49 protein-coding genes and 1 riboswitch (1 of these 50 only partly in view) are annotated in these 57,309 nt (G+C 65.9%); of the genes, 29 read left to right on the forward strand and 20 right to left on the reverse strand.

Annotated features, from left to right (window positions below; genetic code table 11):
• Positions 1-124: 124 nt before the first annotated feature.
• Positions 125-1,558, reverse strand: coding sequence for a TolC family outer membrane protein (locus V0R59_RS24120; protein ID WP_330077143.1), 1,434 nt, complete (start codon positions 1,556-1,558; stop codon positions 125-127).
• Positions 1,559-1,700: 142 nt separating this feature from the next.
• Positions 1,701-1,805: riboswitch (TPP riboswitch) on the forward strand.
• A gap of 146 nt (positions 1,806-1,951) precedes the next feature.
• Between V0R59_RS24120 and thiC the strand changes: the two genes are divergently transcribed.
• Positions 1,952-3,841, forward strand: a complete 1,890-nt coding sequence (gene thiC / locus V0R59_RS24125; RefSeq protein ID WP_330077144.1) for a phosphomethylpyrimidine synthase ThiC — start codon at positions 1,952-1,954, stop codon at positions 3,839-3,841.
• A 141-nt stretch (positions 3,842-3,982) separates the two neighbouring features.
• Positions 3,983-5,266, forward strand: a complete 1,284-nt coding sequence (gene cytX, locus V0R59_RS24130; protein WP_330077145.1) for a putative hydroxymethylpyrimidine transporter CytX — start codon at positions 3,983-3,985, stop codon at positions 5,264-5,266.
• On the opposite strand, the gene V0R59_RS24135 is transcribed toward cytX, so the two are convergent.
• A complete protein-coding gene (locus V0R59_RS24135) occupies positions 5,235-5,981 on the reverse strand; it encodes an RsiV family protein (protein WP_330077146.1) in 747 nt (248 codons plus the stop codon). The genes cytX and V0R59_RS24135 overlap by 32 nt on opposite strands.
• 186 nt (positions 5,982-6,167) lie before the next feature.
• Between V0R59_RS24135 and V0R59_RS24140 the strand changes: the two genes are divergently transcribed.
• From V0R59_RS24140 to V0R59_RS24180, 9 genes are all read left to right on the forward strand, one after another.
• Positions 6,168-6,785, forward strand: a complete 618-nt coding sequence (locus tag V0R59_RS24140; protein WP_330077147.1) for an NUDIX domain-containing protein — start codon at positions 6,168-6,170, stop codon at positions 6,783-6,785.
• Positions 6,776-7,228 carry a DUF1249 domain-containing protein gene (locus V0R59_RS24145; RefSeq protein ID WP_330077148.1) on the forward strand — a complete coding sequence of 151 codons (453 nt, stop codon included), beginning with the start codon at positions 6,776-6,778 and terminating at the stop codon, positions 7,226-7,228. The genes V0R59_RS24140 and V0R59_RS24145 overlap by 10 nt, the downstream gene beginning before the upstream one ends.
• 85 nt (positions 7,229-7,313) lie before the next feature.
• Positions 7,314-8,126 (forward strand): 3',5'-cyclic-AMP phosphodiesterase, encoded by an 813-nt coding sequence (gene cpdA / locus V0R59_RS24150; RefSeq protein ID WP_330077149.1) that lies wholly within the window; start codon positions 7,314-7,316, stop codon positions 8,124-8,126.
• A gap of 105 nt (positions 8,127-8,231) precedes the next feature.
• Positions 8,232-8,840: a YqiA/YcfP family alpha/beta fold hydrolase gene (locus V0R59_RS24155; protein WP_330077150.1), complete on the forward strand. Its 609-nt coding sequence runs from the start codon at positions 8,232-8,234 to the stop codon at positions 8,838-8,840.
• Positions 8,841-8,876: 36 nt separating this feature from the next.
• On the forward strand, positions 8,877-10,781 hold the full coding sequence (gene parE / locus V0R59_RS24160) for a DNA topoisomerase IV subunit B (protein WP_330077151.1): 1,905 nt from the start codon (positions 8,877-8,879) through the stop codon (positions 10,779-10,781).
• Entirely contained in the window at positions 10,778-11,764 is a 987-nt protein-coding gene (locus tag V0R59_RS24165; RefSeq protein ID WP_330077152.1) for an esterase-like activity of phytase family protein, read from the forward strand. Before parE ends, V0R59_RS24165 begins: the two co-directional genes overlap by 4 nt.
• On the forward strand, positions 11,761-12,279 hold the full coding sequence (locus V0R59_RS24170; RefSeq protein WP_330077153.1) for a retropepsin-like aspartic protease family protein: 519 nt from the start codon (positions 11,761-11,763) through the stop codon (positions 12,277-12,279). The genes V0R59_RS24165 and V0R59_RS24170 overlap by 4 nt, the downstream gene beginning before the upstream one ends.
• A 10-nt stretch (positions 12,280-12,289) precedes the next feature.
• Positions 12,290-14,548: a DNA topoisomerase IV subunit A gene (gene parC, locus V0R59_RS24175; protein ID WP_330077154.1), complete on the forward strand. Its 2,259-nt coding sequence runs from the start codon at positions 12,290-12,292 to the stop codon at positions 14,546-14,548.
• A gap of 171 nt (positions 14,549-14,719) precedes the next feature.
• The gene (locus V0R59_RS24180; RefSeq protein WP_330077155.1) at positions 14,720-15,433 is read left to right on the forward strand and encodes a PqiC family protein; all 714 of its coding nucleotides are present in this window, start codon (positions 14,720-14,722) and stop codon (positions 15,431-15,433) included.
• A gap of 89 nt (positions 15,434-15,522) precedes the next feature.
• Here V0R59_RS24180 and V0R59_RS24185 read toward each other — a convergent pair whose 3' ends face one another.
• Complete coding sequence (locus tag V0R59_RS24185; protein ID WP_330077156.1) at positions 15,523-17,031, reverse strand: histidine kinase; 1,509 nt, start codon at positions 17,029-17,031, stop codon at positions 15,523-15,525.
• Positions 17,032-17,166: 135 nt separating this feature from the next.
• On the opposite strand from V0R59_RS24185, the gene serB reads away from it, so the two are divergent.
• Complete coding sequence (gene serB / locus V0R59_RS24190; RefSeq protein WP_330077157.1) at positions 17,167-18,381, forward strand: phosphoserine phosphatase SerB; 1,215 nt, start codon at positions 17,167-17,169, stop codon at positions 18,379-18,381.
• 150 nt (positions 18,382-18,531) lie between these two features.
• Positions 18,532-18,942 (forward strand): lectin OAA family protein, encoded by a 411-nt coding sequence (locus V0R59_RS24195; RefSeq protein WP_330077158.1) that lies wholly within the window; start codon positions 18,532-18,534, stop codon positions 18,940-18,942.
• 75 nt (positions 18,943-19,017) lie between these two features.
• On the opposite strand, the gene asd is transcribed toward V0R59_RS24195, so the two are convergent.
• Genes asd through V0R59_RS24210 form a run of 3 tightly spaced genes read right to left on the reverse strand, consistent with a single transcriptional unit; the run spans position 19,018 to position 22,282 of the window.
• A complete protein-coding gene (gene asd, locus V0R59_RS24200; RefSeq protein WP_330077159.1) occupies positions 19,018-19,878 on the reverse strand; it encodes an archaetidylserine decarboxylase in 861 nt (286 codons plus the stop codon).
• A 9-nt stretch (positions 19,879-19,887) separates the two neighbouring features.
• Complete coding sequence (locus tag V0R59_RS24205; RefSeq protein ID WP_330077160.1) at positions 19,888-20,697, reverse strand: rhodanese-like domain-containing protein; 810 nt, start codon at positions 20,695-20,697, stop codon at positions 19,888-19,890.
• 46 nt (positions 20,698-20,743) lie between these two features.
• Positions 20,744-22,282 carry an HDOD domain-containing protein gene (locus V0R59_RS24210; protein WP_330077161.1) on the reverse strand — a complete coding sequence of 513 codons (1,539 nt, stop codon included), beginning with the start codon at positions 22,280-22,282 and terminating at the stop codon, positions 20,744-20,746.
• Positions 22,283-22,413: 131 nt separating this feature from the next.
• Here V0R59_RS24210 and motA point away from each other — a divergent pair, with 131 nt between their 5' ends.
• Complete coding sequence (motA, locus tag V0R59_RS24215; RefSeq protein ID WP_330077162.1) at positions 22,414-23,265, forward strand: flagellar motor stator protein MotA; 852 nt, start codon at positions 22,414-22,416, stop codon at positions 23,263-23,265.
• 3 nt (positions 23,266-23,268) lie between these two features.
• On the forward strand, positions 23,269-24,279 hold the full coding sequence (motB, locus tag V0R59_RS24220; protein ID WP_330077163.1) for a flagellar motor protein MotB: 1,011 nt from the start codon (positions 23,269-23,271) through the stop codon (positions 24,277-24,279).
• Between the two features lie 62 nt (positions 24,280-24,341).
• Here motB and V0R59_RS24225 read toward each other — a convergent pair whose 3' ends face one another.
• Positions 24,342-24,812, reverse strand: a complete 471-nt coding sequence (locus V0R59_RS24225) for a toll/interleukin-1 receptor domain-containing protein (protein WP_330077164.1) — start codon at positions 24,810-24,812, stop codon at positions 24,342-24,344.
• Positions 24,813-24,975: 163 nt separating this feature from the next.
• A complete protein-coding gene (gene rsgA / locus V0R59_RS24230) occupies positions 24,976-26,007 on the reverse strand; it encodes a small ribosomal subunit biogenesis GTPase RsgA (RefSeq protein WP_330077165.1) in 1,032 nt (343 codons plus the stop codon).
• Positions 26,008-26,100: 93 nt separating this feature from the next.
• Here rsgA and orn point away from each other — a divergent pair, with 93 nt between their 5' ends.
• Positions 26,101-26,643, forward strand: a complete 543-nt coding sequence (gene orn, locus V0R59_RS24235) for an oligoribonuclease (protein ID WP_330077166.1) — start codon at positions 26,101-26,103, stop codon at positions 26,641-26,643.
• 87 nt (positions 26,644-26,730) lie between these two features.
• The gene (locus V0R59_RS24240) at positions 26,731-27,342 is read left to right on the forward strand and encodes a trimeric intracellular cation channel family protein (RefSeq protein WP_330077167.1); all 612 of its coding nucleotides are present in this window, start codon (positions 26,731-26,733) and stop codon (positions 27,340-27,342) included.
• Here the strand turns inward: V0R59_RS24240 and queG are convergent.
• The gene (gene queG / locus V0R59_RS24245; protein ID WP_330077168.1) at positions 27,324-28,403 is read right to left on the reverse strand and encodes a tRNA epoxyqueuosine(34) reductase QueG; all 1,080 of its coding nucleotides are present in this window, start codon (positions 28,401-28,403) and stop codon (positions 27,324-27,326) included. The two genes, V0R59_RS24240 and queG, sit on opposite strands and share 19 nt — an antisense overlap.
• A gap of 64 nt (positions 28,404-28,467) precedes the next feature.
• Between queG and V0R59_RS24250 the strand changes: the two genes are divergently transcribed.
• The 12 genes from V0R59_RS24250 (at position 28,468) to V0R59_RS24305 (ending at position 42,775) form a co-directional block, all read left to right on the forward strand.
• On the forward strand, positions 28,468-29,328 hold the full coding sequence (locus V0R59_RS24250; RefSeq protein ID WP_330077169.1) for an NAD(P)H-hydrate dehydratase: 861 nt from the start codon (positions 28,468-28,470) through the stop codon (positions 29,326-29,328).
• Positions 29,316-29,786: a tRNA (adenosine(37)-N6)-threonylcarbamoyltransferase complex ATPase subunit type 1 TsaE gene (gene tsaE, locus V0R59_RS24255; RefSeq protein WP_330077170.1), complete on the forward strand. Its 471-nt coding sequence runs from the start codon at positions 29,316-29,318 to the stop codon at positions 29,784-29,786. The genes V0R59_RS24250 and tsaE overlap by 13 nt, the downstream gene beginning before the upstream one ends.
• Before the next feature lie 2 nt (positions 29,787-29,788).
• Entirely contained in the window at positions 29,789-31,225 is a 1,437-nt protein-coding gene (locus V0R59_RS24260) for an N-acetylmuramoyl-L-alanine amidase (protein WP_330077171.1), read from the forward strand.
• The gene (gene mutL / locus V0R59_RS24265) at positions 31,222-33,117 is read left to right on the forward strand and encodes a DNA mismatch repair endonuclease MutL (RefSeq protein ID WP_330077172.1); all 1,896 of its coding nucleotides are present in this window, start codon (positions 31,222-31,224) and stop codon (positions 33,115-33,117) included. Before V0R59_RS24260 ends, mutL begins: the two co-directional genes overlap by 4 nt.
• A 2-nt stretch (positions 33,118-33,119) precedes the next feature.
• A complete protein-coding gene (gene miaA / locus V0R59_RS24270) occupies positions 33,120-34,094 on the forward strand; it encodes a tRNA (adenosine(37)-N6)-dimethylallyltransferase MiaA (RefSeq protein WP_330077173.1) in 975 nt (324 codons plus the stop codon).
• A 93-nt stretch (positions 34,095-34,187) separates the two neighbouring features.
• Positions 34,188-34,448: an RNA chaperone Hfq gene (gene hfq, locus V0R59_RS24275; RefSeq protein ID WP_009399549.1), complete on the forward strand. Its 261-nt coding sequence runs from the start codon at positions 34,188-34,190 to the stop codon at positions 34,446-34,448.
• 12 nt (positions 34,449-34,460) lie between these two features.
• Positions 34,461-35,762 carry a ribosome rescue GTPase HflX gene (gene hflX / locus V0R59_RS24280; RefSeq protein ID WP_330077174.1) on the forward strand — a complete coding sequence of 434 codons (1,302 nt, stop codon included), beginning with the start codon at positions 34,461-34,463 and terminating at the stop codon, positions 35,760-35,762.
• A gap of 96 nt (positions 35,763-35,858) precedes the next feature.
• On the forward strand, positions 35,859-37,028 hold the full coding sequence (hflK, locus tag V0R59_RS24285; protein WP_330077175.1) for an FtsH protease activity modulator HflK: 1,170 nt from the start codon (positions 35,859-35,861) through the stop codon (positions 37,026-37,028).
• Positions 37,028-37,897 carry a protease modulator HflC gene (gene hflC / locus V0R59_RS24290; RefSeq protein ID WP_330077176.1) on the forward strand — a complete coding sequence of 290 codons (870 nt, stop codon included), beginning with the start codon at positions 37,028-37,030 and terminating at the stop codon, positions 37,895-37,897. Before hflK ends, hflC begins: the two co-directional genes overlap by 1 nt.
• Positions 37,898-38,161: 264 nt before the next feature.
• A complete protein-coding gene (locus tag V0R59_RS24295) occupies positions 38,162-39,349 on the forward strand; it encodes an ATP phosphoribosyltransferase regulatory subunit (protein WP_330077177.1) in 1,188 nt (395 codons plus the stop codon).
• Between the two features lie 56 nt (positions 39,350-39,405).
• Positions 39,406-40,698, forward strand: coding sequence for an adenylosuccinate synthase (locus V0R59_RS24300; RefSeq protein WP_330077178.1), 1,293 nt, complete (start codon positions 39,406-39,408; stop codon positions 40,696-40,698).
• Between the two features lie 142 nt (positions 40,699-40,840).
• Positions 40,841-42,775, forward strand: a complete 1,935-nt coding sequence (locus V0R59_RS24305) for a methyl-accepting chemotaxis protein (protein WP_330077179.1) — start codon at positions 40,841-40,843, stop codon at positions 42,773-42,775.
• Here the strand turns inward: V0R59_RS24305 and V0R59_RS24310 are convergent, their stop codons facing one another.
• From V0R59_RS24310 to V0R59_RS24360, 11 genes are all read right to left on the reverse strand, one after another.
• On the reverse strand, positions 42,776-44,341 hold the full coding sequence (locus tag V0R59_RS24310) for an ABC transporter permease (protein WP_330077180.1): 1,566 nt from the start codon (positions 44,339-44,341) through the stop codon (positions 42,776-42,778).
• Positions 44,341-45,354: an extracellular solute-binding protein gene (locus tag V0R59_RS24315; RefSeq protein ID WP_330077181.1), complete on the reverse strand. Its 1,014-nt coding sequence runs from the start codon at positions 45,352-45,354 to the stop codon at positions 44,341-44,343. The genes V0R59_RS24310 and V0R59_RS24315 overlap by 1 nt, the downstream gene beginning before the upstream one ends.
• Before the next feature lie 233 nt (positions 45,355-45,587).
• A complete protein-coding gene (locus V0R59_RS24320) occupies positions 45,588-46,625 on the reverse strand; it encodes a glucuronyl hydrolase (RefSeq protein WP_330077182.1) in 1,038 nt (345 codons plus the stop codon).
• On the reverse strand, positions 46,609-47,787 hold the full coding sequence (locus tag V0R59_RS24325) for an MFS transporter (RefSeq protein ID WP_330077183.1): 1,179 nt from the start codon (positions 47,785-47,787) through the stop codon (positions 46,609-46,611). Before V0R59_RS24325 ends, V0R59_RS24320 begins: the two co-directional genes overlap by 17 nt.
• A complete protein-coding gene (locus tag V0R59_RS24330; RefSeq protein ID WP_330077184.1) occupies positions 47,784-48,977 on the reverse strand; it encodes an acyl-CoA dehydrogenase family protein in 1,194 nt (397 codons plus the stop codon). The genes V0R59_RS24325 and V0R59_RS24330 overlap by 4 nt, the downstream gene beginning before the upstream one ends.
• 3 nt (positions 48,978-48,980) lie before the next feature.
• The gene (locus V0R59_RS24335) at positions 48,981-50,630 is read right to left on the reverse strand and encodes a class I adenylate-forming enzyme family protein (RefSeq protein ID WP_330077185.1); all 1,650 of its coding nucleotides are present in this window, start codon (positions 50,628-50,630) and stop codon (positions 48,981-48,983) included.
• A complete protein-coding gene (locus tag V0R59_RS24340; protein WP_330077186.1) occupies positions 50,627-52,426 on the reverse strand; it encodes a CoA transferase in 1,800 nt (599 codons plus the stop codon). The genes V0R59_RS24335 and V0R59_RS24340 overlap by 4 nt, the downstream gene beginning before the upstream one ends.
• An 89-nt stretch (positions 52,427-52,515) precedes the next feature.
• The gene (locus V0R59_RS24345) at positions 52,516-52,788 is read right to left on the reverse strand and encodes a MoaD/ThiS family protein (RefSeq protein WP_330077187.1); all 273 of its coding nucleotides are present in this window, start codon (positions 52,786-52,788) and stop codon (positions 52,516-52,518) included.
• Between the two features lie 48 nt (positions 52,789-52,836).
• Positions 52,837-53,247 (reverse strand): M67 family metallopeptidase, encoded by a 411-nt coding sequence (locus V0R59_RS24350; RefSeq protein ID WP_330077188.1) that lies wholly within the window; start codon positions 53,245-53,247, stop codon positions 52,837-52,839.
• 10 nt (positions 53,248-53,257) lie between these two features.
• Positions 53,258-54,430 (reverse strand): molybdopterin-synthase adenylyltransferase MoeB, encoded by a 1,173-nt coding sequence (moeB, locus tag V0R59_RS24355; protein WP_330077189.1) that lies wholly within the window; start codon positions 54,428-54,430, stop codon positions 53,258-53,260.
• A 468-nt stretch (positions 54,431-54,898) separates the two neighbouring features.
• Positions 54,899-57,309: the 3' portion of an aminotransferase class III-fold pyridoxal phosphate-dependent enzyme gene (locus V0R59_RS24360; RefSeq protein ID WP_330077190.1), read on the reverse strand. Its footprint extends 109 nt past the window's final position; the window shows 2,411 of its 2,520 coding nt (coding positions 110-2,520); the start codon falls outside the window, past its right edge; it ends in the stop codon at positions 54,899-54,901.

Raw genomic sequence — 57,309 nt, forward strand, 5'->3', positions numbered from 1 at the left:
GGCGGGGTGGCCGGAGCCGCTTGGGCTGGGCCGGCCCTGTGTTGGCGCGGGGTCCCCGCCTGGTGGGACGCGGATTACCCGGCCTAATGGGGGGGCCACCCCGCTCCTACAAGTGGCTAGATATTCACGGCCGGGCCTCGAAATTGGCCTTGGCCGCTGCCGCCAGGTCCGGTGGCAGGAAGTCCTTGTCCGGGTTGTAGTCCGGCTTCAGCCAGCGTCCCAGATCCTGGAGGTCCTGCGGACTCAGCGTCCCGGCCGCCTGCTTCAGGCGCAGGTTGTCGAGGATGTAGTCATAGCGGGTGTTGTTGTAGTCGCGCACCGAGGTGTACAGCTGGCGCTGGGCATCGAGCACGTCGACGATGTTCCGCGTCCCCACCTGATAGCCGATTTCCGTGGCTTCCAGCGCGCTCTGGTTGGAAATGATTGACTGCTTGCGCGCCTGCACCTGCTCTACGTCGGTGTTCACCGCGCGGTGCAGGTTGCGCGTGTTTTCCACCACCTGGCGGCGCAGGCTTTCACGCTGCTGCTCGCTCTGGCTCAGGCGCTGGTAGGCCTCGCGCACCTGCGAACTGGTCAGGCCGCCGCTGTAGATCGGGATGTTCAACTGCAAGCCGATGCTGGTCTGCTCGACCGGGCCGCCGTAGGCCTGCGGCAACTGGTTGGGGTTGGTCAGGCCGAAGCTGTCGTTGTCGCCGCGCTGGTAACGCGCAACCGCATCCACGGTTGGCGCATGTCCGGCCTTGCGCTGGCGCAGGGTTTCCTCGGCGGCCTGCACGGCATGGTTGGTGGCCTGCAGGTTGAGGTTCTGCTGGGTCGCGGTGTCCACCCAGGCCTTGGCGTCGTTCGGCACCGGCACCTGCACCGGCAGGGTGTGGACCACGCCCTGCAGCGAGTTGTAGTCGCGGTTGGTCAGCGTCACCAGGGCCTGGAAGGCGTCCTGCACGCGGCGCTCGGCGATGATCCGGTTGGCCCGGGCGGTGTCGTAGCTGGCCTGGGACTGCAGCACGTCGGTCTTGTCGGAAAGGCCGACGTCGAAACGTTCGTTGGACTGGTCGAGCTGGCGTCTGAACGCCGCTTCCTCGGCCTTGGTCGAGGCCAGGTTGTCCTGGGCGCGAAGCACGGCGAAATAGTTTTCCGCGCTCTGCAGGATGAGGTTCTGCTCGGTGGCCGACAGCTCCAGCGCGGCCTGTTCGTTGACCGCCTCGGCGGCTTGCAACTGGAACCAGCGGTCGGCACGGAAGATCGGCTGGGCCAGGGTCGCCTGCCAGGAGTTGCCGCTGCGGTTGGAAGTCACCGAAGGCTGGTCGATGCTGGTGCGGGTGCTCATCATCTCGGCCCCGGCAGACAGGTTCGGCAGCAGACCGGCGCGGGCCTGGGGCACCACTTCGCGGCGGGCACCATAGTCGGCGCGGGCGGCGGCGAGGTCGGCGTTGTTGTTCACCGCCTCCTGGTAGACGCTGACCAGATCGGTCCTGTTCGACAGCGTTGGGTCCGCGGCCCAGGCCATTCCGTTGGAAGCACAAGACACGGCGAGCGCCAGTGAGAGTTTGCGCAGCATAGGGCGATCCTTGAACGAAAGGGTAATTCTGAACTTGCGAGTGTAGTTGTGTGAGCATCTTGCAACAATCTGACATTTGCGCCATTTGTCCAGCTTGTGGCAGGAGGGTTGGCGTTTGACGCCACTCCAGTCTAGACTGCGTGCGTTCTTGTCGGGGTGCCTTGCGTTGAGGCTGAGATCGGAAATTCCGGATCCCGTTGAACCTGATCAGGTTAGCGCCTGCGTAGGGAACAAGATTGCTCGCTTCCCGCGAGCCCTCTTGTGCCGGGTCCGGGAATGTCGAGTCAGCCATGATGGCAACCGATACCCCCGCATTCAGCACAGCACCGCCCCCGGTGCGTCCGTGCCTTCATCAGGTTCACTCCGACATCCAACCCGTCTGGAGAGCCTGTGATGAGCAAACAAGAAAAATACCCGAGCAACCTGAGCGAATCCGCCCAGGTCGACCAGCAATCCGTGCAACCCTTCACCCGTTCGCGCAAGGTCTTCGTCGAAGGCTCGCGCCCGGACATCCGCGTGCCCATGCGGGAAATCAGCCTCGACGATACCCCCACCGACTTCGGCGGCGAGGCCAACGCCCCGGTGCTGGTCTATGACACCTCCGGTCCGTATACCGACCCCAACGTCGTGATCGACGTGCGCAAGGGCTTGGGCGACGTGCGTTCGGCCTGGATCGACGACCGCGGCGACACCGAGCGCCTTGCCGGGCTGTCCTCCGACTTCGGCCAGCAGCGCCTGGCCGACGCCGAGCTGACCAAGCTGCGCTTCGCCCACGTGCGCAACCCGCGCCGGGCCAAGGCTGGCGCCAACGTCAGCCAGATGCACTATGCGCGCAAGGGCATCATCACCGCCGAGATGGAATACGTCGCCATCCGCGAGAACATGAAGCTCCAGGAAGCCCGCGCCGCCGGCCTGCTCGACCAGCAGCACGCCGGCCACAGCTTCGGCGCCAGCATCCCGAAAGAGATCACCCCCGAATTCGTCCGCGAGGAAATCGCCCGCGGCCGCGCCATCATCCCGGCCAACATCAACCACGTGGAGCTTGAGCCGATGATCATCGGCCGCAACTTCCTGGTGAAGATCAACGGCAACATCGGCAACAGCGCCCTGGGTTCCTCGATCGAGGAAGAAGTGGCCAAGCTGACCTGGGGCATTCGCTGGGGCTCGGACACCGTGATGGACCTGTCCACCGGCAAGCACATCCATGAAACCCGCGAGTGGATCATCCGCAACTCGCCGGTGCCGATCGGTACCGTGCCGATCTACCAGGCGCTGGAAAAGGTCAACGGCGTGGCCGAGGACCTGACCTGGGAGCTGTTCCGCGACACCCTGATCGAACAGGCCGAGCAGGGCGTGGACTACTTCACCATCCACGCCGGCGTGCTGCTGCGCTACGTGCCGCTGACCGCCAAGCGGGTCACCGGCATCGTCAGCCGCGGCGGCTCGATCATGGCCAAGTGGTGCCTGGCGCATCACAAGGAGAACTTCCTCTACACCCACTTCGACGAAATCTGCGAAATCATGAAGGCCTACGACGTCAGCTTCTCGCTGGGCGACGGCCTGCGTCCGGGCTCCATCGCCGACGCCAACGACGAAGCGCAGTTCGGCGAGCTGGAGACCCTCGGCGAGCTGACCAAGATCGCCTGGAAGCATGACGTGCAGTGCATGATCGAAGGCCCGGGCCACGTGCCGATGCAGTTGATCAAAGAGAACATGGACAAGCAGTTGGAATGCTGCGACGAGGCGCCGTTCTACACCCTCGGCCCGCTGACGACCGACATTGCCCCGGGCTACGACCACATCACTTCGGGCATCGGTGCGGCGATGATCGGCTGGTTCGGCTGCGCCATGCTCTGCTACGTGACGCCGAAGGAGCACCTGGGCCTGCCGAACAAGGATGACGTGAAGACCGGGATCATCACCTACAAGATCGCCGCGCATGCCGCGGACCTTGCGAAAGGACACCCGGGCGCGCAGATTCGCGACAACGCCTTGAGCAAGGCGCGCTTCGAGTTCCGCTGGGAAGACCAGTTCAACCTGGGTCTGGATCCGGACACCGCGCGCTCGTTCCACGACGAGACCTTGCCGAAGGACTCGGCCAAGGTTGCGCACTTCTGCTCCATGTGCGGGCCGAAGTTCTGCTCGATGAAGATCACCCAGGAAGTGCGTGAATACGCCGCCAACCAGCGCATCGACGTGGTGGACGTGGCGGTCGAGGATGGCATGCGCGAGCAGGCCGAGCGGTTCCGCCAGGAAGGCAGCCAGTTGTACAAGAAAGTCTGAGGTGAACCGGGGCCGCCGCGGTGGCCCCGATCGCTGGCAAGCCAGCTCCCACAGGGATTGCATGCACCGCGGTCCCTGTGGGAGCTGGCTTGCCAGCGATGAGGCCCTCGAAATCAAAAAACATCTGCCGAGACCACTGTCGTGTCCCTACCCAGCAACTACTCCCCGGATTCCCCCGTCCCCGGTCATCAGCGCATCTTCGGTGCCCGTGACCTGTTCTCCCTGTGGTTCTCCCTCGGCATTGGCCTCATGGTCCTGCAGACCGGCGCGTTGCTGGCGCCGGGCCTGGGCCTGGCCGGGTCGATCCTGGCGATCGCCACGGGCACCCTGGTCGGGGTGCTGTTGCTGGCGGCGGTAGGGGTGATCGGCAGCGATACCGGCCTCTCGGCCATGGCCGCCCTGCGCCTGAGCCTGGGCAAGCACGGCGCGGCGTTGCCGGCGATCCTGAACCTGCTGCAACTGATCGGCTGGGGCTCGTTCGAGATCATCGTGATGCGTGACGCCGCCAGCCTGCTCGGTGCGCAGTCGTTCGGCGAAAACAGTGCGTGGAACAGCCCGCTGCTGTGGACCCTGTTCTTCGGCGGCCTGGCCACCCTGCTGGCGGTCAGCGGTCCGCTCACCTTCGTCCGCCGGGTCCTGCGCAAATGGGGCATCTGGCTGCTGCTCGGCGCCTGCCTGTGGCTGACCTGGAACCTCTTCGCCAAGGCCGACCTGGCCGCGCTGTGGGCCCGTGCCGGCGACGGTTCGATGTCGCTGGCGGTGGGCTTCGACATCGCTATCGCCATGCCGCTGTCGTGGCTGCCGCTGATCGCCGACTACTCACGCTTCGGCAAGCGCGCCAGCCGCGTATTCGGCGGCACCGCGCTGGGCTTCTTCATCGGCAACTTCTGGCTGATGAGCCTGGGCGTGGCCTACACCCTGGCCTTTGCCCCGAGCGGTGAAGTCAACGCGCTGTTGCTCGCACTGGCGGGTGCCGGCCTGGGCATCCCGCTGCTGCTGATCCTGCTCGACGAGTCGGAAAACGCCTTCGCCGATATCCACTCGGCGGCGGTATCCAGCGGCCTGCTGCTGCGCCTGAAGGTGGAGCACCTGGCCCTGGCGATCGGCATCGTCTGCACCCTGATCGCCTGCTTCGCGCCGCTGGCGCAGTACCAGAACTTCCTGCTGCTGATCGGCTCGGTGTTCGCGCCGCTGTTCGGCGTGGTGCTGGTGGACCACTTCGTGCTGCGCGGTCGCCGCCTGCCGGCGCGGGTCACCTCGTTGCACCTTGGTGCCGTGCTGGCCTGGGCGGGGGGTGTGGCCACCTACCACCTGCTGGCCAACTATGCACCGGATGTCGGCGCGACCCTGCCGGCCTTGCTGCTGGCAGGGCTGTTGCACGGGGTGCTGGGCTTCAGCCGCGGCCGGGAAACAGTTCCGGCTTGATCACGCCGTTCAGGCGCGGGTAGGGGATCTTCAGTTCGACGTGGCCCATGGCGTAGGGCGCAATGGCGTACACGTCGTACTTGAGCAGCACCGCGCCGTAGGTCAGGGCGATGTTCGCGGTCTTCTGGAACGGCCAGTTCTTCACGAACTCCTTGTCCTGGTCCAGGTTATTGGCGATCTGCCAGCCGCGGTGGGCTTCCTCCACGGTCTTCCAGAAGGTGTCTTCCTGGCCTGGTACCAGCATGTCCTGCAGGGTCAGGACCTTCTCCTGCTGGCGCGACCAGTTGATGAACGCACGCCCCGGCATGCCGTGGGCGCCGCCGGTGTCGCGATAGCTGGACAGTTCGATGATCACCAGTCCGTCATGCTGCTCGCGTACCTTGGCCTGCAGGTAGGTGCTGTTGCGGCTCTGCGCCGAGCGCAGGAAGCTGTCTTCATAGGCCTTGAGCGACGTCGGCAGCGGCGCACCCGGCTCGTCGCGGGTCAGTTGCAGCAGTCCCCGCTCGATGATGCCGTCCAGGCGCGGCTCGGCCGGGAACTGCAGGGTATCGATGTTCACCAGCGGACAATCGCTGGCGCTGCAACCGGGCTTGACGTGCTCCCAGGCCTCGCGCTTGACCTCCAGCGGCTTGCGCAGGTTGGGCTGGAAGACGCTCTGGCAGGCCCCCAGGGCAAGGGCCAGGACAGCCACGGTAGTCAGTTTGACAAGAGTCATGATGATCCTTCTGGAACAGCGGTGATCGGCCTTGGACCGTCGGCACGGCCGTCGGTTCGCCACTAGTATTCAATAGACAGACGGCGCCTATCCTCGCAGCCCTCGGGTTGACTTTAAAGAGGGTGAAAGCCGAGGGTACGCGGGGTAGGATTGCGCGAAGCTGCACGTGAGGTAACGAGGATTTCCATGACAGACAAGTTGAACACTGTTCCCAGCGCCGTCGACATCGTCCGCCGCGAGAACTGTTTCCAGGGTTTCTACCGGCTCGACCGGGTGCACCTGCGCCACGAATTGTTCGCCGGCGGCATGGGCCGCGAGATCAGCCGCGAGCTGTTCGTCCGCCACGACGCGGTGTGCGTCCTGCCCTACGATCCGCAGCGTGACGAAGTGGTGCTGATCGAGCAGTTCCGCGTCGGCGCCCTGGGCAAGACCGGCAATCCGTGGCTGATCGAGTTGGTCGCCGGTCTGATCGACAAGGACGAGGTGCCGGAAGAAGTTGCGCACCGCGAGGCACAGGAGGAAGCTGGACTGACCTTCTCCGCGCTGTGGCCGATGACCCGGTATTTCCCGTCTCCCGGCGGCAGCGACGAGTACGTTCACCTGTACCTGGGCCGTTGCAGCAGCGAGGGGGCTGGCGGGCTGCATGGCCTGGAAGAAGAGGGCGAAGATATCCGCGTGCGGGTCTGGGCATTCGAGGATGCCCTGCAGGCCGTGCGCGACGGGCAGATAGCCAATGCGGCGACGATCATCGCCCTGCAATGGCTGGCCTTGAACCGCGATGAAGTCAGGGGGCTGTGGTCGTGAGTCTTGTACGCGAGCGTTATCGGGTCGATCTGGTCGGTCTGCAGGCTGCCTGCGAGGCCAACTACGCACGCCTGATGCGTCTGTTGCCGGACATGCGCAACGCCACCAGCTCGCGCCGCATCGGCATGACCCAGGGCGACCAGATGCTCGGCGTGCTGACCCTCGACGTGGTCCTGGCCTGTCCGTACACCACCACCCTGCGGGTACGCCAGGAGCACAGCCTGCCGTGGCTGCCGGTGCCGCAGCTGGAAGTACAGGTCTACCACGACGCGCGCATGGCGGAGGTCGTCAGCGCCGAACATGCCCGTCGTTTTCGCAGCGTCTATCCCTATCCCAATGCCGCGATGCATCAGCCGGACGAAAAAGCCCAGCTCAATGTGTTCCTCGGCGAGTGGCTGAGCCACTGCCTGGCCTGTGGTCACGAATTCGAAGTGGTTCGCTGAAATGTGACGGCGGTCGTGCCTGCGGTTTGATCCTCCGATTCTTCCCCACCATAATCGTGCAGGATTCCCACAAGGAGACGGCCCCTTGCCGCACGCCACCCCCTCATCCAGTGCCCCGGTTCGTCTGGTGCAGCTTTCTGACAGTCATCTGTTCGCCGATGGCGAGGGTGCGCTGCTGGGCATGAATACCCGTGACAGCCTGCAACGGGTGATCGACCAGGTGCTCGCCGAGCAACCGCGGATCGATCTGGTCCTGGCCACGGGGGATCTGTCCCAGGACGGCACCGAGGCGTCCTACCAACAGTTTCGCAAGATGACCGCCGTGCTTGGCGCGCCGAGTCGCTGGCTGGCCGGCAATCATGACGAACCGCTGCCGATGGAGCGGGTTGCCGCGGATAGCGACCTGCTGGAACCGGTCACCGATATCGGCAACTGGCGGGTGATCATGCTCAATTCGGCGATTCCCGGCAGCGTGCCGGGGCGTCTCGACGCAGAGCAACTGGGTTTGCTCGACCGGGCCTTGAGCAGTGCCGACGGCCGTCATTGCCTGGTGTGCTTCCACCACCAGCCGATTTCCATCGATTGCGCCTGGATGGCCCCCATCGGCTTGCGCAACCCCGAGGCGCTGTTTGCCGCGATCAAGCCTTATCCACAGGCACGGGCCTTGCTCTGGGGGCATATCCACCAGGAATGGGACCAGCAGCTGGAAGGCCGCCGCCTGCTGGCATCGCCGTCCACCTGCATCCAGTTCGAGCCGGGCAGCGAGGACTTCAAGGTTGATGAACAGCGTCCGCCCGGCTACCGCTGGCTGGCGCTGCACGACGACGGTCGGCTGGAGACCGGGGTTTCCCGCCTGAAGGATTTCGCCTTCACCGTGGACTACGGCAACGGCTACTGAAGCATCGCGCAATCGCTTAAAGCTGAATCATTTCCCGGTTATCAGGCTAAACTGCGCGTTTTTGCGCCCGCTCACTTGGGCGGTTCACGGACATCCGGGGGCGAAATGTCGGGCTCGATCCTTTACATCCATGGTTTGAACAGCTCGCCGAGCTCGATGAAGGCCAGTCAGTTGCAGGCGGTCATGGCGCATATCGGCCTGTCCGGCCAGCTGCGCGTCCCGGCGCTGCATCACCACCCGCGCCAGGCCATGGCCCAGCTGGAGGCGGATCTTGCCGAGCTGGGCCGGCCATTGCTGGTCGGCAGTTCCCTCGGCGGCTACTATGCGACCCATCTGGCCGAGCGTCACGGGCTCAAGGCGCTGCTGATCAATCCGGCGGTCAATCCGCACCAGTTGTTCGACGGCTACCTGGGCACCCAGGTCAACCACTACAGCGGCGAGACTTGGGAACTGACCCACGATCACATCACCGCCCTGGCCGAGCTGGAAGTGCCGGCCCCCGTGGATGCGGCGCGTTACCAGGTGTGGCTGCAGACCGGCGACGAAACCCTGGACTACCGCCGCGCCGAGCGCTTCTACCGGGCTTGCGCCCTGCGCATCGAGGTCGGCGGCGACCACAGCTTCCAGGGCTTCGCCCTGCACCTGCCGGCCCTGCTGGCCTACGCGGGGATTGACGCACACACGTATCAAAGTCTCGATTTTTCTGTATTTTGATTGCTTTTCTTCACCCACGAATGACGACGAGAACCCATGGCCAATCCCAGCGCTAGCGCCTATAACGCAGACGCCATCGAAGTCCTCTCGGGCCTTGACCCGGTACGCAAGCGTCCGGGCATGTACACCGACACCAGCCGCCCCAACCACCTGGCCCAGGAAGTCATCGACAACAGCGTCGACGAAGCCCTGGCCGGTCATGCCCGTTCGGTGCAGGTGATCCTTCACGCCGACCATTCCCTGGAAGTCTGCGACGACGGTCGCGGCATGCCGGTGGACATCCACCCGGAAGAGGGCGTGTCCGGGGTCGAGCTGATCCTTACCAAGCTGCACGCCGGCGGCAAGTTCTCCAACAAGAACTACCAGTTCTCCGGCGGCCTGCACGGCGTCGGCATCTCGGTGGTCAACGCCTTGTCGACCCAGGTGCGGGTGCGCGTCAAGCGCGACGGCAACGAGTACCAGATGACCTTCGCCGACGGCTTCAAGGCCAGCGAGCTGGAAGTCATCGGCACGGTCGGCAAGCGCAACACCGGGACCAGCGTGTACTTCGCGCCGGATCCGAAGTACTTCGATTCGCCGAAATTCTCCGTAAGCCGCCTCAAGCATGTGCTCAAGGCCAAGGCCGTGTTGTGCCCGGGCCTGACGGTGACCTTCGAGGACAAGAGCACCGGCGAGAAGGTCGAGTGGCACTACGAAGACGGCCTGCGTTCCTACCTGGTCGACTCGGTCAGCGAGTACCTGCGCCTGCCGGACGAGCCGTTCTGCGGCAGCCTGGCCGGCAACAAGGAAGCTGTGGACTGGGCCCTGCTGTGGCTGCCGGAAGGCGGCGACGCGGTCCAGGAAAGCTACGTCAACCTGATTCCCACTGCCCAGGGCGGTACCCACGTCAACGGCCTGCGCCAGGGCCTGCTGGATGCAATGCGCGAATTCTGCGAGTTCCGCAACCTGCTGCCGCGCGGGGTCAAGCTGGCGCCGGAAGACGTCTGGGAGCGCATTACCTTCGTCCTCTCGATGAAGATGCAGGAACCGCAGTTCTCCGGGCAGACCAAGGAGCGCCTGTCGTCCCGCGAGGCTGCGGCCTTCGTTTCCGGGGTGGTGAAGGACGCCTTCAGCCTGTGGCTCAACGCCCATCCCGAGCTGGGCATGCAACTGGCCGAACTGGCCATCAGCAACGCCGGCCGTCGCCTCAAGGCGAGCAAGAAGGTCGAGCGCAAGCGCGTCACCCAGGGCCCGGCGCTGCCGGGCAAGCTGGCCGACTGCGCGGGCCAGGACCCGATGCGCGCCGAGCTGTTCCTGGTCGAGGGTGATTCCGCCGGTGGTTCGGCCAAGCAGGCGCGTGACAAGGAGTTCCAGGCGATCCTGCCGCTGCGCGGCAAGATCCTGAATACCTGGGAAGTGGACGGCGGCGAAGTCCTGGCCAGCCAGGAAGTGCACAACATCGCCGTGGCCATTGGCGTCGACCCGGGTGCCGCCGACCTCAGCCAGTTGCGCTACGGCAAGATCTGCATCCTCGCCGACGCCGACTCCGACGGCCTGCACATCGCCACGCTGCTCTGCGCCCTGTTCGTCCAGCATTTCCGTCCCCTGGTGGAAGCCGGTCACGTCTACGTGGCGATGCCGCCGCTTTACCGCATCGACCTGGGCAAGGAAATCTACTACGCCCTCGACGAAGCCGAGCGCGACGGCATCCTCGACCGCCTGGTGGCCGAGAAGAAACGCGGCAAGCCGCAGGTCACCCGATTCAAGGGCCTCGGCGAGATGAACCCGCCGCAACTGCGCGAGACCACCATGGACCCGAACACCCGGCGCCTGGTCCAGCTGACCCTCGACGACTTCGAGCAGACCCGGGAAATCATGGACATGCTCCTGGCCAAGAAACGCGCGAGCGACCGCAAGAGCTGGCTGGAAAGCAACGGCAACCTGGCCGAGGTCATGGCTTGATCCGTGTCCTGCTGGCTGGCCTGCTGGCACTGCTCGCGGTGCCAGCCGTGGCCGAGCCGTGGCCGGAGCTGAAGATGCTCGGCGAGCATCCGGTGGAAGGCATGCGCGGTGGCAACCTGTCCGGGCTGGCGCTGTGCAGCGGGACACTGTGGACCGTTTCCGACCGCGACGATGACCTGTTGTACAAGCTGGATACCGGCGGCCAGGTCTGGCAGGCCGTCGGCGTACCGCTGGCGGTGCCGCCGGTACCGGACGCCGGTTTCCCGCTCGGCCTGCGCTCGCGGCAGTGGGCGGCCTCGCTGGTGCGCGGCGGCGACCTCGATTTCGAGGGCGTGAGCTGCGACGCGGCGGGTAACCACTACATCGTCAGCGAAGCCCATGCCGCGGTGCTGCAGGTGCCGCTGGACGGCGAGCCGAACTGGCTGCGCATCGACCCGAGCATGATCCGCCAGGCCCGAGCCAGTGGCATGCTCCTGCACTTCAATGCCTTGTTCGAAGGCCTCGCCGTGAGCCCGGCGGGCGATCGCCTGTGGCTGGCGGCGGAGCGCGAGCGCCGCGGCCTGTTGCTGGTCAACCGCAAGCAGAGCACCTGGACGTGCGGCGACGCTTGCGTATTGCTCAGCGAAGCCGGTACCGAGTTGCAGCCGGAGCAGTTCCCCAATGCCCGGGAAGTCTCGCGGGACTTCTCCGACCTGGCGCTGTTCGAGGGCAAGCTGTTCACCCTGGAACGCAATGCCTACCGTATCTGCCGGCGCGACGCGCAGACCGCACAGGTGGAGCGTTGCTGGTCGTTCGCCGCCGATGCGCTGGTCGACTCGCGGCGCTACAGCCAGGCGTACGGCCTGGCCGAAGCCCTGGTGATCGATGCCGACGGTGCCTGGATCGGCGTCGACAACAACGGCGGCACCCGCACCGATGGCGAAGACCGGCCGATCGTCTGGCGTTTCGCCGCGCCGAAAGGCGGCTGGAGCGCGAAGAAATGAGCCAGACCCCGGGCCAGCGGATCGGGCGGGTGTTCATGGTGTTGGCCTGGGCCGCCGGGCTGTTTCTCGCCACGCGCTTTTTCGGCGCGTGGGAAGACAAGCAGGCCAACCCCAACACCCAGCTCACTTCGCAACACGGCGAGGGTTTCGTCGAGGTGCGACTGGCGAGCAACGGCCAGGGGCATTTCGTCGCCGACGGCCTGATCAACGGTCAGGCCGTGCATTTCATGCTCGACACCGGTGCCACCGACGTGGCGATTCCCGAATCCGTGGCCCGCGACTTTGGCCTGGAACGTGGCGCACCGGTGACCCTGAGCACCGCCAATGGCCGCACCGAGGGTTACCGCACCCGTCTGGACAGCGTGCAATTGGGCGATATCCTGCTGCGCGACGTTCGCGCCCTGGTGGTCCCCGGACTGGACGGCAACCAGGTGCTACTGGGCATGAGTGCCCTGAAACGACTTGAATTCACCCAGCGCGGCGGCATCTTGCTGCTGCGCCAGACCTTGAACTGATGAGGCCCGCATGAGCGACTCCCTTGATCTGAGCCTCGATGGCGTAGAGCGCCGGTCACTGGCCGACTTCACCGAACAGGCCTACCTCAACTACTCCATGTACGTGATCATGGACCGGGCCTTGCCGCACGTCGGCGACGGCCTGAAGCCGGTGCAGCGACGTATCGTCTACGCCATGAGCGAACTGGGCCTGGATGCCGACTCCAAGCACAAGAAGTCGGCGCGTACCGTCGGTGACGTGCTCGGTAAATTCCACCCCCACGGCGACTCGGCCTGCTATGAAGCCATGGTGCTCATGGCGCAGCCGTTCAGCTACCGCTACACCCTGGTCGACGGCCAGGGCAACTGGGGTGCGCCGGACGATCCGAAGTCCTTCGCGGCGATGCGTTACACCGAGGCGCGCCTGTCGCGCTATTCCGAGGTGCTGCTCAGCGAACTGGGCCAGGGCACGGCGGACTGGGTACCGAACTTCGACGGTACCCTGGAAGAACCCGCCGTGTTGCCTGCACGTTTGCCGAATATCCTCCTCAACGGCACCACCGGAATCGCCGTGGGCATGGCCACCGACGTGCCACCGCACAACCTGCGGGAAGTGGCCAGCGCGTGCGTGCGCCTGCTGGACGAGCCGAAAGCCACCGTCGAGCAGCTTTGCGAACATATCCAGGGCCCGGACTACCCGACCGAGGCGGAAATCATCACACCGCGTGCCGAACTGCTGAAGATCTACGAAAGCGGTCGCGGCTCGATCCGCATGCGTGCCGTCTATCGCATCGAGGACGGCGACATCGTCGTTACCGCGCTGCCGCACCAGGTCTCCGGGGCCAAGGTGCTGGAGCAGATCGCCGCGCAGATGCAGGCCAAGAAGCTGCCGATGGTCGCCGACCTGCGTGACGAGTCGGACCACGAGAACCCGTGCCGCATCGTCATCATCGCCCGCTCCAACCGTGTCGACCTCGACGAACTGATGCAGCATCTGTTCGCCACCACCGACCTGGAGTCGAGCTACCGGGTCAACGTCAACATCATCGGCCTGGACGGCCGCCCGCAACTGAAGAACCTGCGCGCGCTGCTGCTGGAGTGGCTGGAATTCCGCATCGCCACGGTCCGTCGCCGGCTGAAGTTCCGCCTCGACAAGGTCGAGCGTCGCCTGCACCTGCTGGACGGCTTGCTGGTGGCGTTCCTCAATCTCGACGAGGTGATCCACATCATCCGTACCGAGGAACATCCGAAGCAGGCGTTGATCGCCCGTTTCGACCTGACCGAGATCCAGGCCGACTACATCCTCGAAACCCGCCTGCGTCAGCTGGCGCGGCTGGAAGAGATGAAGATCCGCGGCGAGCAGGAAGAGCTGCTGAAGGAGCAGGCCAAGCTGCAAGGCCTGCTGGGCAGCGATGCCAAGCTGCGCAAGCTGGTGCGCAGCGAGCTGATCAAGGACGCGGAAACCTACGGCGACGACCGTCGGTCGCCGATCGTCGCCCGGGCCGAGGCCAAGGCGCTATCGGAAAACGAACTGATGCCGACCGAGCCGGTCACCGTGGTGCTTTCGGAAAAGGGCTGGGTACGTTGCGCCAAGGGTCACGATATCGACGCCACCGGCCTGTCGTACAAGGCGGGCGATGGTTTCAAGGTGGCGGCGGCGGGGCGGTCCAACCAGTTCGCTGTGTTCATCGACTCCACCGGTCGCAGCTACTCGGTGGCGGCCCATACCCTGCCGTCGGCACGGGGCCAGGGCGAACCGCTGACCGGGCGCCTGGCGCCACCGCCGGGCGCGTCCTTCGAGTGCGTGCTGCTGCCGGACGACGAGGCGCTGTACGTCATCGCCTCCGACGCGGGCTACGGCTTCGTGGTCAAGGGTGAAGACCTGCAGGCCAAGAACAAGGCGGGCAAGGCGCTGCTGAGCCTGCCGAATGGCGCGAAGGTGCTGGCACCGCGGCTGGTGGCCGACCGCGAGCAGAACTGGCTGGCGGCGGTGACCACCGAAGGTCGCCTGCTGGTGTTCAAGATCAGCGACCTGCCGCAACTGGGCAAGGGCAAGGGCAACAAGATCATCGGCGTACCCGGCGATCGGGTTGCCAGTCGTGAAGAATATGTCACGGACATGGCGGTACTCTCCGACGGAGCGACCCTTGTATTGCAAGCCGGCAAGCGTACGCTATCGCTCAAGGGTGAGGACCTGGAGCACTACAAGGGTGAGCGCGGACGCCGTGGCAACAAGTTGCCGCGCGGCTTCCAGCGGGTCGACGCGCTGTTGGTCGACAGTCCCGAGTAGGCGTTTTAGACGCCCGGAAACAGTATTTTCCTACGTGTTACGGGCGTAAATGCTGGAGTCATGTCGCATTTTCGCGGATGATAGCCCCCCTGCGGTGCCAGCGTGGCTGGGTGCCCGAATGAATTCATGTGTATCACTGCGGTGCCGTGTGGTGGCCGCCTGGATGGGATGATGACTTTTCTGCGCCTTCCATTTGTTCTACTGCTGACGGGCGTGTTGGGCCTGGCCGGGTGCAGCATGCACCAGCCGGTCGCGCTCTATCAGCTCGACAGCGGCGAGCCGGGGCAGCCGAAGCAGAGCGCCGGCATGGCGGTGGTCCTGGGGCCGGTATCGGTCGCCGACTACCTGCAACGGGAAACCCTGCTGCAACGCCAGCCGGACGGCAGCCTCACCGCGGCGACCGACGGTCGCTGGGCTGGCAGCCTCTCCGCCGATATCGATCAACTGCTGGTGCGTCAGCTGGCCTGGCGTCTGGACAGCCAGCGCGTGGTCCTGGCCCCGGCCAGTACCGGTTTCAGCCCGGATGTGCAGGTGCTGCTGTCGATCACCCGGCTGGATTCCGGAGCGAACCAGCCGGCGATCCTCGATGCGCAATGGCGCCTGCTTGACCGTCGTGGTCAGGTGCGTGACAACCGCATCGTCCACCTTGAACAACCGCATAGCGGCAGTTCGTCGGCGCAGGTCCAGGCCCAGGGCCAGTTGCTGCAACGCCTGGCCGAACAGCTGAGCACTGCGGTGAAGCCGCTGGCCAACCAGCCGGCACTGGCCGAGGAAGCGCCACCGAAGAAACCGGCTGCGCCGGTGCAGGTGCGCAAGGAGCCGGAGAAGCCGAAGATCCCTATGGCTTCGCCGATTCGCACCGATATGGAAGTGTTCCGCTTCTGAGGTTGCAGCAGACATGAAAAAGCCCGCAGAGATGCGGGCTTTTTCATTTGGGCCAGGAAGCAGCTTTGTCCGTGCTGGCCTCATGGATCTCAGCTTTTCACTTGCCGCTCATGCATCCGCGCCAACTGCCGCTCCAGCATCGACGGATAGGGCTCCATCAGCCGCTCCACGCAGCAAGCCCCTTCCGGACTGGCAATCGGCCGGATCCGCGCGCGCTGGCGGATCAGCGCGTCATCGCTGATCCTGCGCTCCACCAGCAGCAGGTTGCGGCTGTGCTGCGACAGGGCCAGGGCGTCCTGGGCCTTCTCGGTCAGCAGCAGGTCGATCTGGCTCAGGCCCTGCAGGTCTTCACCCAGCGCCAGGCCCAATTGCAGCTGCAAGGTGATGCCGCTGTCGGCCACTTCCACCTGCAAGGCATGCCCCAGCGCCCGCAGCAGCTCACCGCAGCAAATGGCGTTGGTCAGGTAGTCCTCGCCACTGTCCTGGCTGTGGAACAGCAGCAGGGTGCTGCCGTCGTTCAGGGTTTCCACTTCGCCTTCATACAACGAGGCGGCCTGGTCCAGGCAGTCGCGGTAGCGGTCCAGCAGTTCGGTCAGGCGAGCACGGGGCAGGCGCCGCAGTTGCTCCTGGGAGCCAAGTTGCACGGCGAGCACCGCGCTCTTCTGCGGTTCCCGCGGTGCGGCCGGCTTGGCGGCAGCGGACTTGGCCGCAGGGGTCGCCAGGTCGCCCAGGTCGGCGAAGGCATCGTCGTCCTCGTCTTCTTCCGCCTCGATGTTGCGGGCTTTCGGGCGGGCGACCGCCGGGGCTTCGTCGAAGCCCGGATCACGCAGGTCGCGCACTTCGAACGGCTCGACGTCTTCCTCGAAATCGTCCTCGATCTCCGGCTCCGGCTCGACTTCCTTCGGCGGTGGGGCGAAGCGCGCGTGCAACTGGCGGGCAAGATCGCCGATCTCGTCCTGGCGTTCGGTGGCCGGGGTGTATTCGTCGAGGTCGCGCAGCCATACCCGCAGCTGCAGGAGCGGGGTCGAGACGTAGCGGCCGAGGCGCAGGCTCATGGTCAGCGCCAGGGCCAGCAGGATGCCGGCGAGGATGCCCATGCTCTGCAGGCTGATGGTCATCGGCTGCTGGAACTGGCTCATGTCCAGGCTGATGCGCAACTGCCCGGCGGTGACGTCCTGGAAGGTGATCTTGGTCTGGTACAGGCCTTCGGCCTCGCCCAGCAGGCTGTTCTTCGGACGCTGGCCGGCCTCGGCGAGGATGCGGTTGTCCACGCTGTAGATGGCGGCGTGGGCCACCAGCGGGTTCTTCACCAGGTTGCCGAGCAGCACGTTGAGACTGAGGATGTCGTTGGACACCAGCAGCTCGGTGGCCGAGGTCGCGGTCTGGGTGGTCAGGCTTTGCCCGAGGGCGTCGGCCTGTTCATGCATGGCTTCCTTGAACTGCAAACCCATCACGCAGGCGTAGATCACCAGCGCCAGGGCAACCAGGAAGACGTTGTGGCAGGCGATGCGCAGTGCCAGTGGCACGCGACGCTGACGCAGGGCACGAAAGATCAGCAGGAAGAAGTTGTCGGTTTTGACGGGCGTGGGCCGGTTCACTGAGCGCGGCTCTTTATGACGGAGAAATTGCTGCGCAGTATAGCGAGCGACCCTCGGACGGCAAAGCATCGACTGCGCCCGATGGTCTGCAAAAGGCGGTAGAATGCGCATTTTTTGCACGTCCTGGAGCCCGTCTTGCGCGAAATCGTCTTGATCAACATCACCGGTGAGGACCGTCCGGGCCTGACCGCGGCCATTACCGGCGTCCTGGCCCGTGGCGGTGTGAATATCCTCGATATTGGCCAGGCGGTGATCCACGACACCCTGTCCTTCGGCATCCTCGTCGAAATCCCGGGCACCGAGCAGGGTTCCTCGGTGCTCAAGGACCTGCTGTTCACCGGCTACGAGCTGAACCAGCAGGTGCGCTTCACCCCGGTGTCCGAGGACGACTACCGCAACTGGGTGGCCAACCAGGGCAAGCCGCGCCACATCGTCACCCTGCTGACCCGCAAGGTTACCGCCGAGCAGTTGCAGCGGGTCAGCTCCATCACCGCCCAGTACGGCCTGAACATCGACCATATCGACCGCCTGTCCGGTCGCGTGGCGCTGGACACCCCGGCCGAGCAGGGCAAGGGCTGCATCGAGTTTTCCGTGCGCGGCGAACCGGCCGATCCACAGGCGCTGCGCGCCGAGTTCCTCAGCGTGGCCCAGGAGCTCAACGTCGACATCGCCTTCCAGCAGGACTCGCTGTTCCGCCGCAACCGCCGTCTGGCGGTGTTCGACATGGATTCGACGCTGATCGAGGCCGAGGTGATCGACGAACTGGCCAAGGCTGCCGGCGTCGGCGAGCAGGTTTCGGAAATCACCGAGCGCGCCATGCGCGGCGAACTGGACTTCCGCGCCAGCTTCAAGGAGCGCCTGGCCCTGCTCAAGGGCCTGGATGTCAGCGTCCTCGACGAGATCGGTGCCTCGCTGCGCCTGACCGAAGGTGCCGAAACCCTGTTCGCCGAACTCAAGCGCCTGGGCTACAAGACCGCCATCCTCTCCGGCGGCTTCACCTACTTCGCCAAGCAACTGCAGGCCAAACTGGGCATCGACTACGTGTTCGCGAACGAGCTGGAAGTGGTCGACGGCAAGTGCACCGGCGTCGCCATCGAGCCGATCGTCGATGCGCAGCGCAAGGCCGACCTGCTCGCCGAACTGGCGCGCAAGGAAGGTCTGCAGATGGAGCAGACCATCGCCGTGGGTGATGGCGCCAACGACCTGCCGATGCTCGGCATCGCCGGCCTGGGCGTGGCTTTCCGCGCCAAGCCGCTGGTACGCCAGTCGGCCAAGCAGGCGATTTCGACCCTGGGCCTCGATGGCGTGCTCTATCTCCTGGGCATGCGTGATCGCGAAGGGAATGCCTGAATAGAGCGAACGGTTCTAACCATTCGTCCCTTGTGTCCTGGCGTTCTTTGAGAGGCGACTAGGCTTGCTCGCGTGCGGCCCGTTCCCAGGGCTGCACGGCCGGTCTGGAAACTGGCCGGTCCCACCAGCAACTTCAAGGAGATGAAGTTCATGGCGATTTCGAACAAGTACGCAGTTCAGAACCAATGGGGTGGCAACAGTGCGCCGTGGCATCCGGGTGGAACCTGGAAACTCGGTGCGCGGGACAACCAGCACGTGGTAGCCATCGATATCCGTTCCGGCGATGGCGGTGTGACCTTCAAGGGCAACATGACCTATTCGGGCGAAGGCCCGATCGGCTTCAAGGCCAAGCGTGTCGCGCAGAACCGCTACGAAGTCCAGAACCAGTGGGGCGGCAACGATGCCCCTTGGCATCCGGGCGGCGAATGGGTCATTGGCGGCCGTGACAACCAGAGCGTCGTCGCCCTGAGCGTCAAGTCCAACGATGGTGGCAAGAGCCTCGATGGCACCAACACCTATGACAACGAAGGCCCGATCGGCTTCCGCAGTCATCTGGAGTAAGGCTTCAGGCTGAAGAACCGCCCCTCTCGCCAGGGGCGGTTTTGTTTTTGTGGGGCAGCAAGGCGGCCCTGACGGTCAGGCCTTTGGCAGCGCCAGGCACTGACCCATGGATACCGCGGAACCGGCGCCCAGGCTTTCGGCCCACTTCACCTGCTCCGGACCGAACAGCACGATGGCGGTCGAACCCAGCTTGAAGCGACCCAGCTCCGCACCTTTCTCCAGATGGATCGGCGCGCGCGACGCTTCGTCGTAGCGGAAAGTCTTCAGCTCGCGCTTCGGCGGGGTGACCAGGCCGGCCCATACCGTCTCGATCGAGGCGACGATCATCGCTCCCACCAGCACCACGGCCATCGGACCGCGCTCGGTATCGAACAGGCAGACCACGCGCTCGTTTCGGGCGAACAGCTCGGGAACGTTTTCCGCAGTGGTCTGGTTCACCGAGAACAGGCGGCCCGGGACGTAGATCATTTCGCGCAGGGTGCCGGCCAGTGGCATATGCACGCGGTGGTAGTCCTTCGGCGACAAGTACACGGTGGCGAACTCGCCGCCCATGAAGGGCGCGGCATTGGCCGGGTCACCGCCGAGCAATTCCTGGGCGCTGAAGCTGTGGCCCTTGGCCTGGAAGATGCGGCCGTGCTCGATCGGGCCGAGCTGGCTGATGGCACCGTCGGCCGGGCAGAGTATCGCGCCCGGGGTCTCGTCCAGCGGGCGGGCGCCCGGCTTCAGGGCACGGGTGAAGAAGTCGTTGAAGTGCTCGTAGGCGGTGACGTCTTCCACCAGGGCCTGGGACATGTCCACCTGGTAGCGCTTGGCGAACCATTGGGTGAAGGCGTTCTTGAACCAGCGCACGCGGCATTCGGCGATGCAGCCGGCCAGGCGCGACAGCAGGTGGTGGGGCAGCAGGTACTGGCTGATGATGAACAAACGGGATTTCATTGGGTTTCCTTAAACTTCGACGGGCGTGTCCGGATGGTTGCCCCATTCGCCCCAGGAGCCGGCGTACGCCTTGACCCGTGGGTAGCCCAGGTGCTTGGCCACCAGGTAGGTGAAGCCCGAGCGGTGGTGTGTCTGGCAGTGGGTGACCACTTCCTTGTCCTTGCTGATGCCGAGCTGTTCGAGGATCTGTGGCATGTCCTTGCGGATGCGCAGGGCGTCGTTCAGGTCCATGCCGGCGGTCCACTCGAAGTTGACCGCGCCCGGAATGTGCCCGCCCTTGGCGGCGAGGACCTTCTCGCCACGGTATTCGCCGGGGCTGCGCGCGTCCCAGATCGCCAGGTCGGCGGCGCCAAGACGGCTTTGCAGGTACTCGCGGGTGGCGGTGGGCTCGTCGTGCAGGACCAGGTGCACCGGTTCGCCGACAGCAGCTGGCACCTCGGTGCTCAGCTTGTTCGCTGGCCAGGCCTGCACGCCGCCATTCAGGTAGTGGTAGCGGGTGTGGCCGATGACATCCAGCAGCCAGATGAAGCGACCGGCCCAGCCACCGCCTTCGTCGTCATAGACCACGTAGGTAGCGTTGGCGCGATGGCCCAGTTCGCCGAACAGCTTTTCCAGCTCGGCCTTGGCCGGCGCCAGGCCCGGCGCCGGTGGCTGGCCCAGTTGCGTGCGCTTGGGATCGACGAAGCGGGCACCGGGGATATGGCCGCTGCCGTAGCGATTGGCGCTGGTCAGGTCGACCAGGATCAGTTCCGCCGAATCGAGGCGTGGCAGCAGGTCCGCCGGTTCGATCACCAGGGGCAAGCCAGAAAAGTCGGTCATCCAGAGACTCCAGATCGGAACAGAGGGTGGCGATTGTAGCGCAGGGTCAGGCGCTACGGTTGCTGAAGGTGGCGAGGGCGCGCTCCAGGCATTGCGCGGTCTTGGCGAAGGCCTGCACGCTGACTTCCGAGAACGGTCCGCCGCCCTGGTCGGCCATCAGCACCATCACCACCTTGCCGTTGTTCGACAGCGAACGCAGCAGCAGGTTTTCCCCGCGGAACAGCGTGCGCAGGCTGGCGGGCAAGAGGGCGGAGAACTGGGCGTGGTTCTGCGGGGTCAGGCGCAGTTGCGCGGACTGGGCCAGCAGGCGTTGCAGCAGCTTGCTCTGGGTCACCGGCACGGTGAGATTGGCGGCCTGTTGCGGCAGCCCGGCCAGTTGGTGGACGCGCAGGAAACTGTGGGTCTTGTCGCTCATCAGCAGCAGCACGCGCTTCATCCCGCAGGCCTGCAGGGCTTCGCGGGCGTAGGAGGTCAGGTGCATGGCGTTGGAGAACGGCGTGGGTTCGCTCAGCAGTTCGGCGCAGAACTTGCGCCAGTCGCCCAGCGCCTTGCTGTCGGGGATGTCGGCCTGCTGCATGCCGCGCGGAATGTAGCGGGCATTCGCCGGCCAGAGCAGCATCTGCGCCGGATGGAACACGCCTTCCAGCGCGTGCTTGCGCGCACTCTGCGCCGCCTGCTGGTGGCTCTGGCTCTGGACGTCCTCCAGCGGTGCCTGCAAGTACAGGCTGATCAGTTGTTGCCAGCGCCGGATGTGGGTGCCGGTCCAGGCGTGCTGCGAAGACAGGGCCAGGCCGTTCGCCAGCAGCACGGTGTTGGCCGGGTGATTCAGCCAGCGCCGCAGTGCCGGGTCGGCGTCGAGCTTTTGTTGCTGGCGCAGCGGACTCTTGTGGTCGCGGGCGATGTGCATGACCCTGGCCAGCGAGCGGCGCTCTTCCTGTAGCAGGTGATAGCCCTGGGTGACCCAGGTTGGCAGGCGCCAGAACTCGGCCAGCGCCTGGCACAGGCCGAGCAGGCGCACGCCGAAGAGTTCCCGCTCCACCTTCGGGGCCGGCTCGCCGCGATGCACCACGCGCAGTTCCCATTCTTCCAGCAACTGCGGATGGGTCAGGGCCAGCGGCCACAACGGCGAAAGGAACAGCAGGCTGCCCCAGTGGATGTCCTGCCAGAGTCGCGCCAGGCGGCTGGCGAACAGGCCGCTGGCCTGCTGGCTCGCATGCTGGCTGATCATCTGCAATTGGCGCAGGGCCAGGGGAATCTCGTTGACCGGGGCGGTGTGCAGGCGCTCCACCAGTGACTCGACCCGGGCCAGCCCAAGGCGGTTGAGGGCGACTTCGAGGTTCTCCGCAGGTTCCGCGATGGTGGCGTGGGTATGCCGATTGGCCTCGCGCATCACACTGAGGACCAAAGCCGGACTATCCTGCATGACTTCGGCAATGTCGCGCAGCGAGCGGCGACTGTCCGCGATCGCCGCTTTCACGCGGTCGTGGCTGTGACAGGGAACCGGAAGGTGAGTGCCATCCAGTAGTTTGATCCAGGCGTCGAGGGTCTTCGGAGTGGTAGTTGGCACGATGGTTTCACTAGGCATGCTGGAAATGGGCCAAGCTGGCTTTTCGCCTTCGCTGGCTATAGTCTGGCGCAGAACTGCCGATAAGTAGAAGAAGAGTTTTACGAACTTCCGTCCCCGACCCGAGACCCGACAGTAAGTGCTTTCTACCTATGGCTAAAATTATCGGCATCATCGTCGTATTCGCGAGCGTGCTTGGCGGATATGTTCTCTCCCACGGCAAGATCGCGGCCCTGATCCAGCCTTTCGAGGTGCTGATCATCGGCGGTGCCGCATTCGGTGCGTTCCTCCAGGCCAACCCTGGCTATATGACCATGCACGTCGTGAAGAAGTCGCTGAGCATGTTCGGCAGCCGCTTCTCCCACACCTTCTATATAGAAGTGCTGGGCCTGGTCTACGAGATCCTCAACAAGAGCCGCCGCGAAGGCATGATGGCGATCGAAGGCGACATCGAGGATGCCGCTGCCAGTCCGATCTTCGCCAAGTACCCGGCGGTGCTGAAGGATGAGCGCATGACCGCGTTCATCTGCGACTACCTGCGGATCATGTCCACCGGCAACATGGCGCCCCACGAGCTGGAAGGCCTGTTCGACATGGAGCTGCTGAGCATGAAGGAAGAGCTGGAACATCCTTCCCATGCGGTTACCGGTATCGCCGACGGCATGCCCGGCTTCGGTATCGTCGCGGCGGTATTGGGTATCGTGGTGACCATGGCGTCCCTCGGCGACGGGGACCAGAAATCCATCGGCCTACACGTGGGTGCGGCACTGGTGGGTACCTTCTTCGGTATTCTCGCGGCCTACGGCTTCTTCGGTCCTCTGGCCAACTGCCTGGCCCACGATGCCAAGGAAGAGCTGAACACCTACGAGGCGATCAAGGCTTCCCTGGTGGCTTCGGCTTCCGGCATGCCGCCGTCGCTGGCGGTCGAGTTCGGGCGCAAGGTGCTCTATCCGAAGCACCGTCCGAGCTTCGCCGAGCTGGAACAAGCAGTCCGCGGTCGCTGATCCATGGAAAACAATCAGCCGATTATCATCAAGCGCGTCAAGCGCTTTGGCGGCGGCCACCACGGCGGTGCGTGGAAGATCGCCTTCGCCGACTTCGCCACGGCGATGATGGCGTTCTTCCTGGTGCTGTGGCTGCTGTCCACCGCCACGCCGGAACAGAAGATCGCCATCGCCGGCTACTTCAAGGACCCGATCGGGTTCTCCGAAAGCGGCACGCCGTACATCATCGACCTCGGCGGCTCGCCCGAGCTGGCGCCGGAAAAGACCATCAACCCGGAGCAGAAGGCCGAGCCGACGCCCGAGAGCAGCATCGTCAGCCCTGAGCAGGTCGACAGCCTGGCCGAGCAGGTGGAGCGCGAGCGTCTCGAACTGGTCCTGCAGGAACTGCAGAACAAGGTCGAGCAGAGCCCCGAGTTGCAGAAGTTCAAGGACCAGATTCTCTTCGAGATCACCCAGGATGGCTTGCGCATCCAGATCGTCGATAACGAGAACCGGCCGATGTTCGACCTCGGCAGCGCGCGCCTTAAGCCGTACTTCGAAGACATCCTGCTGGCCATGGCCGACACCATCAAGACGGTGCCGAACAAGATCAGCGTCAGTGGCCACACCGATGCCAAGCCGTATGCCGGCACCGGCGAGTTCGGCAACTGGGAGCTGTCGGCCAACCGTGCCAACGCCGCACGGCGTGCGTTGGTCGCGGGCGGTTACCCGGATGGCCAGGTGGCACGGGTGGTGGGTTATGCCTCGTCGTCGCTGTTCGATCGCGAGCATCCGCTGAATCCGGTCAACCGTCGCATCGATATCGTCGTGCTGACCAAGAAAGCCCAGCGCGCCATCGAAGGCGAGCAGAACGCGCCGGAGAATCCGGCACCGTCGACGACGCCAGATGCATCGGGCGCGGCACCCGCTGCGCAACCGGAGGCCGAGCCGATGCAGCCCCATGAGCTGCGCGAGAAGCTGAACATCTTCGAGGACGGTGTCCTGAAGATGGATGAGCCCGGCAAGAAGCAGTAAGCGCCGGGGTATGAAAAACGCCCGCCCGGATCACTCCGGGCGGGCGTTTTTCATTGTGCAATTCAGAAACCGCGGCGCAGGCGGGCCTTCAGGTCGGTATGGAAGAACTCGGCATTGTTGCGATTGCTCTCGCCACCGTCCTTGCTGATCGCGCGGCGGAAGGTCTGCTCGTCGTGGTAGGCGCTGACGAACAGGTCGATATGCTCGCGCCGGGTCAGGGTCGGCCAGCGCTCCAGGTAGCCCGGCAGGCTGCCTTCGCACTGGTAGAAGGCCAGTCGGCGGTTCAGCTGGGTGGCGCTGCCGAGGCTGAACGGAACCCACCATTCATCCACGCCACCCTGGCCGAGCACGGTGATGACGTGGGTGCAGGCATTGATATTGGTGTTGAGCAGGGTGCAGATATCGTCGGTGGTCTGCTGCGCCTGCGGGTCGAACAGTTCGAGGCAGGTGTTGATGCCTTCGAGCTTGAGTCGTTCGTTGATCACGAACGCGTCGAGGCGATCAGGGTGGCGGTAGCTGATGAATACAGGCATCACGAAGCGTCCTTTCTGGTGAAAGCGGCGACGATCAGTGAATTCCTGCAGCCCGGCAATAGATGGCCGGAAACAAAGAAGGGTCCTACGTTTTCGTATGAATAGTCCTACGGATAGGGCCTACTGGCGGTATTTCCCGGGAAGGGAGATACCGCACGGTGGGTCAGTAGGTGTCTTGCGGCAGGCTGGCGATGATGGAGCGATAGCTGTTCATCCGCTGCTGCTGGATCCGCCCGTCTTCCAGGGCCTTGAGCAGGGCGCAGCCAGGTTCGCGGTCGTGCTTGCAGTCGCGGAAGCGGCAGGTGCCGAGCAGGTCGGTGAACTCGATGAAGCCGGCCTCGACATCGTCGCGGCTGACATGCACCAGGCCGAATTCACGGATGCCCGGGGAGTCGATCAGCTCGCCGCCACCGGGGAAGTGGTACAGGCGGGCGGTGGTGGTGGTGTGCTGGCCCTGGCCGGACCATTCCGACAACGCGCCGACCCGGGTCTGCACCTCGGGGAGCAGGCTGTTGACCAGCGACGACTTGCCTACCCCGGACTGGCCGACGAAGACGCTGATGTGGCCGTCGAGCATCTTCTGCAACTGCTGCATGCCGTCGCCGTGGTGCGCCGACACTTCCAGCAATGGATAACCCAACTGCCGATACACCGCGAGCAACGCGTTCAGTGCCGGGCCGTTTTCGTCGTCGATCAGGTCGGCCTTGTTCAGCAGCAGCAGCGGGCGGATGCCGGCGTGCTCGGCGGCCACCAGGTAGCGGTCGATGAGGTTGGCATGGGGCTCGGGTGCGGGGGCGAAGACGATCACGATCAGGTCGACGTTGGCAGCGACCGGCTTGAGCTGGCCACGGCTGTCGGGGCGGCACAGCTCGGTGCTGCGCGGTAGTTGCGCGACGATCACGCCGATGCCCTGGTTGCCGGCACGCCAGACCACGCGGTCGCCGGTCACCAGCGCCGGCAGGTTGGCGCGCAGGTGGCAGCGGAAGACCTGGCCGGCCTCCTGGCCATCGTCGGCCTCGACCTCAACCTGCACGCCGAAGTGCGCGATCACCAGGCCAGTCTGTTCCGGACCCAGGTCGCCACCTTCGAGCACCTCCAGGGCGCGCTCCTCACGTTTCGCGGCGCGGGCGGCACGCTCTTCCTGGATCTTTTCGATGCGCCAGTTCTGGCGGCGATTGAGCTGGCGTTTGGCCATGAATGTCTCGTCGTTAAAGCGGGGATATTGAAACGGCGTCGAGTTTAGCACGCCCCACTAGGCTAAACTGCGCACCTACCGAGGAGCCCAATCATGCAGAACACACAGAACCTGATCTGGATCGACCTGGAAATGACCGGTCTGGACCCTGACCAGGACGTCATCATCGAGATGGCGACCATCGTCACCGACAGCGATCTCAACACCCTGGCCGAAGGCCCGGTGATCGCCATCCACCACAGCGACGAAGTCCTCGCCCGCATGGACGACTGGAACACCCGTACCCACGGTGCCTCCGGACTGACCCAGCGAGTGCGCGAGAGCACCATCGACATGGCAACTGCCGAAGCGCAGACCATCGCCTTCCTGGAGCAGTGGGTGCCGAAGGGCAAGTCGCCGATCTGCGGCAACAGCATCTGCCAGGATCGCCGCTTCCTGTACCGCCACATGCGTTCGTTGGAAAACTACTTCCACTACCGCAACCTGGACGTCTCGACCCTGAAGGAACTGGCCGGTCGCTGGGCGCCGGAGGTGAAGGACGGCTTCAAGAAGGGCAGTACCCACCTGGCGCTGGACGACATCCGCGAGTCGATTGCCGAGCTGCGCCACTATCGCGAGCATTTCATCAAGTTCTGATGAGTCAGGGGGGGCGTTGTTTTTTGCCCTCTTTTGGTGCGAGCAGCAACTGGTTAGACTGCGCGCCTTTCTGCCAGGACTCGCACCATGTTGTTGATGCTCTACCTCATCGCCATCACCGCCGAAGCCATGACCGGTGCCCTGTCCGCCGGGCGACGCGGCATGGACTGGTTCGGCGTGGTGCTGATCGCCTGCGTGACCGCCCTGGGTGGCGGTTCGGTGCGCGACGTGCTGCTGGGCCATTACCCGCTGACCTGGGTCAAGCACCCGGAATACCTGGTGCTGACCAGCGTCGCGGCGCTGCTGACCATCTTCATTGCCCCGCTGATGCGTCACCTGCGCTCGCTGTTCCTGGTGCTCGACGCCCTGGGCCTGGTGGCGTTTACCCTGATCGGCTGCATGACCGCGCTGGAGCTGGGCCACGGCATGCTGGTGGCCTCCATCAGTGGTGTGGTTACCGGGGTGTTTGGCGGCATCCTGCGGGACATCTTCTGCAACGACATCCCGCTGGTGTTCCGCCGCGAGCTGTACGCCAGCGTCTCCTTCGCGGCTGCCTGGTGCTACATGGGCTGCATCTACCTCAAGCTACCGGCCGAGCAGTCGATCCTGATCACCCTGTTCGGCGGCTTCCTGCTACGCCTGCTGGCGATCCGCTTCCACTGGGAAATGCCCAAGTTCCACTACAACGACGAGCACTGACGCTCGGCGTGCTGCCTGAGTGCCCACTCCACATGCTCGCGGACCAGCTCGGACGGGTAGTCGCGGCGGGCATTCAAGGCTTCCAGCACCGGGATGGTCGACGGTGCGTTGCCCAGGCCGACGGCCAGGTTGCGTAGCCAGCGCTCGTAGCCGGCACGGCGTAGTGGCGAGCCTTCGGTGCTGGCGAGAAAGCGTTCCTCATCCCACATGAACAGTTCCGCCAGGCCGGCGTTGTCCAGGCCGTGGCGGGGCTTGAAGTCGTTTTCCGCGGTGTCCTTGGCGAAGCGGTTCCACGGACAGACGATCTGGCAGTCATCGCAGCCGAACACGCGATTGCCGATCATCGAGCGCAGTTCCTCGGGAATGGCGTTCTTCAGTTCGATGGTCAGGTAGGAAATGCAGCGCCGCGCATCCAGTTGGTACGGGCCGACGAAGGCGTTGGTCGGGCAGATGTCCAGGCAGGCGCTGCAGCGCCCGCAGTGCTCGGTGGCCTGGGCTTCGTCCACCGGCAGCGGCAGATCGACGAACAGCTCGCTGAGGAAGAAGTAGCTGCCGGCCTTGCGGTTGAGCAGCAGGGTGTTCTTGCCGATCCAGCCGAGGCCGGCCTGCTGGGCGATGGCCTTTTCCAGCACCGGGGCGCTGTCGACGAAGGCGCGGAAGCCGAACGGGCCTATTTCCTTCTGGATACGCTCGGCCAGGTGCTGCACGCGCTTGCGCACCAGTTTGTGGTAGTCGCGACCGAGGGCGTAGCGGGAGATATAGGCCTGTTCCGGCTGGGCCAGGCGTTGGGCCATCTGCGTGTCGCCGGGCAGGTAGTCCATGCGCAGCGAGACCACCCTCACCGTGCCGGGCACCAGTTCGTCGGGATGCGAGCGCTTGCTGCCGTGGGCGCCCATGTAGTCCATCTCGCCGTGGTAGCCGGCGGCCAGCCAGCGTTCCAGGTGCTGTTCGTGCTCGGCCAGGTCCACGCCGGCGATGCCGACGTGGGCAAAACCCAGTTCGCGCCCCCATTCCTTGATGGCGTGGGCGAGGGCGGAGAGATCGATGGAAGAGGCGGACATGCGAAATAGGGCAATCAGGGGGCAGGTGCGTATAATTCTGCCAGACATCGGAGCCGAACGACGCATGCCTCAGACCAAACACCCTATGCACGAGCCGCTGGTACTCACCCGCGACGCCTTGACGCGCCTGCCCGCGCGTGCGGCGAACGCCCACAAAGGCCAGTTCGGTCACGTCCTGGCGGTGGGCGGCGACCGCGGTACCGGCGGCGCTGTCCTGCTCAGTGCCGAAGCCGCCCTGCGCTGTGGCGCGGGCCTGGTATCCCTGGCCAGTCGTCCCGAGCATATGCCCGCCGCGCTGGCGCGCCTGCCGGAGGTGATGAGCCTCGGCGTGCATTCGGCCAATCAGTTGATGGCACCGATCGAGCGAGCTTCGGTGCTGGTGGTCGGTCCGGGCTTGGGCCAGGCGGCCTGGGGCCGCAGCCTGCTGTCGGCGGTGGCCAGTTCGAGCCTGCCGCAGGTGTGGGATGCCGATGCCCTGAACCTGCTGGCAGCCTCGCCGGTGGCCCTGGTGCGTGGCAGCATCATCACGCCGCACCCGGGCGAGGCAGCGCGCCTGCTGGGGATTTCCACCGAGGCGGTACAGGCCGACCGCCCCGGCGCCGCGCGCAAGCTGGCGCGCAAATACAACGCGGTGTGCGTGCTCAAGGGTGCTGGCACCCTGGTCACCGACCCGCACGGCCAATTGGCCCTGTGCAAGCGTGGCCATCCGGCCATGGCCGGCGCGGGGCTGGGCGACGTGCTCAGCGGCGTCCTCGGCGCCCTGCTGGCGCAGGAGACGAACGCCTGGGACGCCGCCTGTCTCGGGGTCTGGCTGCATGCCTGCGCCGGCGAGCGCCTGGGCGACCAGGGCCGCGGCCTGGCAGCGCACGACCTGATCCCGTCTATTCGTCAGTTGTTGGAGGAGCATTCAGCGTGTCAGGCATAACCCTGTTTCTGGCCGATGAGCAGGCCATGGTCGACTTCGGTGCGCGTATCGCCCAGGTGACACAAGGCCATGGTGTGATTTTTCTCGAAGGCGACCTCGGAGCGGGCAAGACCACCCTGTCCCGGGGCATCATCCGTGGCCTCGGGCATACCGGTGCTGTGAAAAGTCCTACATTTACTGTTGTGGAACCGTACGAAATCGGTGAAGTCCGAGCATTTCACTTCGACCTTTATCGCCTGGTCGATCCGGAGGAGCTGGAGTTCATGGGGATTCGCGACTATTTCGAGGGTGATGCCTTGTGTCTGTTCGAGTGGCCGGACAAGGGGGAGGGCATTTTGCCAAAGCCGGACCTGACCATTACCATAAGCCCCCAGGCGAGCGGCCGGTCGTTGAGCCTGTTGCCGCAAGGTGCTCGCGGTGAAGCCTGGTGTGCCGCTCTGGCCTTGGAATTCAAATAGAAATGGGGAAAGGTATGCGCTTTCGCGCACTGGTTGCCGTCGTAGGACTGCTGCTTACGGCAGTGACCGTCGAGGCCTTCGCTGCCACGCAGGTCAAGAGCATGCGTCTGTGGCGGGCGCCGGACAACACACGGCTGGTCTTCGACCTCTCCGGCCCGGTGGAGCACGGCGTGTTCACGCTGACCGCGCCGGATCGCCTGGTCATCGATATCAATGGCGCCACCCTGGCCGCGCCGCTGACCGCCTCCACCTCCAACACGCCGATCACCAGCGTGCGCTCGGCACAGCGCACCCCCACCGACCTGCGCGTGGTGGTCGATCTGAACAAGGCTGTCACCCCGAAGAGCTTCACCCTCGCGCCCAATGCCCAGTACGGCAACCGCCTGGTGGTCGACCTGTACGACCAGGAAGCCGATGCCGTGGCCGCTACCGCGCCACCGACCCCGGCCGCCACCGCGCCGACCCCGCCCGCCGTGCCGGTCACGCCGGCCCAGCCAGCGATCAAGCTGACGCCGGTGCCGAGCGGCAAGCGCGACATCGTCATCGCCATCGACGCCGGCCACGGCGGCGAGGACCCGGGTGCCTCGGGCTCCCGCGGCCAGCATGAAAAGGACATCGTCCTGCAGATCGCCAAGGAACTGCAGCGCCAGATCAACAACGAGAAGGGCTTCCGCGCCGAGTTGACGCGGACCGGCGACTACTTCATCCCTCTGCGCAAGCGTACGGAAATCGCCCGCAAGAAAGGCGCCGACCTGTTCATCTCGATCCACGCCGACGCCGCGCCGTCCACGGCGGCCTTCGGTGCCTCGGTGTTTGCCCTGTCCGACCGTGGCGCGACGTCCGAGACCGCGCGTTGGCTGGCAGACAGTGAAAACCGTTCCGACCTGATCGGTGGTGCCGGCAACGTCAGCCTCGATGACAAGGACCGCATGCTCGCCGGCGTGCTGCTCGACCTGTCGATGACCGCCTCCCTCAGTTCCAGCCTGAACGTCGGGCAGAAGGTACTGGGCAACATTGGTCGCGTCACCTCGCTGCACAAGCGCCGCGTCGAGCAGGCCGGGTTCATGGTGCTGAAGTCGCCGGACATCCCGTCGATCCTGGTGGAAACCGGCTTCATCTCCAACGCCAACGAAGCGTCCAAGCTGGCCACGGCGAGCCACCAGCAATCGCTGGCGCGCTCGATCAACAGCGGCGTGAAACAGTTCTTCCAGCAGAACCCGCCGCCGGGCACCTACATCGCCTGGCTGCGTGACACTGGCAAGATCGCCCAAGGCCCGCGCGAGCATACGGTGCGTCCGGGCGAGACTCTGGCGATGATCGCCGTGCGCTACCAGGTCAGCGTCGCCGCCCTGCGCAGCAGCAACAGCCTGAAGACCGATGAGCTGAAGGTCGGCCAGAATCTGGATATTCCCGCCACGACCCTGGCGGCCCAGCCATGAGTTCAGCGTCGCGGATCGAACTGCTCAGCCCGCGCCTCGCCAACCAGATCGCCGCCGGCGAGGTGGTCGAGCGTCCGGCATCGGTGATCAAGGAACTGCTGGAAAACAGTCTGGATTCCGGCGCCCGGCGCATCGACGTCGAGGTCGAGCAGGGCGGGGTCAAGCTGCTCAAGGTGCGCGACGACGGCAGCGGCATCGCCTCCGACGATCTGCCGCTGGCCCTGGCGCGTCACGCCACCAGCAAGATCCGCGACCTGGAAGATCTGGAGCGGGTGATGAGCCTGGGTTTCCGGGGCGAGGCCCTGGCTTCGATCAGTTCGGTGGCGCGCCTGACCCTGACCTCGCGTACCCGTGACGCCCAGCAGGCCTGGCAGGTGGAGACCGAGGGCCGCGACATGGCGCCGCGGGTCCAGCCCGCCGCGCATCCGGTGGGCACCTCGGTAGAGGTCCGCGACCTGTTCTTCAATACCCCGGCGCGGCGCAAGTTCCTCAAGACCGAGAAGACCGAATTCGACCACCTGCAGGAAGTGATTCGGTGCCTGGCGCTGGCGCGTTTCGACGTGGGCTTCCACCTGCGCCACAACGGCAAGAGCATTCTCAGCCTGCATGAGGCGCCGGACGAGATTTCCCGTGCGCGGCGGGTCGGCGCGGTGTGCGGGCCGGGCTTCCTGGAGCAGGCGCTGCCGATCGAGATCGAGCGCAACGGCCTGCGTCTGTGGGGCTGGGTCGGCCTGCCGACCTTCTCGCGCAGCCAGGCGGACCTGCAGTACTTCTTCGTCAACGGCCGTGCGGTGCGCGACAAGCTGGTCGCCCACGCGGTGCGCCAGGCCTATCGCGACGTGCTGTTCAACGGTCGGCACCCGACCTTCGTGCTGTTCCTTGAGCTTGATCCGACCGGGGTCGACGTCAATGTGCACCCGACCAAGCATGAAGTGCGCTTCCGCGACGGGCGGATGGTCCACGACTTCCTCTATGGCACCCTGCACCGGGCCTTGGCCGACGTGCGTCCGGACGACCAGGTGGCAGCCCCGGCGGCGACGGCGGAAATCATCCGCCCGACCGGCCTGCAGGCCGGCGAGTTCGGGCCCCAGGGCGAGATGCGCCTGTCCGCCAGCGTGCTCGAACAGCCAGTGGCTCCGGTGCAGGCAAGCGCGGCGGGCAGTGGCTCCGGTGCGGGCTACCAGTACAACTACACCCCGCGGCCGACGCCGCCGGCTGCCGTCGGCGAGAGCCGCGAGGTCTATCGCGAGTTCTTCGCCCCGCTGCCGGGCGCGCAACCTGCCGCCCTGCCCGAGAGCGAGCGCGATGTACCGCCGCTGGGCTATGCGCTGGCGCAACTGAAGGGCATCTATATCCTCGCGGAAAACGCCCATGGCCTGGTCCTGGTGGACATGCACGCCGCCCATGAGCGGATCATGTACGAACGCTTGAAGATCGCCATGGCCAGCGAGGGCCTGAGCGGCCAGCCGTTGCTGGTGCCCGAGTCCCTGGCCCTGAGCCAGCGCGAGGCGGATTGCGCCGAGGAGCATGCGCAGTGGTTCCAGCGCCTGGGCTTCGAGCTGCAGCGCCTGGGCCCGGAAAGCCTGGCGATCCGGCAGATCCCGGCGCTGCTCAAGCAGGCCGAGGCCAATCGCCTGGTGCAGGATGTGCTCGCCGATCTGATGGAGTACGGCACCAGCGACCGCATCCAGGCGCATCTGAACGAGCTGCTCGGGACCATGGCCTGCCACGGCGCGGTGCGCGCCAACCGGCGGCTGGCCATCCCGGAAATGAACGGACTGCTGCGTGACATGGAAAACACCGAGCGCAGCGGCCAATGCAACCACGGTCGCCCGACCTGGACCCAACTGGGCCTGGACGACCTGGACAAACTGTTCTTGCGCGGTCGTTGATGATGGCAGGTTCCAGACCTCCGGCGATTTTCCTGATGGGCCCGACCGCCGCGGGCAAGACCGACCTGGCCATCGAACTGACCAAGGTGCTGCCGTGCGAGCTGATCAGCGTCGACTCGGCGCTGATCTACCGCGGCATGGATATCGGCACGGCCAAGCCGTCGAAGGAGATCCTCGCCGCCTATCCGCATCGTCTGGTGGACATCCTCGATCCCGCCGAGAGCTATTCCGCGGCGGATTTTCGCAGCGACGCCCTCGAAGCCATGGCCGATATCACCGCGCGCGGCAAGATCCCGCTGCTGGTGGGCGGCACCATGCTCTACTACAAGGCGCTGCTGGAAGGCCTGGCGGACATGCCGCCGGCCGATCCGCAGGTTCGTGCCGAGCTGGAAGCCCAGGCCCAGGCCCAGGGCTTGCAGGCACTGCACGACGAACTCGCGATGGTGGACCCGGTTTCGGCGGCACGTATCCATCCGAATGACCCGCAACGCCTGATTCGTGCACTTGAGGTGTATCGGGTGAGCGGTTTAACGATGACTTCACATCGTTTGCGTCAAGCTGAGCAAAGTAATAGCACTGACACTTCTGGGCAGGGGCAATTGCCCTATACTGTCGCCAGCCTGGCCATCGCTCCGCGGGACCGACACGTCCTGCACGAGCGAATTGCAGCAAGATTCACACAAATGCTGGAACAGGGCTTCATTGACGAGGTCCGATCGCTGCGGGCGAGAAGTGACTTGCACGCGGGGCTGCCGTCTATACGGGCAGTGGGTTATCGCCAGGTCTGGGATCATCTTGATGGCAAGCTGACTTCAGTTGAAATGCAGGAGCGCGGCATCATTGCCACTCGCCAGCTGGCGAAGCGGCAGTTTACCTGGTTGCGCAGTTGGGCCGATCTGCACTGGTTGGACAGCCTGGCTTGCGACAATCTGTCTCGCACCTTGAAATACCTCGGGACCGTCTCCATATTGGGCTGAATCCCGCAATTGCCGTCTATCCTTGGGGGTGGGGCGGCTTGAGCCATCAGTTTTCTTGTTTTTTTACTATTGATCCTTACAGGAGTGCGGCATATGTCAAAAGGGCATTCGCTACAAGACCCTTACTTGAACACTTTGAGAAAAGAAAAAGTCGGGGTTTCGATCTATCTGGTCAACGGCATCAAGCTGCAAGGCACCATCGAGTCCTTCGACCAATTCGTCATCCTGCTGAAAAACACTGTCAGCCAGATGGTCTACAAGCACGCGATCTCGACCGTCGTCCCAGTACGTCCAATCCGTCTGCCTAGCGCAGCTGATGCCGATCACGGCGACGCTGAGCCAGGTAACGCCTGATAGGAGCCTGCTTTGTTCTTTGAGCGCCACGGTGGTGGTGAACGAGCCATTCTCGTTCATCTGGAAGGTCAGAGCCCTGAGGCGCGCGAAGACCCGCAGGAGTTCCAGGAGCTGGCGCTGTCGGCCGGTGCCGATATCGTCGCGCTCGCCAATGTGGCGCGACACCAGCCCACGGCCAAGTTCCTGATAGGCAGTGGCAAGGTCGAGGAACTGCGCGACCTGGTCAAGGCCGAAGAGGCCGACCTGGTGATCTTCAACCACACCCTCACCCCGAGTCAGGAACGCAACCTCGAACGCGTTTTCGAGTGTCGCGTGCTTGACCGTACCGGCCTGATCCTTGACATCTTCGCCCAGCGCGCGCGGACCCACGAGGGCAAGCTGCAGGTCGAGCTGGCCCAGCTCGAACACATGAGCACGCGCCTGGTTCGCGGCTGGACCCACCTTGAACGGCAGAAAGGCGGTATCGGTCTGCGCGGTCCGGGTGAAACCCAGCTCGAAACCGACCGCCGCCTGCTGCGGGTACGCCTGAGGCAGATCAAGGCACGCCTGGAGAAGGTGCGCAGCCAGCGCGAACAGGCACGGCGCGGACGCAAGCGCGCCGATGTTCCGTCGGTTTCACTGGTGGGCTATACCAACGCCGGCAAATCGACCCTGTTCAACGCCTTGACCTCGTCCGAGGTCTACGCCGCCGACCAGCTCTTCGCCACCCTCGACCCGACTCTGCGCCGTCTCGAACTGAGCGACATCGGGCCGATCGTGCTGGCGGACACCGTGGGCTTCATTCGTCACCTGCCGCACAAGCTGGTCGAGGCTTTTCGGGCTACGCTCGAAGAGTCGAGCAACTCCGACCTGCTGCTGCATGTGATCGATGCCCACGAGCCTGAGCGGATGGCGCAGATCGAACAGGTCATGGAAGTGCTTGGCGAGATCGGTGCCGAAGGCTTGCCGATCCTCGAGGTGTATAACAAACTCGACCTGCTTGAAGGCATTGAGCCACATATTCAGCGCAATGCCGACGGCAAGCCGGAGCGGGTCTGGGTCTCGGCCCGCGAGGGTCGCGGTCTGGAACTGGTGGGGCAGGCGATTGCCGAGTTGCTGGGGGATGACCTGTTCATCGGTACCCTTCGCCTGGAACAGCGCTACGCACGTTTGCGTGCGCAATTCTTCGCGGCGGGGGCCGTGCAGAACGAAGAACACGACGAAGAAGGCAGCAGCCTGCTGGCCGTGCGCCTGCCACGGGTCGATTTCAACCGCCTGGTGGCGCGCGAAGGGTTCGAACCGGTCGAGTTCCTCGAACAACACACTTTGCAATAAAAGCCTGACGACGCGGTCAGGCAGCCGTGACAGGCATTCTGTAGCATTGGACGGCGCGCCGTTGGCGCGTCTTTGCTTTATCAGATGGAGAGCGCTATGGCTTGGAATGAGCCGGGTGGCAACTCGAACAATCAGGATCCCTGGGGTGGGCGCCGCGGCGGTGGTGGCGGCGACAAGAAAGGCCCTCCGGATCTCGACGAGGCCTTCCGCAAGCTGCAGGATAGCCTGAACGGCATGTTCGGCAGTGGCAAGAAACGTGGTGGCGGCGACAGCCTTCCCAAGGGTGGCGGCTTTGGCCTGCTGGGCGTTGGTCTTGCAGTGCTGGCGGCCATCTGGCTGTACAGCGCGGTCTACGTCGTGGACGAGCAGGAGCAGGCCGTGGTGCTGCGCTTCGGCAAGTACTACGAAACCGTCGGACCGGGCCTGAACATCTACTTCCCCCCGATCGACCGCAAGTACATGGAAAACGTCACGCGTGAGCGTGCGTACACCAAGCAGGGCCAGATGCTGACCGAGGACGAGAACATCGTCGAGGTGCCGCTGACCGTGCAGTACAAGATCAGCAACCTGCAGGACTTCGTGCTCAACGTCGACCAGCCCGAGGTCAGCCTGCAGCACGCGACCGACAGTGCCCTGCGCCACGTGGTGGGTTCCACCTCCATGGACAAGGTGCTGACCGAAGGCCGCGAGCAGATGGCGATCGAGATCAAGGAGCGTCTGCAACGCTTCCTCGACACCTACCGTACCGGTATCACCGTCACCCAGGTCAACGTGCAGAGCGCGGCAGCCCCGCGTGAAGTCCAGGAAGCCTTCGACGACGTGATCCGTGCCCGCGAAGACGAGCAGCGCGCCCGCAACCAGGCCGAGTCCTACGCCAATGGCGTGGTGCCGGAAGCCCGCGGCCAGGCGCAGCGCATCATCGAGGACGCCAACGGCTACCGCGATGAAGTCGTCTCCCGCGCCAAGGGTGAGGCCGACCGCTTCACCAAGCTGGTCGCCGAGTACCGCAAGGCACCGGAAGTCACCCGCGAGCGCCTGTACCTGGAAACCATGCAGGAAGTCTACAGCAACACCAGCAAGGTCCTGGTCACCGGCAAGGACGGGCAGAACAACCTGCTCTACCTGCCACTGGACAAGATGGTCGACGGCAGCCGCAACGCCAATGCACCGGTCAGCATTCCCGCGACCTCGGTCAATGACGCGGCGAACCGTGCTTCCGACCTGCAACAGCAACAGTCGCAACTGCGCACCAGGGAGAGCCGCTGATGAGCAATAAATCGCTGATCGCCCTGATCGTCGGCGTGGTCCTGGCCATCGTCGCCTGGAACAGCTTCTACATCGTTGCCCAGACCGAACGCGCGGTACTCCTGCAATTCGGTCGTGTGGTCCAGGCGGATGTCCAGCCCGGCCTGCACGTGAAGGTTCCGTACGTGAACCAGGTGCGCAAGTTCGACGCGCGGCTGATGACCCTCGATGCCCCGACCCAGCGGTTCCTGACCCTGGAGAAGAAAGCGGTGATGGTCGACGCCTATGCCAAGTGGCGGGTGAAGGACGCCGAGCGTTTCTACACCGCGACCTCCGGCATGAAGCAGATCGCCGACGAGCGTCTGTCCCGTCGTCTGGAAAGCGGCCTGCGTGACCAGTTCGGTAAACGCACCCTGCACGAAGTGGTGTCCGGCGAGCGCGATGCGCTGATGGCCGACATCACCGGTTCGCTGAACCGCATGGCGGAGAAGGAACTGGGCATCGAGGTGGTCGACGTTCGCGTCAAGGCCATCGACCTGCCGAAGGAAGTGAACCGCAGCGTGTTCGAGCGGATGAGCACCGAGCGTGAGCGGGAAGCCCGCGAGCATCGCGCCAAGGGTAACGAACTGGCCGAGGGCATCCGTGCCGACGCCGATCGTCAACGCCGCGTGCTGCTGGCAGAGGCCTATCGCGAGTCGGAAGAGACCCGCGGTGACGGCGATGCCCAGGCTGCGGCGATCTACGCCAAGGCCTACGGCCAGGACCAGGACTTCTACGCGTTCTACCGTAGCCTGAATGCCTACCGCGAGAGCTTCAGCAGCAAGAACGACGTTCTGGTCCTCGACCCGAGCAGCGAGTTCTTCCGCTTCATGAACAAAGCGAAACCGTGACACCCGATCACCCCGCTGGGCGGCTAATACGTCTGGCGGGGTGATTTCTGCAAGACAACGGGTGTATGATGCGGCAGCCGGGAAATTCCCGGCTTTTTTGCGTCTGCGGGATCGAATGACCCCAGGCACGGCGCAACCAGGATTCACGAGGGTATCGGCACTGCGGCAACGCTGGAATCGGCGCTGCGCGCGTGATTTGCCGCGACCTGCTTTACTCACGGCCAGCTCGGAGCAGGCCGCCCGGACCAAAGGGGAAAAGGCGTAATGGCAACGGTAGACCGCTGGCTGCTGCCAGATGGCATCGAAGAAGTACTGCCACCTGAGGCGACACGCATCGAGATCGCGCGTCGCCAGGTGTTGGATCTGTTCCAGAGCTGGGGTTACGAGTTCGTCGTGACTCCCCATATCGAGTACCTGGAATCGCTGCTCACCGGTGCCGGCCAGGACCTGGACCTGCGTACCTTCAAGGTGGTCGATCCACAATCCGGCCGGCAGATGGGCTTCCGCGCCGACATCACGCCGCAGGTCGCGCGCATCGATGCGCACACCCTGCGCCGTGAAGGCCCGAGCCGCCTGTGCTATGCCGGCAGCGTGCTGCACGCGCAGCCACGGGCACTGTCGACGTCGCGCAGTCCGATCCAGCTGGGTGCCGAGCTGTACGGCGATGCCAGCCCGGTCAGTGACGTCGAAGTGATCAGCCTGATGCTGGCCATGCTGCAACTGGCCGATGTCCCGGATGTGCACATGGACCTCGGCCATGTCGGCATCTACCGCGGCCTGGCCCGTGCCGCCGGCCTGTCCGGCGCGGTCGAGCAGCAACTGTTCGATGCCCTGCAACGCAAGGCCATCGACGAAGTGGTGGCGCTGACTGCCAGCCTGCCAGCGGACCTGGCCGGCATGCTGCGGGCCCTGACCGAGCTGTGCGGCGGTCGCGAAGTGCTGGAAGCGGCCCGCGTGCGCCTGGGCCGTGCCCCGGCGGCGGTACTGGCAGCCCTGGATGACCTGCTGGCGATCGCCGACCGGCTGACCGCGCGTTACCCGGACCTGCCCCTGTATTTCGACCTGGGCGAGCTGCGTGGCTACCACTACCACACCGGTGTGGTGTTCGCCGCGTTCGTCCCGGGTGTCGGTCAGTCGATCGCCCAGGGCGGTCGCTACGACGACATCGGAGCGGACTTTGGCCGGGCACGCCCGGCCACCGGCTTCTCCACGGATTTGAAGACCCTGGTCACACTGGGGCGGGCAGAGGTCGTGTTGCCGACTGGCGGGATCTGGATGCCCGACAGCGGCGACGCGGCTCTGTGGCAGTTGGTCTGCCAGTTGCGCAGTGAAGGCCAGCGGGTTGTGCAGGCGCTGCCTGGCCAGCCACTGGCGGCCGCCGTCGAGGCGGACTGCGACCGGCAATTGATTCTGCAAAACGGGCTCTGGCAGGTTCTGCCACTGGCCATCTGAGATTAGTCGCCGGCCCTCTCGCCGGCGCCAAGTTTGCGCGAATGAGGACAAGTGTTATGGGTAAGAATGTCGTAGTCCTGGGCACCCAGTGGGGTGATGAGGGCAAAGGCAAGATCGTCGATCTGCTGACCGAACATGCTGCCGCCGTAGTGCGCTACCAGGGTGGCCACAACGCCGGTCACACGCTGGTCATCGACGGTGAGAAAACCGTGCTGCACCTGATTCCTTCGGGCGTCCTGCGCGAAGGCGTGCAGTGCCTGATCGGCAACGGCGTGGTGGTTGCTCCCGACGCGCTGATGCGTGAAATCGTCAAGCTGGAAGAGAAGGGCGTACCGGTTCGCGATCGCCTGCGCATCAGCCCGGCCTGCCCGCTGATCCTGTCCTACCACGTTGCCCTCGACCAGGCGCGCGAGAAGGCCCGTGGCGAGCAGAAGATCGGCACCACCGGTCGCGGCATCGGCCCGGCCTACGAAGACAAGGTGGCCCGTCGCGGCCTGCGCGTCGGCGACCTGTTCCACCGCGAGCGCTTCGCCGCCAAGCTGGGCGAGCTGCTGGACTACCACAACTTCCAGCTGGTCAATTACTACAAAGAGCCGGCCATCGACTTCCAGGAAACCCTGGACCAGTGCATGGAATACGCCGAGCAGCTGAAGCCGATGATGCTCGACGTCACCGCCGAACTGCATAACCTGCGTCGCGCCGGCAAGGACATCATGTTCGAAGGTGCCCAGGGCTCGCTGCTGGACATCGACCACGGTACCTACCCGTACGTGACCAGCTCCAACACCACCGCCGGCGGCATCGCCACCGGTTCCGGCGTTGGCCCGATGTACATCGACTACATTCTCGGCATCACCAAGGCCTACACCACCCGCGTCGGTTCCGGTCCGTTCCCGACCGAACTGTTCGACGACGTCGGTGCCTACCTGGCCAAGCGTGGTCACGAGTTCGGTGCCACCACCGGCCGTGCCCGTCGTTGCGGCTGGTTCGACGCCGTCATCCTGCGTCGCGCCATCGACGTCAACAGCATCTCGGGCCTGTGCCTGACCAAGCTGGACGTGCTGGACGGCCTGGAAACCATCCGTATCTGCGTGGGCTACAAGAACGAGAACGGCGCTGTCATCGATGCCCCGACCGACGCCGACAGCTACATCGGCCTGGAGCCGGTGTACGAGGAAATGCCGGGCTGGACCGAATCGACCGTGGGCGCCAAGACCCTGGACGAACTGCCGGCCAACGCCCGTGCCTACATCAAGCGTGTGGAAGAGCTGGTCGGCGCGCCGATCGACATCATCTCCACCGGCCCTGACCGCAACGAGACCATCGTGCTGCGTCACCCGTTCGCTTGATCCAGCGCAAGCGTTAACGACAAAGGCCCCTTTTCAGGGGCCTTTGTCATTTCTGTCCCCCTGCCACGGCACAAGCCTTGCTGTGAAATTGCCTTCAGGGATGCCATCACTGTAATGGCTCCGAAAAGCAGAGGGATTTATTGTGTCTGCCGTTATCTCATTGTTACGAAGCCGCCTCTTGCGGCCTGTCTTTGTGGCACTTGGTATCGCTCTTTTGGTGCAAGTCGTGGTCGCCGTGGTGCTGACCCGCAGCACGGTCTCCGCACTGGAAGCCGATCTGGGCAATCGCATGGGGGCCGATAGCCAGAAGCTGGCGACCGAACTGGACCAAGCGGCGAAGGAAGTCAGCTCGGGGTTGAGCAGCCTTTCCGAAAGTACCCGGCAACGCCTGACCGCCGGTTTATCGTCGCGGCTGGAAGAAGAACAGGCGCAATTGCGCGCCACCCTGGAGAAGAACCTGCGCGACTCGGCCAACGACATGGCCGAACTGCTCGCCTCGGTGGCGCCCCGGGCCATCTGGGACGTGGACGTGCCGACCCTGTCGGAATTCGCCCGCCGTGCCCAGCGCAATCCCAACGTCCTGTTCGTGGTCTACGACAACGACAAGGGCGAACACCTGACCCGCTACCTCAACCGTCAAAATCCGGTCAACCAGGCCCTGCTCGACAAGGGCCAGGGCGAGCGTGCGCTGGACAAGGTCCTCGACGCCGCGCGCAACGATCCGGCGGTGTACTTCGTCGAAGCTTCGATCAACCCCAACGGGGTCGAGATCGGCAAGGTGCTGATGGGTATCTCCACCGCCTCGGTGGACGCCGAACTGAAGGCCCTGGACAAGCGTTTCTCCGCGCTGATCGCCAGTGGCGACCAACTGGTGGCCGACAGCCTCACCGGCGCTGCCGCCGACAGCACCAAGACCTTGCAGGCTCGCCTGCAAACCGCCCAGGGCAGCGCCCTGCAGATGAAGGCCAATACCTCGCAGTCGGTGCAGGAGGCGGCGACAACGCTGCGCTGGCGCATTGGCGTGGGCCTGGCCCTGGTCGGCTGCGGCGTGCTGCTGGTGGTGGCGGTGGTGCTTGGTCGGCGCGTGGTCAACAAGCTGCGTCTGCTGATCGCTGCGCTCAACGACCTGGCTGCCGGTGACGGCGACCTGACCAAGCGCGTGGCCATCGACAGCCGCGACGAGATCGGCGACATGGCGGCGGCGGTCAACCGCTTCGTCGACAAGCTTCAGCCGATCGTCCGCGAGGCCGGCGAAGTGGCCCAGCGCACCGGTATCGAGATCAGCAGCATGGCCCAGCGCAACGCCGGCGCCGATTCCGCTGCAGCGACCCAGCGCGATGAAGTGGCCGAGAGCCTGCGCGCGCTGTCGAGCATGGCCGACGAGGCCCAGGCGGAAAGCCGCGCCATGCAGGAAGCCCTGCAACAGGTGGTGGACATCCGCCAGGCCACCGACGAGAACAGTCGCACTTCGGCCCAGGTCGCCAAGCTGATCGAAGCGCTGGCAGGGCAGGTGGATACCGGCTCGAAGGTGATCGAACGTCTTGCCGAGCAGAGCGAGCAGATCGAGGTGGTGCTGACTGTGATCCACGGCATCGCCGAGCAGACCAACCTGCTGGCCCTGAACGCCGCGATCGAGGCGGCGCGGGCCGGGGAGACCGGACGCGGCTTCGCCGTGGTCGCCGACGAGGTGCGCGCCCTGGCGAGCAAGACGCAAAGCTCCACCGGCGATATCCAGGCCCATATCGGTGCGTTGCAGCAAGGGGCCAAGGAAGCGGTGGCGGCGATCAGCCAGGCCGGCCGCCAGGCCAGCGAAGGCTTGCTGGTGCTGCGCGACAACGCGCGTCTGCAACAGTCGGTGCAGGTCTCGGTGGAGCAGGTGCATGCGGCCATCGGCCTCGCCACCCGCGCAGCCGAGCAGCAGGCGCAGGGCGCGCAGGCGGTACGGGGTCGGGTGGAGAATATCCATGCCCAGGCCGAACGCGCTGCCGAGGTGGTCATGCAGACCACCGCCAGCAGCAAGGTGCTCGACGACCTGGCGGCCCAGCTCAAGGCCAGCCTGGGCCAGTTCCGCGCCTGATCAGGCGCGGTTCAGGTACATCCGGGTGGTCAGCAGGTACACCGGCAACCCGGATACCAGGATCAGCAGCGCCGCATAGGGCGCTGCCGCGGCGAACTCGACGTTGGCGGTGTGCGCCCAGACCTCGGTGGCCAGGGTGGTCATGCCGGTGGGGCTGAGCAGCAGGGTCGCGGTCAGCTCCTTCATGGCGTCGAGGAACACCAGGGCGAATGCCGCGGCCAGGGCCGGGAAGATGATCGGCAGGGTGATCCGGCAGAACGCCATGAACGGCGTCGCGCCGAGGGTCCTGGCGGCTTCTTCCAGCTGCGGTGCGGCCTTGGTCAGCGCCGTGCGCACCGGCGCCTGCGCCAAGGGCAGGAACAGCAGGGCGTAGGCCAGCAGCAACAGCCCGGTGGTCTGGTACATCGCTGGCACATAGTGCAGAGCGAAGTACACCAGGGTCAGGGCGATCACCAGGCCCGGCAGGGCGTGCAGCAGGTACGGCAGGCGCTCGGCCCAGATCGCCAGGCGGCCCTTGTAGCGCACCACCAGGAAGCTCACCGGCAAGGCCAGCAGCAGGCTGACCCCCGCGCCACCCAGCGACAGCGACAGCGACGACAGCAGCGCCCGGCCGATGTCCGCCACCGGGAAGGCCGCCGACGAACCCACGCTCAACCAGTACGCCAGCATCCCCAGCGGAATCCCGCTGCCGAGGATCGCCAGGCCCAGGCAGTACAGCTGGCCGACCGGCATCCAGCCGCGCAGGCGCACTGGTGCACCACGCCGGGCCACGCCCTGGCCGATGCGCACATGCCGCGCCTTGCCGCGCACCCGCAGTTCCAGCCACAGCATCAGCAGGCACATCAGCAGCAGCACCGCCGAGAGCATCGCCGCGTTGGCGTTGCTGAATTCCAGCTCGAACTGCTGGTAGATCGCCGTGGTGAAGGTCTGCAGGTTGAGGATCGACAGGGCACCGAACTCCACCAGCATGTGCAGGGCGATCAGCAGGCTGCCGCCGAGGATCGACGGCCACAGCAATGGCAGGGTGACCCGGCGGAACACGGCCCAGCGATTGCAGCCCATGGTCCGCGCCGATTCTTCCAGCGAGGTGTCGAGGTTGCGCAGGGTCGCCGCCACCGGCAGGAACACCAGCGGGTACTTGGACAGGCTCATCACCAGGATCGCCCCCCACAGCCCTTCGAACTTCGGACTCAGGGAAACCCAGGTGAAACCGCTGACGAACGATGGCACGGCGAACGGCAGGCACAGGATCACGCCCCACAGGCGGCGTCCCGGCAGGTCGCTGCGCTCCAGCAGCCAGGCCAGGGACAGGCCGACCACCGCGCAGGCGACCGTGACCCCGACCATCAGCAGCAGGGTGTTGCGCATCAGACCCCAGACGAAGGGCCGCCAGATCAGGCGCAGGGCTTCATGCCAGCCCGCCTGCCAGGTCTTCAGCGCGACGTACAGCAGTGGCAGCAGGCTCAGGCCCACCAGCAGCAGGACCGGCAGCACCACCCAGATCGACGGTCGCTTGCGCCGCGGCACGAAGCCGGTGCTCGGCGCCACGGGAAGCGCGGCGCTCATCAGAGCAGGCCGACTTCGCGTTCGAGTTCCAGCGCTTCCTCGGCGTTACCCAGGTCGGCCGGGGTGATCTTCGGTGGACGCAGGTCTTCGAACGGCTTCAGGCCCTGGTCGGAGACCATGCCCTTGTGCAGCGGGTACTCGGCGGTGGTCTGGGTGATGACCCGCTGGCCTTCCTCGCTGGCCATCCAGGCGAGCAGGGCCTGGGCCTCTTTCGGATGCTTGCTGGCCTTCACCGCGGCAGCGCTGGAGATGGTCATCAGGCCGCCGACGTCGCCGTCCGCCAGGTAGTAGAGCTTGGAGTCGAGCTGGCCGCGTTCCTTCTTCAGGGCGTACCAGTAGTAGTTGTTCACCAGCACCGCGGCGACTTCACCGTTCTCCACGGCTTTCAGGGCGACCATGTTGTTGGTGTAGGTCTTGCCGAAGGCCTTGAGGCCGGTCAGCCATTCCTCGGCGGCTTCGCGGCCGTGCAGCTTGAGGATGGCCACGGCCTGTTCCTGGAAGGCGCCGCTGGTGGGGACGAAGCCGATCTTGCCGTCCCACTCGGGGTCGGCGAAGTCCATGACCGATGGCGGCAGGTCCTTCTCGTCGATCTTCTTCGGGTTGAAGGCCACCACGCGGGTGCGCGCGGTCACGCCCATCCAGGTGCCATTGGCGGCAACGAACTCCTTGGGCAGGACATCCAGGGTGGCCTGGTCGATCTTCGCCAGCAGGCCCAGCTCGCCGAGGTTGTTCAGCGGTGGCGACTCCTCGGTGTAGATGACGTCGGCAGGGGAGCGCTCGCCTTCCTCGATGACCTGGCTGGCCAACTGGTTGCTGCTGCCCTTGCGGATGTTGATGTGGATGCCGGTCTTGGCCTCGTAGGCCTTGGCGATGGCTTCGCCGATTTCCTTGTGCTGGCCGTTGTAGAGCGTCAGGGTCACGGGATCGGCGGCCAGGGCGGCAGGTGCTGCGAGCATCAGGCCAAGGAGGGAAGCGGCCAGGCTGCGCAGAATCGGGGTACGGCGGATCGTCATGCGGGTGGTTCCTCGCTTACGGCTACATATTTGGAAACAATGGTAAACGAAATTGTTTCTCAAGTGGCCGGATGGCGGGAATTTCATGAGCTGGCTATCGGATTTTCCAGGTATTAGCAGGGACCTGTGGGAGCGGGTTCACCCGCGATTACGGTGGTGAACGCACCATCGCTATCGCGGCGGTCCGGCGTTCCGGTGAACCCGCTCCCACAGGTCCGTGTCGCTCTCCAGGTCTACCAACCAGCAATCCCGCCCTGCGCCGCCATCACCTGATCCTGGGTCAGCAACGCCTCGACCAGGAAGAACGTGGCACAGGCCGACTCGACCATCTGTTCCTGATCCGCCCCGGTCCGGTAGTAGTGACCGACGAAACAACCCTGCTGCACCTCGCTCGACAGCAGCCCTTCGATCTGCTTGAACGCCAGGTCGCGCCATTCGTTCATCCCCGGCAGGCATTGCCACAGGCGCAGCAGGGCCAGGGAGGCGATGGCCATGGCGCAGGGGTCGGCGTCGCCGCTGACCTTGCCCCAGCGCCGCAACCAATAGGCACATGCCTCGTGGGCCGGCGCAGCGTAGGTGCCGCCATACACCCCCACCGCCTCGGCCAGCCCGAGCATGGCCCAGGCCTGCCCCCGTGCCCATTCGCCCGCCGGACCGCGCTGGAAGCCGCCGCGCTCGTCGCGATGGGCATGACTGGCCCAGGCGTCGCCTTCAGCGCGCAAGGTGCGCAGGCACAGCTCAAGGTGGCTGCGAGCCATGGCGCGCTGGTCCGGGTCGTCTTGCAGGTGCATCAATGCCAGGGTCGGTGCCAGTGCATCGATATTGAGGGTCGCATGGCCCTTGTCGCCGCCGCCCATGCCGGGGCCCAGCGGCCAGCCGCCGATCTCCGGGCAGAAATCCCGGGCCAGGGCGTCGGCGGCACGCAAGGCCAGCTCCCGTGCCGATGGGTCCTGGGCCAGGCGACCGCCAAGGGCGGCGCCGTACCAGAACACGAAACTGCGGTTCAGGCTCGGTTCATCCAGCTGGGCGGCCAGCTGGCGACTCCAGAACACCGCCTGGTCCAGATCCTCGCTAAGCTCGGTGTACGCCGCGCGGCGCCACCACAAGGCGGTCCAGAACCCGCCGAGCCAGGAGCCCCGTCGCGAGAGCTTCCACTTGCGTTCCCGGGGCAGGCGATAGAGCGGGAATTGCTCGCCGCACTGCCGGGAAATGCCGTCGAGTTGCTTGAACAGGGCGTTGACCACCGCCTGGCGTTTACGCTGTGCCGGCATGGGGACGGGCCTCCTCGCCACGACGGGCGCGATACAGGTTGCGGCACAGGATGGCGCCGAGGCAGAGGGCGAACACCAGGAGGGTCCAGGCCGCGGAGAAGCCGCCGGGTTGGCGCAGCAGCGCGCCGAACACCGGGGGGCCGATGGCGATGCCGCCGAAGAAGCCCAGCGAGAGCATCCCCGCGCTGCTGGCCACGCCGCCGAAGCGGTTGTCACGCAGGAGCATGCTCATCGCCACGGCATTGCTCGCCACCAGGCTCAGGCCCATGCCGATCACTCCCAGCCACAATGGCCAGTGGCGCTCCGGTGCGGCCTGCTGCAGTACCAGCACGGTGCCCAGGCCGAACAGGAACAGGCCGCCGAGCAGCGTCGTCTCGTCCTTGAGACGCGACCCCAGCGGCGTCAGCAGCAGCCGCGACAGAATGCCCATCAGGCCGAAGGTACTGACCATCAGGCCGATGCTGCCGGCGCTTACGCCGAGGCTGCTGGCGTAGACACCGAAAAAGGTGATGAACGCCGACAGGCACAGGCCGGCGCAGGCCTGGATCGCCATCAGCCGCAGCAGCCAGCCGTTGGCCCGGGCCAGGCGCAGTGGTGGACGCGGGCCCGGTGCCGGCGCGGCTACCCGCCCCGGCACCCACAAGGCCATCTGCAATGCCACCGGCACCCAGCAGGCCAGCGCCAGGCGCCAGCCGATCAGGGCACTGAGGAATGGCAGGACGAGCCCGGCGATCAGCGCCGACAACTGCACCCCCGCCTGCTTGGTGCCGACCAGTACCGCCCTGGGCGCATCGGCGGTCTGCGCGATGGCCTGGTTGGTCGCCGGATTGGCCAGCGCCTGGGCCACGCCGCAGAACGACAGGGCGATGATCACCCCGACGAACCCCGGCAGCACCGCCATCAGGCTGAACGACAGCGCCACCAGCAGGAACAGCGCCAGCAAGCCGTTGCGCGAGCCGATCCGCGCCACCAGCGCGCCGGCCCAGGGCGACAGCAGTGCCGCCAGGCCGAAGGCGCTGGTGGTCAGCCAGCCGAGCTGTTCGCGGTCGATGTGCAGGTCGGCGATCAGTTGCGGGCCGAGCACGCCGAGGGCGTAGAAGATCATCATCGGCAGGCCCATGGCGCTGGTGAGCAGCGCGGCCAGGGCGGCGTGCTTTCTCATGGCGTCACCTTGCCCAGATGCAGCGACGGCGCACGGCTGTCGAAGGGCTTGCCCGTCGCCGTGGCCGCCAGCAGGTCGCGGCCGACCGTACTGACCAGGGCATCGTCGGTGCCGTCGAGGATGTGCGTGGTCCGCGCGTGGCGATAGATCCCGGACAGCGGCGACAGTTCGCTGAGTCCCTCGGCGCCCATGATCTGCATCGCCGAGTCCGCCGCGCCGGACAGCGCGTCCGAGGCCGCCAGCTTGGCCAGGTTGACCTCGATGGCATTGGCCATGCCGAGGTCGAACTTGTCCGCCGCGTCCCGCAGCAGGCCGCGGGCGGCGGCGATATCGCGGTACACCTGGTAGACCCGTCCTCGCACCAGCTGCTTGTCACCCAGCCGTGCCAGCTCGCCGCGCGGCGAATGTACCCGTGCGCACAGGTCGTCGAAGCAACGCTGGGCCAGGCCCAGCCAGTGCGCCGCGCGCAGCAGGCGACCGAGGCCAAGGCGACGCTGCATCAGGGCGATGCCCTGGCCGGGATCGCCGAGTACCTGTTGCGGCGCCACCTTCACCTCGTCGAAGCGCAGCTCGCCCTGGCCCTGCTGGCGCCCGAGCAGTGCCAGCGGGCGGATGAAGTGGAAACCGGGACTGTCGGTGGGAACCAGCAGCATCGACAGCGCCGTGCCTACGGGACCGTCGCCGGTCCGCGCGATCACCGTGGCGAAGTCGGCCCGTGCGGCGCGGCAGATGAACCACTTGCGCCCGCTCAGGCGCCAGTGATCGCCGTGCCAGTCGGCGCGGCTGCCCATGGTGGCGGGAATCGAGCCGATGCTGTCCGGCTCCGACATGGCGTAGCAGGGCACTTGCTCGCCGCGCAGCAGCGGCAGGAGGAAACGCTCGCGCTGCTCGCCGCTGGCGTGGCGGTCGAGCATCCAGGTGTCGAGGGTGGCGTCGCAGCCGAGGATCGCCGGGGCGAACTCGCTGCGGCCTTCCTCGGCGGCCACCGCCAGGTAATCGGCCAGGCGGGTGATCGGGCTGCCGGGGTAGAAATTGCCGAATACGCCGGCAGCCCGGGCCTTGATTTGCAGCTCGGCGGCCAGCACGGCGGCCGCCTGGTCATGGGCGCCCAGCTCCAGCTCCCGCGGCAGGATCTGCTGTTCGACGAAGTGGCGGACCCGTTGTGCCCGCTCGTTGCTTGCGTTGCTCATGGCTCAGCCCACCTGGCGCGCGGGTTCGACGAGGCCGGCGGCGTCGGCGGCGAGGGCTCGCTTGTCGATCTTGCCCGCCGGGGTCAGCGGCAGGTGCCGGTAGAAGCGCAGGTACTCCGGCAGCTTGTTGACCTCCAGGCCCTGCTCGCGGAGGAAGCCGGTGATGTCCGCCAGGGCGAACTTCGCCGCGCCTTCGCGCAGGGTCACGCACAGGCACACGCGCTGGCCGAGGTCCGGGTCGGGCACCGGCACGCAGGCCACGGTGACCACGTCCGGGTGGCCCATGACCAGGCCCTCGATCTGCACCGGGCTGATGTTGGCGCCGCCGCGGATGATGATGTCCTTCTTGCGCCCGGCCAGGACCAGGTAGCCCTGCGGGTCGATGAAGCCGAGGTCGCCGGTCTTCACCCAGCCCTCGGGGTCGCGGTAGCGCTCGTCCAGTTCCGGGGCGTTGACATACTGCATCGGGCTGAGCGGGCCGCGCGCGGTGATCTCGCCCACGTCGCCCTGGGGCAGTTCGCGGCCGAGGTCATCGACGATGCGGATCTCGCAGACCGCCGGGTTCGGTTTGCCGACGCTGTTGAGGACTACGTCGAGCGGGTCGTCGAGGGTGTTGTGGCAGTTCACCCCGTCGGCCGAGCCGTACAGGCTGATGAAGCCGCAGCCGAAGTGCTCGGTGCAGCGCAGCACGGTGGCTTCGTCGATCACCGAGCCGCCGCAGATCAGGCCGCGCAGGCTGGACTTGTCGATATCGGCCAGGGCCGGGTCGGCGGCGATGCGCTGGAGCATGGTCGGTACGCCGAGGATGAAGCTCGGGCGCAGCTCCTCGATGGCCTTGATCGCCTCGGGGACGTCGAAGCGCGGCAGTACCACCAGCGAGCCGCCGAGCCAGCACAGCACGCCGAAGGTGGCGGTGGAGCCGAACGACGAGCCCAGCGGCACCAGGTACAGGCCGCGGAAGGCCGCGCCGTCGTCGCTGATGCGCTGCAGGAAGCGCCCGCGTCCGCCCACCAGGGCGTTGTGCGAGTAGGCCACCAGCTTGGGTTCGGACTCGGTGCCGGAGGACACCAGCAGGCGCACCGGCGAGTCCGGGCAGACCTTGGGCAGGCTGGCGCTGTCGATCGGCGGGCTATCGAGCAGGGCGTCGAGGGTCGACCAGCCGGCGCGGGGCTCGCCGTCGACGATGAGGATGCGCAGCGAGAGCAGGGTCGGACGCAGCGATTCGATCACGTCGCACAGGTCGATGCCGGCATATGCCTGCGGCACGATCACGGCGCGGGCATCGCAGCGGCGCACCAGCGACTGGATGTCCAGCTTGCCGCGGCCCGGCGGGAACGGCGCGACGATGGCGCCCAGCGCGGCCACCGCGAGGTCGATGGCGCAGCAACGCCAGGTGTTGCTCAACTGGTAGGCCACCACGTCACCGGCGACGATGCCGGCCTGGCGCAGGCTGGCGGCCATGCGCAGCGCGGCGTCGAGCAGTTGCGCGTAGCTGACGTTGCCTTCCGGCGAGAGCACCGCGGCCTTGTCCGGCGCCTCGGTGGCGCGTTGGCGGAACAGGCTGAAGACATCCTGGTTGGGGTAGCTGCCGTCTTCGCTCCAGCGACGACGGGTATGCAGGGGGACGAGGTCAATGATGCCGGCAGTATTCATAGGAAACTCCACGGAGATTGAACAGAACGGTAAGCACGGTTGGCCAGGCTCGGCGCCAGGCGCGGATCGGCGGCGAGCAGGGCGAGGTCTTCATGGGCGGTGCTGGCGGGAATGCCCGCTTGCAGGCAGGCGTCGACCCAGTGGTCGGTGCCCTGCCGGGCCAGGTGCACGTCGAGGCGGCACGGGTCGGCGTCGCCGCCGAGCAGGCGGAGCAGCGCCTGGTGTTGCTGGCGGGTCTGGCAGTCGAGGGCGAGCACGCCGTCGGCGGTGGGGAACAATCCCTGCAGCAAGGGCTCAGGCGCGTCGCAACGGGTGTCCAGGAGCAGGTCGGCAGCGCCCAGCAGCGAGCTGTGCACGTGGTTGCCATGCCCGTGCAGCTCGCGGTCGAGCAGGGCGGCGCAGATGCCTTGGGCGCTGATCACCCCGCCCAGTACGTCGAGGGCGGTGAACAGGGTGCCGCCCCGGGTGCCGGAAGCGCTGGCGATGCGCGAGGCCACGCCGGACCAGGCCTGCACGGTGAAGTCGGTGCCCGGTGCGTCGACCCGGGCAGCGCCCCAGCCACCGGCGTAGGCATGCACCAGCGACGGTCGGGTGGCGTGCAGGTCGGCGGCGTCCAGTTGCAGTTCGGCGGCCTTGCCGGGTGCCCAGTTGTGCAGGAACACGTCGGCGTCGCGGCACAGTTCATGGATCTGCGCACGACCGGCGGCGGACTTGATATCCACCTCGCGCACGTCCTTCAGATGGTTGAGCGCGTCGAAGCGCACCGAGCAGTCATCCGCGCAGGGCGGCATGTTGCGCAGTGGGTCGCCTCCCGGCGGTTCGAGGCGGATCACCTCGGCGCCGAGCAGGGCCAGCAGATGCCCGGCCAGCGGGCCCTGGATACGTCGGCAGGACTCCAGCACGCGGATGCCTTGCAGCGGCAGGCGCTCGGGTGCCGTGCTACGTCCTGGCCTGGCGCGCGGGCCCCGTTGCAGTTGCCAGGGCGCGGCGGCGCTGGCCGGGTAGTCAGCGTCGGCGCGACGTTGCGCCGGATCGCGCACCGGCACCAAGGCCACACCGCTGTCGTCGGCGATGGCCTGGATGCGTGCCAGCGGCAGGGCGGCGAGAGCGTCCAGGCACTCGGCGGGCATCGGCGCGACGGCGCGGGCATAGCGCAGCAGGAAGCGCTGCCAGGCCTTGCCGGCGAGGGCGTCGCTGACCCCGAGGACATTCCAGAAACGCCGCCATGGCTGGCTGTCGAGGGTTTCCAGTTCGAACAGCACGCCGTCGGCCGAGAGGAATGGCGGCCGGGCCAGGGCATCGTCCGCGCCGGGCAGCAGGCGCTCGGCGTCTTCCGGGGCGGTGGCGCCGGCCAGGTACTGACCGATGCTGAGCAGGGCACCGGCAGCCGGTTGCAGGGTCACGTCGCTGAAGCGACCACCGCGCAACTGGCCCACGGCGGCCGCCAGGCTGCCTTGCCAGGCGAGGGCGGCGTTGAGGGTCGACAGGTAGTTCACGCCCAGGGCCTGGAGCCTGCCACTGGCGCGGCCGTGCACCGACATGAGACCGCAGGCGGCCTGGAGCGTGAATTCGGTGGACAGCTCCAGGGGCAGCGCCGGGAGGCCGGCGAAGCGGGTCTGGAGCGGTTGCAGATCGGGGTGCAGCAGTTGCAGCGCCGGACCATCGGCGGCGCCATCGGCATGCCGCAGGCCGAGGCAGTCGCCCTGGCGTTGCAGGGCGGCGCCCAGGCTCTGCCAGGCGGGCAGGCAGGGGCCGCTGCGCCAGCTCAGGCTGGCGTCATCGAGGATTCGGGACATGGTTGGGACCTCGGGGTGGCGCGGTGGATCGGAGTCCGGGTGGTGCAGGCCGTTTCGCGGGGCGTGGACCGCGAAACGGCGTCGGGGCTTCAGCCGCCGGCGACGGCGGGCAGCACGGTCAGCTTGTCGCCCGGGGAGATGCTGGTGGCCAGGCCGGCGGCGAAGCGGATGTCATCGTCGTTGACGTAGATGTTGACGAAGCGGTGCACCTCGTCCTGGTGCACCAGGCGCGCCTTGATGCCCGGGTAGCGGCTGTCGAGGTGGTCGATGATATGGCGCACCGTCTCGCCTTGCGCCTCGACCTTCTTCTGGCCGTCGGTGAGCGGACGCAGCAGGGTTGGAACCATGACTGAAACCGACATGTGAATCTCCTTTGGTGTGGTCCTGGCCGCCGTGTACGGCGGCTCCTTTCATTCCTGGATCGCCACGTGCTCTTCGAACACCCGGCCTTCGACGATGCGGAAGCTGCGGATCCGGTGCCTGGCCTGGGGCCAGGTGGACAGGATCAGGTAGTGCAGCGCCGGGTCCTGGGCGTGGGCGATATCGTCGCGGCTTGGCCAGGCTTCGCTGGCGGTGTGCGAGTGATAGAGCACGCGGCATTCCTCGTCGCGTTCGTCCAGCTCGTTCCATACGCGCAACTGCTCGCGCGGATCGAAGCTGAACCAGTCTTCGGATGCTGCGTGGTTGCGCATCGGGATCACCCGCGTGGCGACCTGCTCCGTGCACGGCGCGGCGATCAGTCCACAGGCTTCCAGCGGGTGTTCGACGGCTGCCTGGTGGAGGATCCGCTCCAGCGCGGCGCGGGTGATGCGCAAGGGCATGGCCGCGTCCTCAGTACGTCGGCAGCGCCGGCTCGACGTCGCGGACCCAGGCCAGCACGCCACCTTCGAGGTTGCGCACCTTGTCCAGGCCGAGCTTGCGCAGGTCGGTGGATACCGCCTTGGAGCGCATGCCCGACTTGCAGGTGATGACCAGCTCGGTGTCGTGGCCGAAGCGCTCGATGATCTGTTGCGCGACCTCGGCCGACTTGGGCATCAGCAGGGCGCCTTCGATGCGCACGATGTCCCATTCGGTCTGCTCGCGGACATCGATGATCACCGGGGCCTTGCCGCCATCCTTGAGCGACTTCAATTGCAGGGCGCTGATCAGCGGCACCTCGATGTCGCTGGCCGGGGCCGGGCGGTTGAGGCCGCAGAAGGCCTGGTAGTCGGACAGCGCGGTAACCGCGTGGCGCTTCGGCAGGCGGCGGATCGGCAGTTCGCGGTAGCCCATTTCCAGGGCGTCGTAGACCATCAGGCGGCCCAGCAGCGGATCGCCGATGCCGGTCAGCAGCTTGATCGCCTCGGTGGCCATGATCGAGGCGATGGCCGCGCACAACACGCCGAGCACGCCGCCTTCGGAGCAGGATGGCGCCAGTTCCGGCGGTGGTGGCTCCGGGTACAGGTCGCGGTAGTTGAGGCCGCGGCCATCCGGGGCGTTTTCCCAGAACACCGAGGCCTGGCCTTCGAAGCGGAAGATCGAGCCCCAGACATAGGGCTTGTCCGCCAGGATGCAGGCGTCGTTGACCAGGTAGCGGGTGGCGAAGTTGTCGGTGCCGTCGAGGATCAGGTCGTACCTGGAGAACAGCTCCACGGCCATTTCCGGTTCGAGGCGATCACTGTGGGTGACCACCTTGACCAGCGGGTTGAGGCGGGCGATGGCCTGGCGGGCGCTTTCCACCTTGAGGTCGCCGATGCTTTCCACGGTGTGGATCACCTGGCGTTGCAGGTTGGATTCGTCGACCCGGTCGAAGTCGATCACGCCGAGGGTGCCGATGCCGGCGGCGGCGAGGTAGAGCAGGGTGGGCGAGCCCAGGCCGCCAGCGCCGATGACCAGCACCTTGGCGTTCTTCAGGCGGCGTTGTCCGGTGACGCCCATGTTGGGGATGAGCAGGTGGCGGCTGTAGCGGTTCACTTCCTCGCGAGTCAGCTCGGCACCGGGTTCTACCAGCGGCGGTAAGGTCATATCGCTTTCTTCCATTCAGTAGATACGAACTGGAATTATTTTCAATTGTGTCAGGGGTTGTTGCAATCCATCGGGGCGGGGGATTCGTATGGCAAAGCGCGGAAAAGCTATGAGATCTGCTGTGGCTGTTCCGGCCCTATCGCTGCATGGGTATCTACACATCTCAATCAGCCGCAACACAGAACCCTGTGGGAGCGGATTTATCCGCGATTGGGCGCGAAGCGGCCATAAAACCTGCCTCCTCGGTGGATCAGACAAAACCGGGACTCAGGTTTTACGACGGCTTCGCCGCCGATCGCGGATAAATCCGCTCCCACAGGGTCCGCGTTCCACCAGATCAAAGATGTGTAGATACCCATGCCTATCGCTGGCAAGCCAGCTCCCACAAGGTTTGGCGGTGTACACAAAACCTGTGGGAGCTGCGGTTCGGCGTTCCGACTTGCCAGCGATGAGGCCGGATAGGTCGACTCAGGACTCGAACGTCGCCAGGTCCTCGCACACCGCCGCGAACGCGCCGAGGAAGCGATCCGCCTCCGCCACGCTGAGCACCAGAGGCGGCTGGATGCGCATCACCCGGTTGTTGTTGGCGGTGACGAAGGTGAGGATGCCGTGCTCCTCGGACAGCTTGGTCATCAGGCGCAGGACGAACATGTCCTCCAGGTTCTGCTCCAGTTCTTCCATCGCCGCTTCCAGGTGGCGCCGCGCCTTGCCCGAGAGCATGCGGTAGGTGGCCGCCGCCTGCCCCGGGATGCGCCCGGCCATTTCCCGGACCAGGGCTTCAAGGCCGCCGGCCATGCTGTTGTGGAACTCGATCGCCAGCATCAGCCCGCGCCCGCGCACTGCCTTGATGAACGGATAGCGCCCGGCGATCTCCTTGAGCCCCTGCTGCAGGTGCGCGCCGACCTGCGCCGCGTTGTCCATCAGGCCGTCCTGCTCCAGTACGTCCAGCGCCGCCAGGGCCGCCGCCGCGGCGAAGTTGCCGCCGCCGAAGGTCGAGGTGTGCAGGGCGAAGGTGTCGATGTCGCCATAGGCACGTTTCCACACCTGTTCCCGGGACAGGGTCGCGCCGATCGGCACCAGGCCGCCGGACAGCGACTTGGACAGGACCATGATGTCCGGCGCGGTGTCGTCCCACTCGCAGGCGAACAGCTTGCCGGTGCGGCCCAGGCCGGTCTGGATCTCGTCGAGGATCCACAGGCAGTCGAACTCGTCGCACAGGGCGCGGACCCCGGCCAGGTAGCCTTCCGGCGGCAGGATCACGCCACCTTCGCCCTGGATCGGCTCGATGATCAGCGCCGCCACGTCGTCCTGCTCCAGGCGCTGGCGCAGGGCGTCGAGGTCGCCGAAGGGCAGGCTCTCGCAGTTCGGCAGCAGCGGTTCGAACGGCGTGCGGTGCTTGGCCCGGCCGGTGACCGATAGCGCGCCAAGGGTCTTGCCGTGGTAGCCGTTGTCGCAATACAGCACGGTGCGCCGATCGCTGGCCGCGAGGGCCAGCTTGAGCGCGGCTTCCACCGCCTCGGTCCCGGAGTTGCTGAAGAACACCCGCGACAGGCCGCCCGGTGCCAGGTCCGCCAGGCGCTTGGCCAGCAGGCTGGCGTGCAATGGCGCGGAGAGGTACTGGATGAAGGTCGGGAATTGCTCCTGCAGGTAGCGTTGCAGGGCCTGGCTGATGGCCGGGTGGTTGTGCCCGGTGTTGAGGCAGCCGTAGCCGGCGACGAAGTCGAGGTAGCGACGGCCGTCGAGGTCGGTCAGCCAGCAGCCTTCGCCGTGGCTGAAGACCCGCTCGATATGGTTGAACTGATAGAACTCGCGCAGCACCGGGTTGATGTGCTCGCCGAAGTTGTTCAGCACTTCGCGGCGCAGGTGTTGCGGGTCGTGCCGGGCATCGCTGGCGACAGCGGGGCGCTGGCCGTGGTGATGGCGGCGCAGGCGGCCGAAGTCGTCGGCATGCAGGGACTCTCCGGCGCTGGCCATGGGCGACGGGGTGAAGCCGTGGCGCGCGGCGATGGCGCCGATTTCCAGGACCTTTTCCACCGGCAGCTCGCGGCCGATGGAGAACGGCTCGGCGCGACCTTCCAGGGCCAGGATCATGGTTTCGGCGAGGCAGCCGTTCATGCTGCGCTTGGGCTCCAGGCCCATGGTGCGCATGCCCAGGTGCACCGCCGGGCTGGCCGAGACCAGGCCGCCATCCACCAGGAGGATGTCGCGGCGGCTGTGGGGCACGTCCATCACATCCTTGGGCAGCGCGGCGTCGATCACCACCGAGCCGGGCAGCAGCCGGCGCGGGTCGATCAGGCCACCGCTGGAGGTGGCGGCGACGTAGAAGCGCACGCTGGCGTAGCAGTCTTCGATGCTGTCGTGCAGGCTGACCTGGCGGTGGTACTGCGCGGGCAGGTATTCCAGCTGCGCCTCGGCCTGGCGCTGGTTGCCGCGGTGCACCAGGCGCAGGCGACAGCCCTGCTCGGTGAGCAGGCGCGCCGCCGCCAGGGCGATCGAGCCGGGATAGCCGAGCACCGCGACTTCTGCGTTTTCCGGGGCGACGCCGAGCAGGCTGAGGCTGTCCATCAGGTTGACGTAGGCGGCGTAGGCGGTGAGCGAGTTGCCGGTAGTGACCGCGACTTCTGCCTGCTCCATGGTGGCCAGGCCACGGTTGCCGACGATGGCGGTGAAGCCGCCGAGGCCGACCAGGTCCGCGCCCTCGGCTTTCAGCGCGTTGACCCCTTGCAGCACGCGTTCGGCGATGGCTCGCGGCTGGCGCAGCATCTGTTCGGCGGTCAGCGGCATGAACTGGAGGATCCCCGAGCACTCGGCACCGCAGGCGCTGACGATGCGCCCGAAGTCGACGAAGGGCACCAGGTTGCGCTGGCGCCAGCGTTCCG

The sequence above is a fragment of the Pseudomonas ulcerans genome, assembly GCF_036324125.1.
Classification (GTDB): Bacteria; Pseudomonadota; Gammaproteobacteria; order Pseudomonadales; family Pseudomonadaceae; genus Aquipseudomonas; species Aquipseudomonas ulcerans.

Excerpts from the sequence above, each read along its gene's own strand:
- V0R59_RS24120 (WP_330077143.1), bottom strand. The coding sequence starts at position 1,558 with ATGCTGCGCAAACTCTCACTGGCGCTCGCCGTGTCTTGTGCTTCCAAC.
- thiC (WP_330077144.1), top strand. The coding sequence starts at position 1,952 with ATGAGCAAACAAGAAAAATACCCGAGCAACCTGAGCGAATCCGCCCAG.
- V0R59_RS24135 (WP_330077146.1), bottom strand. The coding sequence starts at position 5,981 with ATGACTCTTGTCAAACTGACTACCGTGGCTGTCCTGGCCCTTGCCCTG.
- V0R59_RS24140 (WP_330077147.1), top strand. The coding sequence starts at position 6,168 with ATGACAGACAAGTTGAACACTGTTCCCAGCGCCGTCGACATCGTCCGC.
- V0R59_RS24155 (WP_330077150.1), top strand. The coding sequence starts at position 8,232 with ATGTCGGGCTCGATCCTTTACATCCATGGTTTGAACAGCTCGCCGAGC.
- parE (WP_330077151.1), top strand. The coding sequence starts at position 8,877 with ATGGCCAATCCCAGCGCTAGCGCCTATAACGCAGACGCCATCGAAGTC.
- V0R59_RS24170 (WP_330077153.1), top strand. The coding sequence starts at position 11,761 with ATGAGCCAGACCCCGGGCCAGCGGATCGGGCGGGTGTTCATGGTGTTG.
- parC (WP_330077154.1), top strand. The coding sequence starts at position 12,290 with ATGAGCGACTCCCTTGATCTGAGCCTCGATGGCGTAGAGCGCCGGTCA.
- V0R59_RS24180 (WP_330077155.1), top strand. The coding sequence starts at position 14,720 with ATGACTTTTCTGCGCCTTCCATTTGTTCTACTGCTGACGGGCGTGTTG.
- V0R59_RS24195 (WP_330077158.1), top strand. The coding sequence starts at position 18,532 with ATGGCGATTTCGAACAAGTACGCAGTTCAGAACCAATGGGGTGGCAAC.
- asd (WP_330077159.1), bottom strand. The coding sequence starts at position 19,878 with ATGAAATCCCGTTTGTTCATCATCAGCCAGTACCTGCTGCCCCACCAC.
- V0R59_RS24205 (WP_330077160.1), bottom strand. The coding sequence starts at position 20,697 with ATGACCGACTTTTCTGGCTTGCCCCTGGTGATCGAACCGGCGGACCTG.
- V0R59_RS24210 (WP_330077161.1), bottom strand. The coding sequence starts at position 22,282 with ATGCCTAGTGAAACCATCGTGCCAACTACCACTCCGAAGACCCTCGAC.
- motA (WP_330077162.1), top strand. The coding sequence starts at position 22,414 with ATGGCTAAAATTATCGGCATCATCGTCGTATTCGCGAGCGTGCTTGGC.
- motB (WP_330077163.1), top strand. The coding sequence starts at position 23,269 with ATGGAAAACAATCAGCCGATTATCATCAAGCGCGTCAAGCGCTTTGGC.
- V0R59_RS24225 (WP_330077164.1), bottom strand. The coding sequence starts at position 24,812 with ATGCCTGTATTCATCAGCTACCGCCACCCTGATCGCCTCGACGCGTTC.
- rsgA (WP_330077165.1), bottom strand. The coding sequence starts at position 26,007 with ATGGCCAAACGCCAGCTCAATCGCCGCCAGAACTGGCGCATCGAAAAG.
- orn (WP_330077166.1), top strand. The coding sequence starts at position 26,101 with ATGCAGAACACACAGAACCTGATCTGGATCGACCTGGAAATGACCGGT.
- V0R59_RS24240 (WP_330077167.1), top strand. The coding sequence starts at position 26,731 with ATGTTGTTGATGCTCTACCTCATCGCCATCACCGCCGAAGCCATGACC.
- queG (WP_330077168.1), bottom strand. The coding sequence starts at position 28,403 with ATGTCCGCCTCTTCCATCGATCTCTCCGCCCTCGCCCACGCCATCAAG.
- V0R59_RS24250 (WP_330077169.1), top strand. The coding sequence starts at position 28,468 with ATGCCTCAGACCAAACACCCTATGCACGAGCCGCTGGTACTCACCCGC.
- V0R59_RS24260 (WP_330077171.1), top strand. The coding sequence starts at position 29,789 with ATGGGGAAAGGTATGCGCTTTCGCGCACTGGTTGCCGTCGTAGGACTG.
- mutL (WP_330077172.1), top strand. The coding sequence starts at position 31,222 with ATGAGTTCAGCGTCGCGGATCGAACTGCTCAGCCCGCGCCTCGCCAAC.
- miaA (WP_330077173.1), top strand. The coding sequence starts at position 33,120 with ATGGCAGGTTCCAGACCTCCGGCGATTTTCCTGATGGGCCCGACCGCC.
- hfq (WP_009399549.1), top strand. The coding sequence starts at position 34,188 with ATGTCAAAAGGGCATTCGCTACAAGACCCTTACTTGAACACTTTGAGA.
- hflK (WP_330077175.1), top strand. The coding sequence starts at position 35,859 with ATGGCTTGGAATGAGCCGGGTGGCAACTCGAACAATCAGGATCCCTGG.
- hflC (WP_330077176.1), top strand. The coding sequence starts at position 37,028 with ATGAGCAATAAATCGCTGATCGCCCTGATCGTCGGCGTGGTCCTGGCC.
- V0R59_RS24295 (WP_330077177.1), top strand. The coding sequence starts at position 38,162 with ATGGCAACGGTAGACCGCTGGCTGCTGCCAGATGGCATCGAAGAAGTA.
- V0R59_RS24300 (WP_330077178.1), top strand. The coding sequence starts at position 39,406 with ATGGGTAAGAATGTCGTAGTCCTGGGCACCCAGTGGGGTGATGAGGGC.
- V0R59_RS24310 (WP_330077180.1), bottom strand. The coding sequence starts at position 44,341 with ATGAGCGCCGCGCTTCCCGTGGCGCCGAGCACCGGCTTCGTGCCGCGG.
- V0R59_RS24315 (WP_330077181.1), bottom strand. The coding sequence starts at position 45,354 with ATGACGATCCGCCGTACCCCGATTCTGCGCAGCCTGGCCGCTTCCCTC.
- V0R59_RS24320 (WP_330077182.1), bottom strand. The coding sequence starts at position 46,625 with ATGCCGGCACAGCGTAAACGCCAGGCGGTGGTCAACGCCCTGTTCAAG.
- V0R59_RS24325 (WP_330077183.1), bottom strand. The coding sequence starts at position 47,787 with ATGAGAAAGCACGCCGCCCTGGCCGCGCTGCTCACCAGCGCCATGGGC.
- V0R59_RS24330 (WP_330077184.1), bottom strand. The coding sequence starts at position 48,977 with ATGAGCAACGCAAGCAACGAGCGGGCACAACGGGTCCGCCACTTCGTC.
- V0R59_RS24335 (WP_330077185.1), bottom strand. The coding sequence starts at position 50,630 with ATGAATACTGCCGGCATCATTGACCTCGTCCCCCTGCATACCCGTCGT.
- V0R59_RS24340 (WP_330077186.1), bottom strand. The coding sequence starts at position 52,426 with ATGTCCCGAATCCTCGATGACGCCAGCCTGAGCTGGCGCAGCGGCCCC.
- V0R59_RS24345 (WP_330077187.1), bottom strand. The coding sequence starts at position 52,788 with ATGTCGGTTTCAGTCATGGTTCCAACCCTGCTGCGTCCGCTCACCGAC.
- V0R59_RS24350 (WP_330077188.1), bottom strand. The coding sequence starts at position 53,247 with ATGCCCTTGCGCATCACCCGCGCCGCGCTGGAGCGGATCCTCCACCAG.
- moeB (WP_330077189.1), bottom strand. The coding sequence starts at position 54,430 with ATGACCTTACCGCCGCTGGTAGAACCCGGTGCCGAGCTGACTCGCGAG.